Here is a 56,648-nt window from a genome sequence, read left to right on the forward strand (position 1 = left end):
CGGGTGGCCTGGCGCAGGTCCGCCGGGTGGCCTGGCGCAGGTCCGCCGGGTGGCCTGGCGCAGGTCCGCCGGGTGGCCTGGCGCAGGTCCGCCGGGTGGCAGGACGCAGGTCCGCCGGGTGGCAGGACGCAGGTCCGCCGGGTGGCAGGACGCAGGTCCGCCGGGTGGCAGGACGCACACCGAGGCGTACGAACATCGCGCAGGTCCCTCGGGCCCGGCCGCGCACCGGGAGGGCCGGTCGCGGCCTGGGTCCAGCGGCCACGGGCTCGGGGTCTACGGCCAAGGGACCCGGCGGGTTGCGGCCCGGGGCGGAGGTGGGCCGGACGGCCGCGTCCCTACGTTGAGAGCACTTGGATCGACTTCGATCACGACGAGGGAGCGGATCATGCCGGTGGCGATCATCACGGGGGCCTCGAAGGGGCTGGGCCGGGAGCTGGCGCAGGCCCTGGCCGGGCGGGGCTGGGACCTGGTGCTCGATGCCAGGGGCGCCGAGGCGCTGGCGGAGGCGGCACAGGGTCTCTCCGTGCACGGCACGCGCGTGACGGCCCTGCCCGGGGACGTCACCGACCCCGGGCACCGGGCGGAGCTGGTGGCGGCGGCCTGGCGACTGGGCGGGGTCGACCTGCTGGTGCACAACGCCAGCGCACTGGGCGCCGAGCCGCTGGTGCGGCTGGAGGAGCTGCCGCTGGAGGGCCTGCGGCGGGCTCTGGAGGTGAACCTAGTCGCGGGGATGGGGCTCGTCCAGGAGGCGCTGCCGCTGCTGCGGGTCTCGGGGGCGGGTGCCGTCGTGGCGGTCAGCTCGGACGCGGCGGTGGAGGCGTACGCGACGTGGGGCGGTTACGGGGCGTCCAAGGCGGCGCTGGACCACATGGCGGCGGTACTCGCCGTGGAGGAGCCGCAGCTGCGGGTCTGGGCGGTCGATCCCGGCGACATGGCCACCGACCTGTACGCGGCGGCCGTGCCGGAGAACCCCGATCCGCGGCCGGAGCCGGCCCTTGTGGTGCCGGGTTTCCTGCGGCTGCTGGACGAACGGCCGGCCAGTGGGCGGTACGGTGCCGCGGCCCTGGCGGAAGGGGTCCGATGACGCTCGCGGTACGGGTCCCGGAGGAGCTGTCGGCGCGGGTGCCGGTGGAGCAGCGGGGGCCCGGGCTGGATCGGGACGGCGTGCGGATGCTGGTGTCCCGGGGTGCCGAGGTGGCGCACCACACCTTCCGGGAGCTGCCGGCTCTGCTGCGCGCCGGGGATCTGCTGGTGGTCAACACCTCGCCGACGCTGGCGGCGGCGGTCGACGGGCGGATCGGGGACGCACGCGTGGTGGTGCACTTCTCCACCCGCGGCGACGACGGCCGCTGGGCGGTGGAGCTGCGGGAACCGGACGGGCGCGGCACCACGCGCGCGCGTGCGGGCGCACCCGCGGGTACTCAGGTGCGGCTGCCGGGTGGGATGCGGCTGGTACTGGAGGAACCGCTGAGCGGACGGAGCGGGCGGCTGTGGTGGGCGGGCGTGCGGGGAGGACGCGAGGACGCCGCACGGCAGCGGACCGCACGGCAGGACGGCACACGGCAGGACGCGGAGCCGTCCGGTGGCAAGGGGCGGGGCGGGGAGCGGCCGGATCCCGTGCCGGGGCTGCTGCGGGAGCACGGGCGGCCCATCCGCTACGCCTACACCGAGCGGGACCAGCCGCTGTCCGTGCACCAGACGGTGTTCGCGCTGCCCCACTCGGACGGGTCGGGCAGCGCGGAGATGCCGAGTGCGGCGCGGCCCTTCACGCCACAGGTGGTGACGGAGCTGGTGAGCCGGGGGGTGCAGGTCGCGCCGATCACACTGCACACGGGGGTGGCCTCGGCCGAGGTCCACGAACCGCCCTACCCGGAGCGCTTCACGGTGCCGGAGACCTCGGCGCGGCTGATCAACGCGGCCAGGGCCGCCGGGGCAGGGCCGTGGCGGTCGGGACGACGGCGGTGCGGGCCGTGGAGTCGGCGGTGGGCGCCGACGGGGCGGTGCACGCGCGTGCGGGGTGGACGGATCTCGTCGTCACACCCGAGCGCGGGGTGCGCGTGGTGGACGGGCTGCTGACCGGACTGCACGAGCCGGAGGCGTCGCACCTGCTGATGCTGCGGGCGGTCGCGGGGCGGACCGCGGTCGAGCGGGGTTACGAGGCGGCTCTGCGGGAGCGGTACCTGTGGCACGAGTTCGGCGACGTGCACCTCCTGCTGCCGTGACGAAGCCACGGGACAGGGCTCTGACGACCCCTCACACTGAGCATCGCTCGTGCAACGGGGCGTGAGAACAGAGGGCGCCCGATGTGAGCCCGCGCATAGGGCCCACGTCACGTACGAAAGGGCGTAGGAGACAAAGCCGCCCCTTTTGAGCGGCCCAGACAGTCCTATCTGACCCGGTTTACCCGTCCCTGATCCACTATCTGCCTTCGTACGTCACACCTTTGCCACGCCATTTTGCGGCCGCTAAGAATTGCTGACGTCGCTCAGCGCCGTGGGTTCTTCCCCCGCGGCGTTCGTGTCGGAAACACACCGAGTCCAACGCCGGACGCCGAGCGACTCCCGCGCTATTCGAAGAGGTCCACTCAGCATGCCCAAGAACATCTTCAGCCGTGTTCAGAGTCGTAGCCTGACCCGTCACCACAAGATCGCCATGGCCGGTGTCGCCACCCTGGGTGCCGCCGCCATCGGGTTCTCCGCGGTGCCGAGCGGCGCTTCGACGAAGACCACGACCGAGGCCGCTCAGCCGGCTGCCGTGGCGTACAGCACCGAGCAGATCAAGGACGTCAAGGCGAGCCTCACCGACCAGATGGCCGGTGCCAGCCTGAAGGCGGAGCAGATCGCGGCCAAGCAGAAGGCCGAGGCCGCCGCCGCGGCCAAGAAGAAGGCAGCCGCCGCGGCCGCCGAGAAGAGGGCCGAGGCCGCGCGCAAGGCCAAGGAGGCCGCGAGCCGTGACGCCAAGCGCGCCGCGGTCAAGAAGAGCTACCCGAACAACCTCGACGGCTGGATCCGCGAGTCGCTCGACATCATGAAGAAGCACGGGATCCCCGGCTCCTACGACGGCATCAAGCGCAACATCATCCGGGAGTCCTCGGGCAACCCGCGGGCGATCAACAACTGGGACATCAACGCCATCAACGGCATCCCGTCCAAGGGCCTGCTGCAGGTCATCCCGCCGACCTTCGCGCACTGGCACGTCCCCGGCACCTCCTGGGACATCTACGACCCGGTAGCCAACATCACCGCGGCCTGCAACTACGCGGCCGACAAGTACGGCTCGATGGACAACGTCAACAGCGCGTACTGAGGCCGGCGCGGGACCTCTCTGCTTCGCTGAACGAACGCCGAAGGGCGGCACCCTCCTGACGGGGTGCCGCCCTTCGGGCACGGCGAAGCGGTGACCGCCCGGGCTACTTGCGCATGACCTCGGGCTCGTGGCGGCGCAGGAAGCGGGCCACGAAGAAGCCGCAGATCACACCGAGGGCGAGCAGCGCGCCCATGTCCATGACCCAGGCCCCGGCCGTGTGCTCCCACAGCGGGTCGGTGTCACCGGCCGTCTCGGGCGGGCTGATCTTGTTGAAGTCCAGCGTGGCACCGGAGGCGGCGACCGCCCAGCGCGACGGCATCAGGAACGAGAACTGGTTGACGCCGATCGAGCCGTGCAGCGCGAACAGGCAGCCCGTGAACACGACCTGGATGATCGCGAACATCACCAGCAGCGGCATGGTCTTCTCGGCGGTCTTCACCAGCGACGAGATGATCAGGCCGAACATCATCGACGTGAAGCCCAGCGCCATGATCGGCACGGACAGCTCCAGCAGCGTGGCGCTGCCGAAGATCAGGCCCTCCTCGGGGATCTCCCGGCTGGAGAAACCGATGACGCCGACGAGCAGGCCCTGCAGCACGGTGATCATGCCGAGCACGAACACCTTCGACATCAGGTAGGCCGAGCGGGACAGGCCGGTGGCGCGCTCCCGCTCGTAGATGACCCGTTCCTTGATCAGCTCGCGCACCGAGTTCGCCGCGCCGGCGAAGCAGGCGCCGACCGCGAGGATCAGCAGGACCGTGGTGGCCGTGCCGTTCGGGATGATCCGGCCGGTCTGCGGGTTGGCCGGGTTGGGCAGCAGGCCCTTGTCCGCGTCGATGAGCAGGCTCACCGCGCCGAGCACGGCCGGCAGGATCACCATCAGCGCCAGGAAGCCCTTGTCGGAGGCGATCACCGACACGTAGCGCCGGACCAGCGTGACGAACTGGGACATCCAGCCCTGCGGCTTGGGCGGCTTCATCGCCTGCATGGGCGGAACTTGTACGGACTGCGGCGCGACCGCGTCGATGTCCGCGGCGTACATCTGGTAGTGCTGCGAGCCCTTCCAGCGGCCCGCCCAGTCGTAGTCGCGGTAGTTCTCGAAGGCGGAGAAGACATCGGCCCAGGTGTCGTAGCCGAAGAAGTTCAGCGCCTCCTCCGGCGGGCCGAAGTAGGCCACCGAACCGCCGGGCGCCATCACCAGCAGCTTGTCGCACAGGGCCAGCTCGGCCACCGAGTGCGTGACGACGAGGACCGTGCGGCCGTCGTCCGCCAGGCCGCGCAGCAGTTGCATGACGTCGCGGTCCATACCCGGGTCGAGGCCGGAGGTCGGCTCGTCCAGGAATATCAGCGACGGCTTGGTCAGCAGCTCCAGGGCGACCGAGACGCGCTTGCGCTGGCCGCCGGACAGGGACGTGACCTTCTTGTCCTTGTGGATGTCGAGCTTGAGCTCGCGCAGCACCTCGTCGATCCGGGCCTCGCGCTCGGCCGCCGTGGTGTCGGCGGGGAAGCGCAGCTTGGCGGCGTACTTGAGGGCCTTCTTGACGGTCAGCTCCTTGTGCAGGATGTCGTCCTGCGGGACCAGACCGATGCGCTGGCGCAGCTCGGCGAACTGCTTGTACAGGTTCCGGTTGTCGTAGAGGACCTCGCCCTGGTTGGCGGGGCGGTAACCGGTGAGCGCCTTGAGCAGCGTGGACTTGCCGGAGCCGGACGGGCCGATGACGGCGATCAGCGACTTCTCCGGGACCCCGAAGGAGACGTCCTTCAGGATCTGCTTGCCGCCGTCGACCGTGACGGTCAGATGACGGGCGGAGAAGGACACCTCACCGGTGTCGACGAACTCCTCCAGCCGGTCGCCGACGATCCGGAACGTCGAGTGGCCGACGCCGACGACGTCGGCCGGGCCGAGCAGCTGCGAGCCGCCCTTGGCGATGGGCAGACCGTTGACGTAGGTGCCGTTGTGGGAGCCGAGGTCGCGGATCTCCATGCGGCCGTCGGGCGTGGCGTGGAACTCGGCGTGGTGCCGGGAGACCTGCAGGTCCGAGACGACCAGCTCGTTGTCCAGGGCACGGCCGATGCGCATCACGCGACCGAGTGAGAACTGGTGGAACGTGGTCGGGCTGCGGTCGCCGTGGACCGGCGGTGCCCCCGCGACACCGCCGGGGCCCTGCTGCTGCGGGATGTGCGAGGCCTGCTGCGACTGCTGCCAGCCGGCCTGCTGGGGCGGCGCGGCCTGCTGGTGCGGCTGCTGCTGGGCGGGGGCCTGCGCCCAGCCCGCTCCCGCGCCCTGGGCGGCGTACGGCTGCTGCTGCGGCTGGGCCTGCGGCGCGGCGACGGAGGCCGCGGCGCCGGACAGGTTCAGGCGCGGGCCGTCGGTCGCGTTGCCCAGGTTGACCGCCGAACCGGGGCCCAGCTCCAGCTGGTGGATGCGCTGCCCCTGCACGAACGTGCCGTTGGTGCTTCCGTGGTCCTCGATGACCCAACTGCGGCCGTTGAAGCTGACCGTGGCGTGACGCCAGGACACCCTGGCGTCGTCGAAGACGACGTCCCCCTGCGGATCACGTCCGAGGGTGTATGCCCTGGACGGATCGAGCGTCCAGGTACGTCCGTTTGATTCCAGTACGAGTTCCGGCACTCCATGCCCCACTGAGTTGTCCCCCGAGTTACCCCCGACATGGGGAGTCTAGGGATGTCGAACATCGGGGGGAACTATTCCAGGAGCGGCCCCCTGACCGAAAGTCGGGCCTTGCGAAGACCGGAGTGCGGACACTTCGCCGATTCCGTTGACGGGGTTGAAATCCGGCCGGAGAGTGGTATTTCGGCGCGAGGGGGACATGCGCGGTGTTCCCGTCGCGGCCCGGATCGGGGGGTCTGCCATGAGTGCTGCCGCAGGGGCGGGGACGGAGCGGGGCCACGCGCGCGTGCCGTGGGGCGACGCGCTGGTGTCCGCCGTGGCCGCCGTGAGCTGGGCGTTGATCGGGATGGCGGGGACCGCGGCGCTGGGCCTGCGGCTGCTGGGGGCGGACGCGGCGGGGTCGTCGGGGCCCATGACCGCCGCGGTGGTGGCCCTCGGGGCGGGCGGGTCGGTCACGCCGTCCGGTGACGTGTCGGCGTTCGGCCTGTCGGGCGCGGAGGCGGACACGGCCGTCCGGATCACGCCACTGGGGGTGAGTCTGGTCGGGGCGGTGCTGCTGTCGTGGTTCTTCCTGCGGTCCCTGCGAGCGGCGGGAGTTGAGGTCTCACCGGCCGAACTCCTCGCCCGTGCGGGCACGGTGGTAGCCCTGTTCGTGGCGATGCTGGGCGGCCTGGCCTGGGCCGGACACGATGTCATCACGATCGACGGGGGGTCACTGGGCCCGGACGACGTGACCGGAGGCGGCACCGGTGTCCCCGTCCCGGGGCTCGGGGACGTCGGTGGGCTGCTGCCGGACCGGCTCGGGGACCTGGTCGACGCGCGGGCCTCGGTCGGCTTCACGGTCGACACCGCGCCGACCCTGCTCGGGGGACTGGCGTGGGCGGCGGGGGTCCTCACCGTCGCACTGCTCGCCTCCCGCCGTACGCCGCTGCCGCGGGGCTGGGAGGCCCTGCACCGGGTGGTGCGGCCGGCCGTGTCCGCACTGGTGACCGCGGTGCTGGTGGCCGTGGCGGCGGGTCTCGCGGCGGCGGCGTACGCGGCGGCCGGTGACGACCGTCCCGGGCGCATCGCGGGAGCGGCGCTGCTCGGGGCGCCGAACGGGGTCTGGCTGAGCCTCCCGATCGGGCTGTTCGTGCCGTGGGACGGTCACGCGACGGGTGAACCGACCCGCTTCCTCCCGCACCCGCTGGACGACCTGCTCGGGGCGGGGTCGGACCGCCCGGTGACGCTGGGGCGCCTGGCCGAACTGGACGGCCGCGTGTGGCTGCTGGGCGTGGCGGCGGCGCTGCTGATGCTGCTGGCGGGGGTGCTGACGGGGGTACGGACGCCGGTGGGGGTGAAGTCCTCCGGCACGGACGACTCCGGTGCGGGCGGTTTCGGTGCGGGCGGTTCCGCGGGCGCGCGGCGGCGTCCGGGGGCCCTCGGGTTCGCGGGCCGGTGCGCGGTGCGACTGGGGGGTGTGACGGCGCTCGGGTTGCCCCTGCTGGTCTGGCTGACGGACGTGTCCGTGACGGCGTCGCTCTCCGTACTCGGCGTCGACGCCTTCGGCGCGGGACTCACGCTGCACGGGCACCTGGGCACGGCCGTACTGCTGGGCGCGCTGTGGGGCGCCGGGGCCGGGGCGGCCGGAGCCGGGCTCGCCTGGACGTGCGGGGCGGCAGGCCGCTCGTCCGCGGCACCCGCCCGCGGAGACGGGCCGGGCGGGGGCGCGGCCCGGCATGACGCGGGAGCGGGACGGGCGGGGCCGGGCGACGCGGCGACGGAGGCGCGGCACGGCACAGCCGCCGGGCGGACGAACCCGGGCAGCGCGGCGGAGTCGTGGCCCGCCGTGGAGACCTGGCAGGCGAGCCCGGGCACCAGGGCAGGCGCGCCCTGGGCGGACGAGGGAACCTGGCGGGCGAGGCCGCGCGGTGGTGCGAGCGGGCCGGGTCGGCGCGCCGGGGCAGGGCGGGAGGCGACACCCGGCCCTGGTGGGCCCGCGGCTCCGTTTCGAGGCGGGCCGGCGACGCGCCCGGAGGAAGCCGGGCCCTATGCGCCCGGTGTGCCCTACCGGCCGCCGAACCCCGCCACCAACCCCTACCTGCGGGTCCCCGACGAGCTGCGCGAGCCGGAGGACGCCCGCCCCGACGAACCGCACGAACCCGAGGACGCCCACCCCGACGAACCGCACGAACCCGAAGACGCCCACCCCGACGAACCGCACGAACCCGAAGACGCCCACCCCGACGAACCGCACGAACCCGAAGACGCCCGACCCGGCCAACCGCACGAACCCGAAGACGCCCGACCCGGCCAACCGCACGAACCCGAAGACGCCCGACCCGGCCAACCGCACGAGCCGGAAGACGCCCGGCCCGGGGACGGGCGCACGGCTGCGGATGACGAGCCGAAGGGACACGGCGCACCCGCCGGGCCCGACGAGGACGGCATCTACGGCGCCCCCACCGTGATCCGGCCCGTGGGTCCGCCGCCTCGCGGCCCTCGCCGCCGGTCCCCCGGCCCCCGCGGCGGCACCGGGCCGCCCGCCCGGCCGGGCGACTGGCCACCGCCCCCACCGCCGCCTCCCCCGCCGCCGCACCGCGGCCCGCACGGCGGGGGGTGAGACGCCCTGTCGTCCTGCTCACCCCTGCGCCGCATCGTGGGAGACCGGCACGCAAGGTTCGCGCCACCGGCGCGACACCCACTGTTCGCTGTCCGCCAGACGGACCACAGGGGCGGTGCGCACGGCCCGCCGGATACGGTGGAACCACCATGAGCGCTTCGCAGACCTCGTCTTCCGACGTCCCTGCCGACGTCCCCACTCTCCTCGTGAAGATCTTCGGCAAGGACAGGCCGGGCATCACCGCCGGACTCTTCGACACCCTCGCCGCCTACTCCGTCGACGTCGTCGACATCGAGCAGGTCGTCACCCGTGGCCGGATGGTGCTGTGCGCGCTCGTGACCGAGCCGCCCCCCGGCCTCGAGGGAGACCTGCGGGCGACCGTGCACAGCTGGGCCGAGTCGATGAAGATGCAGGCGGAGATCATCTCCGGCCTCGGCGACAACCGGCCGCGCGGCCTGGGCCGCTCTCTGGTCACGGTGCTCGGGCACCCGCTCACCGCAGAGGCGACGGCGGCGATCGCCGCCCGGATCACCCGGACCGGCGCCAACATCGACCGTATCTTCCGCCTCGCCAAGTACCCCGTCACCGCGGTCGAGTTCGCGGTCTCCGGCGTGGAGACCGAGCCGCTGCGCACCGCCCTGGTGACCGACGCCGCCCGGCTCGGCGTCGACGTGGCGGTCGTCGGCGCCGGCCTGTACCGCCGCGCCCAGCGCCTGGTCGTCATGGACGTCGACTCCACGCTCATCCAGGACGAGGTCATCGAGCTGTTCGCCGCCCACGCGGGATGCGAGGACAAGGTCGCCGAGGTGACGGCCGCGGCGATGCGCGGGGAGCTGGACTTCGAGCAGTCGCTGCACGCGCGCGTGGCCCTGCTGGAGGGACTGGACGCCTCGGTCGTCGACAAGGTGCGCAGCGAGGTGCGGCTGACGCCCGGTGCCCGCACCCTGATCCGTACGCTGAAACGCCTGGGCTACCAGGTCGGTGTCGTCTCGGGCGGCTTCACCCAGGTCACGGACGACCTGAAGGAGCGGCTCGGGCTGGACTTCGCCCACGCCAACACCCTGGAGATCGTCGACGGGAAGCTCACGGGCCGGGTGACGGGCGAGATCGTCGACCGGGCGGGCAAGGCCCGGCTGCTGCGCCGGTTCGCCGCCGAGGCGGGTGTGCCGCTGTCGCAGACGGTGGCGATCGGTGACGGCGCGAACGACCTCGACATGCTGAACGCGGCCGGCCTGGGGGTCGCCTTCAACGCCAAGCCGGTGGTGCGCGAGGCGGCACACGCCGCGGTGAACGTCCCGTTCCTGGACACCGTCCTGTACCTGCTCGGCATCACGCGTGAAGAGGTCGAGGCGGCGGACACCCACGACACGGTCTGACCGTGAGGAACGGCCAGGGGCCCGGCACGCCATCGGCGCCGGGCCCCTGCCATGCGTTACGCGTCGGGCATCGGGCGTCGCGCCCCCTGTCACGCCCCGGACCTCGGACGCCGGGCGCCGGGCACCCGCCTCACGATCCTCCACCCGTGCCCACCGCCCGTGTCCACGCCTGCCGCACGGGACCGCTCACCCGGCGGGGGTCTTCACTCCGCCGGCGCCCAGTAGTCGCCCAGCGTGGCGACGCCCGGCTCCAGGCTCTTCCAGGGGCCGCTGAACGACAGGACGGCGAAGGCGGCGGCCGGGAAGCCGCGGCGGGTCATCCGCTCGCGCGCGTCCCCTTCGGCCGAGCCCGCCAGCACCTCGGCCAGACCCTGGATGCCCGGGTTGTGACCCACCATGAGGAGGGTGCGGACGTCGTCGGGCGTCTCGTTGAGCACGGCGATCAGCTCACCCGGCGAGGCCTCGTAGATCCGCTCCTCGTAGACGGTCTTCGGCCGCTGCGGGAACTCCTGGACGGCGAGCTTCCAGGTCTCCCTGGTCCGGACCGCGGTGGAGCAGAGGGCCAGGTCGAAGGAGAGGCCGGTGTCGACGAGCCTGCGCCCGGCCTCCGCCGCGTCCATACGGCCCCGGTCGGCGAGCGGACGCTCGTGATCGGTCACCTGCGGCCAGTCGGCTTTCGCATGGCGGAAGAGGACAATCCTGCGGGGTTCTGCGACGCTCATGAGATCCAGCTTCGCACGAAACACGCCACGGGGCGCAGGGAGTTGACCAGCGGCTCCGGCCGTGCTCAGCGGGAGATCAGCTGTCCGATGCGCTCGAAGAGCCGGCTCATCGCGGGGTCGCCGGCGGCCGCGTGGGCGTCGGACGGGTTCAGGATGAGGGCGAGCAGGGCGGTGAAGGCCAGCACGGGCAGGGCGAGGGCCCACCAGGGCAGGCGGCTGTCGGCGGTGGCCCGGGACGCCGGGTGGGGCCGGGTGTGCGTGGGGGCCGACATGGGTGCCTCCGCTCTCCGAGTGGTCGGTGACCGTCGCGCGGTCACATCTCGAAGCTACGGAACGGGCGGCGTCCGGCCCATCCGGTGATCCACCCACTTGACCCTGACCCTTGCCCCCTAGGGGACAGGGGGGCCAGCCCCACCATGGGGCGGGGCCGGCGGTCAGGGCGAGGCGATGGTCGCGATCACGGCGATGACGATGAAGATCGCGAAGAAGGCGCCGAAGACGAGCAGCATCTTCTTCTGACCGTGCTGGGGGTTCGGGTCGAGCACTGGCATGGGGCAAGTCTCGCACCCGCGCACGACCGCGGACGCCCCGGGGGCCCCGGCGGCGTCTCCCGGCGCCTCAGGCGGCGGCCTCCTCCTCCACCGTCCGGTTGCGGCCCGCCAGGACGCCGACCACCATCTGCGGGATCATCAGGGCGCTCATCAGCGCGATGGGCAGGCCCCAGCCGCCGCTGTGCTGGTAGAGGACGCCCACGAGGAGCGGCCCCGGGATGGAGATCAGGTACCCGGTGCTCTGCGCGAAGGCGGAGAGCTGGGCGACGCCCTGGCCGGTGCGGGCGCGCATGCCGACCATGGTGAGGGCGAGCGGGAAGGCGCAGTTGGCGATGCCGAGCAGCAGCGCCCAGGCCCAGGCGCCGGCGGCGGGCGCGAGGTAGAGACCGGCGTATCCGGCGAGACCGCAGACGCCGAGGGCGATCACGATGGGGCCCTGCTGGGGCAGCCGGGTGGCCAGCCGGGGTATGACGAAGGCCAGCGGGACGCCCATCACCATCGTGACGGCGAGGAGCAGGCCCGCGGTGCCCGCGGGGACGCCGGCGTCGCGGAAGATCTGCGCCATCCAGCCCATGGTGATGTAGGCGGCGGTGGCCTGGAGGCCGAAGAAGACGGCGAGGGCCCAGGCGGTGCGGCTGCGGGTGATCCGCAGCCGGGGAGCCTCGGGTACGGGGTCGGTCCCGGTGGTCGGCTCGTCCGCGGCGGCCCGGCCGCTCGGGACGGCACCGTCCCGGGCCGTCCGGTCCTGCGCGCCCGGCGGCGTCCGGCGCCCCCGGACGAACGGCAGCCACGGCAGCACCGCCGCCACGGCCAGCGACGCCCACAGGGCCAGGCCGGACTGCCAGCTGCCGCCGAGCGCGTCGGTCAGGGGGACCGTGACGGCGGCGGCGAGAGCGGTGCCCAGGGCGAGCGCCATGGAGTAGAGGCCGGTCATGGACCCGACGCGGTCGGGGAACCAGTGCTTGACGATGACCGGCATCAGGACGTTGCTGACGGCGATGCCCATGAGGGCGAGGGCGCTGGCGGCCAGGAAGCCGGCCGTGCCGCCGGCGTACGGCCGGACCAGCAGGCCGGTGGCGATGGCGGCCATGCCGGCGCAGACCACGGCGCCCGCCCCGAAGCGGCGGGCGAGCCGCGGGGCCATGACGCCGAAGACGGCGAAGCACAGCGGCGGCACGGAGGTGAGCAGTCCGGCCACGCTGCCGCTCATGCCGAGGCCGTCGCGGACCTCCTCCAGGAGGGCTCCGAGGCTGGTGATGGCGGGCCGGAGGTTCAGTGCGGACAGCACGATGCCGACGACGAGCACGCGCATCGTCCACGCGCGCGGGGTGGCGCCGCCCGGCTCCCGGGCGCCCCGCGCGGCGGGGGCGTCCTGCGGGGCCGGTGCGTCCGGCGCATGCGCCCGCGCGGAGCTGCTCACGGTCGGGGGCGTCATCGTCCGGGTCTCCTCACTAGCCATGAGGCCCATCATAGAATCATGGGATGATTGGCTGTCCAGTCTCGCTCCGTCGACGGGCGCCCCGGCCGTGAAAAGGTGAGTCATGCCTCTGAGCCATCCCCGCCGTTCGGCGCTGTCCGAACAGGTCATCGCCGCGTTGCGGGCCCAGATCACCTCGGGCGAGTGGCCGGTCGGTTCCCGCATCCCGACGGAGCCGGAACTGGTCGAGCAGCTGGGGGTCGCCCGCAACACCGTCCGCGAGGCGGTGCGCGCGCTGTCGCACAACGGCCTGCTGGACATCCGCCAGGGCTCCGGCACGTACGTGGTGGCGACGAGCGAGCTGGCCGGGGTGATGCAGCGGCGGTTCGCCGAGGCCGACCCGCGGCACATCGCCGAGCTGCGCTCCACGCTGGAGTCGGCCGCCGCCCGGCTGGCCGCCGGGCGGCGCACGGAGAAGGACCTCAAGCAGCTCGACGCGCTGCTGTCCCGGCGTGAGGAGGCCTGGGAGTCGGGGGACGCCGAGGCGTTCGTCACCGCGGACGCGACGTTCCACCTGGCCGTGGTGTCCGCCTCCCACAACGACGTGATGACCGCCATGTACGCGGACCTCGGCGAGGTGCTGCGGGACTGGCTGCGCGAGGACGTCGGCGGCGAGCTGACGCCGGAGACGTACATGGATCACGCGCGGATGCTCGACGCGATCCGCGCGGGCGACGCGGACATGGCCGCGGCCGAGGCCGCCCGTTACCCGTTCCTGTGCCGGCTCGGCGGGGTCAGCTCCCCCGCCGGTGACTGATCCACGCGCCGCCGACCTCTTTCCAGCAGCGGCCCTTCAGCCGCACGGTCTGCGCGGGCCCGGCGGCCACCGGTGCGCCGTCGGTGTCGATGTCCCACCAGCGCACGCACTCGACGTGCAGGCTCACCCGGTCCGTCTCCGGGTAGGGGTTGTGGCAGTACGCCGTCACCTCGGAGCCCGTGACGCGGACCCGGCACGCGGCGCCGAAGGGCCCGGTGTCGTGCCGGCCGTCGGGCACGCGCGCGTGGGGCGCCGTCCCGTGCCGGCCGTCGGGCACGCGCGCGTGGGGCGCCGCCTCGTGCGTCCGGGGCACCGCGTCGTACGCCGGGGTCACCACGAGGGCGGCTGCGAGGGACAGGGAGGCCGTTCGGCGGGACAAGCGCACAAGGGGACCTCCTCGGCCGTGCTGGGGAGGACGGGGCGTGGTGGACGCACCTCCCACAGTGGCCGGTCGCGGCCCGTCCCGCCCGGTCTGCTGAGCCGAACGGGCGACGCCCCGCCCCCGCGCACAGCGGGGGCGGGGCGTCGAGGACCTGCGGAGGATCAGGCGCCGATGGCGTGCAGACCGCCGTCCACGTGGACGATCTCGCCGGTGGTCTTCGGGAACCAGTCGCTCAGCAGGGCGACGACGCCGCGGCCGGCCGGCTCGGGGTCCTTCAGGTCCCACTCCAGCGGGGAGCGGGAGTCCCACACGGACGCCAGCTCGCTGAAGCCGGGGATGGACTTGGCGGCCATGGAGCCGAGCGGGCCCGCCGAGACCAGGTTGCAGCGGATGTTCTGCTTGCCCAGGTCACGGGCCATGTAGCGGCTGGTGGCCTCCAGGGCGGCCTTGGCCGGGCCCATCCAGTCGTACTGCGGCCAGGCGAACTGCGCGTCGAAGGTCAGGCCGACCACCGAGCCGCCGTTCTGCATCAGCGGCAGGCAGGCCATGGTCAGCGACTTCAGGGAGTACGCCGAGACGTGCATGGCGGTCGCGACCGACTCGAACGGCGTGTTCAGGAAGTTGCCGCCGAGGGCGTCCTGCGGGGCGAAGCCGATGGAGTGCACGACACCGTCGAGGCCCCCCAGCTCCTCGCCGACGACGTCGGCCAGGCGGCCGAGGTGCTCGTCGTTGGTGACGTCGAGCTCGATGACCTTGGTGGGCTTCGGCAGCTTCTTGGCGATGCGCTCGGTCAGCGTGGGCCGCGGGAACGCCGTGAGGATGACCTCGGCACCCTGCTCCTGGGCCAGCTTGGCGGTGTGGAAGGCGATCGAGGCCTCCGTCAGCACGCCGGTGATCAGGACGCGCTTGCCCTCGAGAATTCCGCTCATGGTGATCAGTGACCCATTCCCAGTCCGCCGTCAACGGGGATGACGGCTCCAGTGATGTACGAGGCGTCGTCCGAGGCGAGGAACCGCACCGCTGCGGCGATCTCCTCCGGCTGCGCGTACCGGCCGAGCGGCACCTGCGACACGATGTTCGACCGCTGCTCGTCGGTGAGCACCTTGGTCATGTCGGTGTCGACGAAGCCGGGCGCGACGACGTTGAAGGTGATGTTGCGCGAGCCCAGCTCACGGGCGAGGGAGCGCGCGAAGCCGACGAGGCCGGCCTTGGAGGCGGCGTAGTTGGCCTGCCCCGCGGAACCGAGCAGTCCGACGACCGAGGAGATCAGCACGACGCGGCCCTTCTTGGCGCGCAGCATGCCGCGGTTGGCGCGCTTGACGACGCGGAAGGTGCCGGTGAGGTTGGTGTCGAGGACGGACGTGAAGTCCTCCTCGGACATGCGCATTAGGAGCTGGTCCTTGGTGACACCGGCGTTGGCGACGAGGACCTCGACGGGCCCGTGGGCCTCCTCGATCTCCTTGTAGGCCTGCTCCACCTGCTCGGCGTCGGTGATGTCGCACCGGACGGCGAGGCAGCCCAATTCCGTCAGGGCCGCCGGCGGCTCGCCCGAGCGGTACGTGATGGCCACCTTGTCGCCGGCGTCGGCGAACGCGCGGGCGATGGCGAGGCCGATGCCCCGGTTGCCTCCGGTGACGAGAACCGAGCGGCTCAACGGATCACCCTTTCCATAGCGGACCGAAATACCACCGCCGGACACCCGCACGACAGGCGGGGATGACAGGCGGCTTCCTCGAAAACCTATCGGTCCGGGCACGCGCGCGGACAATCGGGCACCGACAGTGGCGTCCGGGCCGCACTGTCGGGTCCCTACAGATCGCCGTGGTCCTCACCTCGCAAAGCCGTGGCCCCGGGGCGGGGCGGGGGGACATGATCGGAGCTGCCGTCACGAAGACGGCAACCACGGTCACCCCGACAGAACGACCACGGTCACCTCGACAGAAAGAGACGGCGGTGCCTCATACCATCGACGAGGCCTTCACGGCCCTTCCCCTACGCGCCCTCGCCGACGCGGCCCTCGCACGCGCGCGTGCGCTCGGCGCCGAGCACGCGGACTTCCGGTTCGAGCGGGTGCGGGGCGCCTCCTGGCGCTTCCGGGACGCCAGGCCCGCCGGTTCGTCCGACACCACCGACCTCGGCTACGCGGTGCGGGTGGTGCACGGCGGCACCTGGGGCTTCGCCTCCGGCGTCGACCTGACCATGGACGCCGCCGCCCGGGTCGCGGGGCAGGCGGTGGCGATGGCCAAGCTGTCCGCGCAGGTGATCGAGGCGGCCGGTTCCGAGGAGCGCGTGGAACTCGCCGACGAGCCGGTGCACGCCGAGAAGACGTGGATCTCCTCGTACGAGATCGACCCGTTCTCCGTGCCCGACGAGGAGAAGGCCGCCCTGATCGCGGAGTGGAGCGCGCGGCTGCTGGCCGCCGACGGGGTCGACCACGTGGACTCCTCGCTGCTCACGGTGCACGAGAACAAGTTCTACGCGGACACGGCCGGGACGGTGACCACCCAGCAGCGGGTGCGGCTGCACCCGGTGTTCAACGCCGTGTCGGTGGACGAGTCCAGCGGCGAGTTCGACTCCATGCGCACCCTCGCCCCGCCCGTGGGACGCGGCTGGGAGTACCTCACGGGCACCGGCTGGGACTGGGAGAACGAGCTGGAGCGGATCCCGGAGCTGCTCGCCGAGAAGATGCGCGCGCCCAGCGTGGAGCCCGGCCTGTACGACCTGGTCGTCGACCCGTCCAACCTGTGGCTGACCATCCACGAGTCCATCGGCCACGCCACCGAGCTGGACCGGGCCCTCGGCTACGAGGCCGCCTACGCCGGCACCTCCTTCGCCACGTTCGACCAGCTGGGCACGTTGCGCTACGGCTCCGAGCTGATGAACGTCACCGGTGACCGCACCGCCGAGCACGGCCTGGCCACCGTCGGTTACGACGACGAGGGCGTCGCGGCGCAGTCCTGGGACCTGGTCAAGGACGGCACGCTGGTCGGCTACCAACTGGACCGGCGCATCGCGAGGCTGACCGGCTTCGAGCGGTCCAACGGCTGCGCCTACGCCGACTCGCCCGGCCATGTGCCGGTGCAGCGCATGGCCAACGTGTCCCTGCGGCCGGACCCGGCCGGGATGTCCACCGAGGACCTCATCGGGGGTGTGGAGCGCGGCATCTACGTCGTCGGTGACCGGTCCTGGTCGATCGACATGCAGCGCTACAACTTCCAGTTCACCGGTCAGCGCTTCTACCGCATCGAGAACGGCCGCCTCGCCGGGCAGCTGCGCGACGTGGCCTACCAGGCGACGACCACCGACTTCTGGGGCTCGATGGCCGCGGTCGGCGGACCGCAGACCTACGTGCTGGGCGGTGCGTTCAACTGCGGCAAGGCCCAGCCGGGCCAGGTCGCGGCCGTCTCGCACGGCTGCCCGTCGGCCCTGTTCAGGGGCGTCAACATCCTCAACACGACCCAGGAGGCCGGTCGATGAGCGCGCGTACCACCAAGCCCCACGAGGTCGTCGAGCGGGCCCTGGAGCTGTCCCGGGCCGACGGTTGCGTCGTCATCGCCGACGAGCGGTCCACCGCCAACCTGCGCTGGGCGGGCAACGCCCTGACGACGAACGGGGTGACGCGCGGACGCACGCTCACGGTCGTGGCCACGGTCGACGGCAAGGAGGGCACGGCCTCGGGGGTCGTGTCGCGGTCCGCCGTGACCGCCGACGACCTGGAGCCCCTGGTGCGGGCCGCGGAGGCCGCCGCCCGCGGCGCCGGGCCCGCCGAGGACGCGCAGCCGCTGGTCACGGGCGCCGCCCCGGCGCCGGAGTTCACGGAGGCGCCCGCGGAGACCTCCTCCGCCGTGTTCGCCGCGTTCGCGCCGGCGCTCGGCGAGGCCTTCGCACGCGCGCGTGCGGGCGGCCGCGAGCTGTACGGCTTCGCCAACCACGAACTGGTCTCCACGTACGTCGGCACGTCCACGGGGCTGCGCCTGCGGCACGACCAGCCGAACGGGACGCTGGAGATGAACGCCAAGTCACCCGACCGGACCCGGTCGGCCTGGGCCGGGCGCTCCACGCGCGACTTCGGGGACGTCGACCCGGCGGCGCTGGACGCCGAGCTGGCCGTGCGCCTGGGCTGGGCCGAGCGGCGCGTGGAGCTGCCGGCCGGCCGTTACGAGACGCTGCTCCCGCCGACGGCCGTGGCGGACCTGCTCATCTACCAGATGTGGTCGGCCTCGGGCCGGGACGCGGTCGAAGGCCGCACGGTGTTCTCCAAGCCGGGCGGCGGCACCCGGGTCGGTGAGCGGCTGACCGAGCTGCCGCTGACCCTGCGCAGCGACCCGCACGAGCCGGGCCTGGAGTCGGCGCCGTTCGTCATCGCGCACTCCTCCGGCGGCGACCAGTCGGTGTTCGACAACGGGCTGCCGCTCGCGGCCACCGAATGGATGCGCGAGGGTGAGCTGCGGCACCTGACCACCAGCCGGCACAGCGCCGGCCTGACGGGGCTGCCGGTGGCGCCGGGCATCGACAACATCGTCCTGGACGGCGGCGAGGACCGTTCCCTGGAGGAGATGGTCGCGAACACCGCACGCGGGCTGCTGCTGACCTGCCTGTGGTACATCCGCGAGGTCGACCCGGCGACGCTGCTGCTCACCGGCCTGACCCGGGACGGCGTCTACCTCGTGGAGAACGGGGAGGTGACCGGCGAGGTGAACAACTTCCGGTTCAACGAGTCCCCGGTCGGCGTGCTCGGCCGGGCCACGGAGGCGGGGCGGACCGAGAAGACGCTGCCTCGCGAGTGGAGCGACTGGTTCACCAGGGCGGCGATGCCCGCGCTGCGCGTGCCCGATTTCAACATGAGCTCGGTCAGCCAGGGCGTATAACCTCGTAGGCGGCTGTCACCCGACGGCCCCAGGATCGCTCAAGGAGACACGAGAACCGTGACGGACATCGTCGACGAGCTGAAGTGGCGCGGGCTGTTCGCCCTGTCCACCGACGAGGACGCTTTGCGCAAGGCTCTCGCGGACGGTCCCGTCACGTTCTATTGCGGTTTCGACCCGACGGCGCCGTCGCTGCACGTGGGGCACCTGGTGCAGGTGCTCACCGTGCGCCGGCTCCAGCAGGCCGGTCACCGGCCGTTGGCGCTGGTCGGCGGCGCCACGGGTCTGATCGGCGACCCCCGCCCGACGGCGGAGCGCACGCTGAACGACCCCGAGACGGTCGGCGGCTGGGTCGACAGGCTGCGGGCCCAGATCGAGCCGTTCCTCGACTTCGAGGGCGACAACGCGGCCGTCATGGTCAACAACCTCGACTGGACGCAGAACCTGTCCGCGATCGAGTTCCTGCGGGACATCGGCAAGCACTTCCGCGTCAACAAGATGCTCACGAAGGACTCCGTGGCCCGGCGCCTGGAGTCCTCCGAGGGCATCAGCTACACGGAGTTCAGCTACCAGCTCCTGCAGGGCATGGACTTCCTCCAGCTCTACCGCCGCTACGGCTGCACCCTCCAGCAGGGCGGCAGCGACCAGTGGGGCAACCTCACCGCGGGCCTGGACCTGATCCACCGCCTGGAGCCGGGCGCGACCGTGCACGCGCTGGCGACGCCGCTGATGACCAAGGCGGACGGCACGAAGTTCGGCAAGACCGAGGGCGGCGCCGTGTGGCTCGACCCGGAGATGACCACGCCGTACGCGTTCTACCAGTTCTGGCTGAACGTGGACGACCGGGACGTCTCCCGGTACATGCGCATCCTGTCCTTCCGCTCCCGCGAGGAGCTGGAGGAGCTGGAGCGGCAGACCGAGGAGCGTCCGCAGGCCCGGGCCGCGCAGCGGGCCCTGGCCGAGGAGCTGACGACGCTGGTGCACGGCGCCGACCAGACGGCCGCGGTGATCGCCGCGTCCCGGGCGCTGTTCGGGCAGGGCGAGCTGGCCGGGCTCGACGAGCGGACGCTCGCGGCGGCCCTGTCGGAGCTGCCGCACATCCGGGTGTCCGAGCCGGCCCCGGTCGTCGACCTCTTCGCCGAGGTCGGCCTGGTGGCGAGCAAGTCGGCCGCCCGCCGCACGGTCAAGGAGGGCGGCGCCTACGTGAACAACGTGAAGGTCGCCGCCGAGGACGCCGTCCCGGCCCGGGAGGACCTGCTGCACGGCCGCTGGCTGGTGCTGCGCCGGGGCAAGAAGAACCTGGCGGCGGTCGAGGTCACGGCCGGCTGAGCGCTCGCCCGCGAGGGGCGGCCTCTCCCGCGGGGGCCGCTCCTGCCGTCGTCACGGCCTGCCGGGCGGATGCCCGCGCGGGGCGGTCTCCGGTCGGGAGGCCGCCCCTTCCGCAGGGTCCCGCCGGGTCAGGCCCTGCGCCGGTCTCCCCTGGCCGCCGCCCAGGCGCGGTCGCCGAGGCCGACGAGGATGACCGCCATCACCAGCTGGAACAAGTGCCGCCACCAGTCGATGCCCGCCGTGGCGTCGACTCCGGCCGCCCGGGCGATGGCGTTACCGGCGATGCCGCCGATCATGCCCAGGATGACCGTCAGCCACAGGGGAAGGTGCTGCTTGCCCGGGATGATCGCCTTCGCGATCAGGCCCAGTACCAGTCCGACGATGATCGCCCACAACCAGCCCATCGTTGCCTCCTCGTACGGCTCGACGCGAGCCCGTACCGCCAGTGTCGGCCCGGTCGTCACGTGCCGCACTCCGGAGCGGGCCGTCCGTGGCACCGGGCGGGAGGAGTCGGGACGGACGCGGGGGGCACCCGGTCTCGTGACGGCTGCGGACGCGGCGTACCGTGGGATCTGTCCCGGTCCGGGTCCCCGGACGGCCTGGGACGGCTACGCGGCGGGGACGGTCCGATACGGGCGGATGGTGGATTGCGATGCGGAAGCAGCACAGTGGCGGCAACGTCCAGGTTTTCCGGATCACCGGCGCCCGGGCGGGGCTGCAGGAGGACGTACGCGGGCGGCAGCGCCGGTACGTGATCTCGATGTCGGTCCGCACGGTGTCCGTGATCCTCGCGGCCACGTTGTGGAACGTCGAACGGCACGTGGCCGTCGTGGCGCTGGTCCTCGGGCTGGTCCTGCCGTACGTCGCGGTGGTCATCGCGAACGCGGGACGCGAGAACGCGCCGTCCCTGCCGTCGACGTTCGTGGTGCCGCCGGCGCGGCCGATGATCGCGCCGTCGGAGCCGACCGGCCGGCGGACGGGATCCGCCGCGGACGACGCGCCGTCGGCGACGGCTCCCGGGGGGCGGACGGAATCGCACGAGCGGTAGTACTGCCGTACGACGGCCACAAACGGAAGTCACCTTCCGGCCAAGCTCAGGAAAAGCTCAGATCAATCATGTTGTTCCGGTGCCGGGGCCGGGGTTACCCGTGACATACTTCGTACGCGCTCCGCATCCCCCGTCGGAGCGACGGACCGACGCCGGGCAGCTCCCCCCGTGGCTGCTCGGCGTCGCCTTTTCGCCGAGCAGTTCGTGTCGAGTGTGCCGTGGTGAGACGAAGCAGTGAGTGACGAGACGCCCATCTGTTCCGCCAAGGGCTGCCGCGCCGACGCGGTGTGGGTGCTGGCGTGGAACAACCCCAAGGTCCACACCCCGGAGCGGCGCAAGACCTGGCTGGCCTGCGACGAGCACCGCGAGCACCTGTCGCAGTTCCTCGGCGTGCGGGGCTTTTTGAAGGACGTCGTCCTGCTCGCGGAGTGGGAGTCCCGGGAACCCTCGGACTCCTAGGGCCTCCTGTCTGACACTTCCCTCCTGCCACCGGGCGACGGCGGAAATGTCAGACCGGCCCTAGCCGCCGATCGCCGACATGGGCCGGTCCGGCTGCACGAACGCGGGGTCGTCCAGGCCCGCTCCCGCCTTCTTGCCCCACATCGCCAGGCGCCACAGGCGGGCGATCTCCTCGTCCGGGGCGCCGGAGCGCAGGGCGGCGCGCAGATCGGTCTCCTCCTGGGCGAACAGGCAGGTCCGCACCTGGCCGTCGGCGGTCAGGCGGGTGCGGTCGCAGGCCGCGCAGAAGGGCCGGGTGACGGAGGCGATCACGCCGACCACGTGCGGGCCGCCGTCGACCAGCCAGCGCTCCGCCGGGGCCGAGCCGCGTTTGTCCTGACCCTCGGGCGTCAGCTCGAACCGCGTGCGCAGGGAGGTCAGGATGTCGCCGGCGGTGATCATGCCGTCGCGCTTCCAGCCGTGCTGCGCGTCGAGCGGCATCTGCTCGATGAAGCGCAGCTCGTAGTCGTGCTCCACGGCCCAGGCCAGGAGTTCGGGGGCCTCGTCGTCGTTCAGCCCGGGCATCAGGACCGAGTTGACCTTGACCGGGGTCAGGCCGGCGTCGCGGGCGGCGTGCAGTCCCTCCAGGACGTCCTTGTGGCGGTCGCGGCGGGTGAGTGTCTTGAACACGTCGGGCCGCAGAGTGTCCAGGGAGACGTTCACCCGGTCCAGGCCCGCCGCCTTCAGGGCAGCCGCCGTGCGCTTGAGGCCGATGCCGTTGGTGGTCAGCGACATCTGCGGGCGGGGCTCCAGGGCGGCGACGCGCTCGACGATGCCGACGAGCCCGGGGCGCAGCAGGGGCTCACCGCCGGTGAAGCGGACCTCCTCGATCCCGAGGGACGTGACCGCGATGCCGATCAGCCGGACGATCTCGTCGTCGGTGAGCAGATCCGGCTTGGCCAGCCACTGCAGGCCCTCCTCGGGCATGCAGTAGGTGCAGCGCAGGTTGCAGCGGTCGGTCAGCGAGACCCTCAGGTCGGTGGCCACCCGGCCGTAGGTGTCGATGAGCACGTGGGGCCCCTCCCTCGTCGCGGATCGTGCCCGGAGCACTGTTCTCCGACACCTGCGAGCCTACGTGACCCGGCCGACATCACCACAGGGCTCGATCCCACGACGCACGGCGCGGCCGCACCGCAGGGACCTGGAGGTTCCTACGAGGCGGCCGCGCGGGAGGGGTCGTGTTCAGTGGGCGCCGGTGCCGGTCAGGGACCTGACCTCCAGCTCCGCGTACTTCTTGGCGTCGGGCTCCTCCTTGGACAGCACCGTGCCGAGCCAGCCCATGAGGAAGCCGAACGGGATGGAGATGATGCCCGGGTTCTTCAGCGGGAACCAGGCGAAGTCGACGTCGGGGAACATCGCCTTGGGGTCGCCGGAGACGACCGGCGAGAACAGCACCAGGCCGACGGCGACGATCAGGCCGCCGTAGATCGACCACAGGGCGCCCTGGGTGGTGAACCGCTTCCAGAACAGGCTGTAGAGGATCGTCGGCAGGTTGGCGGAGGCCGCGACGGCGAACGCCAGGGCGACCAGGCCGGCCACGTTCAGGTCGCGGGCCAGGGCCCCGAGGCCGATGGAGACCACGCCGATGAAGACGGTCGCCCAGCGGGCCGCGCGGACCTCCTCGGCGCCGGAGGCCTGCCCCTTGCGGATGACGTTGGCGTAGATGTCGTGCGCGAAGGACGACGAGGAGGCCAGGGTCAGTCCGGCGACCACGGCGAGGATCGTCGCGAAGGCCACCGCCGAGATGGTGGCGAGCAGGATGGCGCCCCAGGCCGAGTCGACGCCGCCGAGGTGCAGGGCGAGCAGCGGCGCGGCGGTGTTGCCGGAGGGGTTGGAGGCGATGATCTCGTCCTGGGAGATCAGCGCGGCGGCGCCGAAGCCGAGGGCGATGGTCATCAGGTAGAAGGCGCCGATGATGCCGATGGCCCAGTTCACGGACTTCCGGGCGGCCTTGGCGTTGGGCACCGTGTAGAAGCGGATCAGGATGTGCGGCAGGCCGGCGGTGCCGAGCACCAGGGCGATGCCGAGCGAGATGAAGTCCAGCTTGGAGGTGCCGGTCGCGCCGTACTGGAGACCGGGCTCCAGGAAGGCGGCGCCCTTGCCGCTGTTCTCGGCGGCGGTGCCGAGCAGGTCGGAGATGTTGAAGTCGAACTTCAGCAGTACCAGGAAGGTGATCAGGACGGTGCCGCCGATGAGCAGCACGGCCTTGATCATCTGGACCCAGGTGGTGCCCTTCATGCCGCCGATGGAGACGTAGACGATCATCAGGAGGCCGACCAGGGCGACGATGAGGATCTTGCCGGCGTCGGAGGTGATGCCGAGCAGCAGTGAGACGAGGACGCCGGCGCCGGCCATCTGGGCCAGCAGGTAGAAGATCGACACGACGATCGTGGAGGTGCCGGCGGCGGTCCGGACCGGGCGCTGGCGCATGCGGTAGGCGAGGACGTCGCCCATGGTGTAGCGGCCGGAGTTCCTCAGCGGCTCGGCCACCAGGAGCAGGGCGACCAGCCAGGCGACCAGGAAGCCGATGGAGTACAGGAAGCCGTCGTAACCGAAGATGGCGATGGCGCCGGCGATGCCGAGGAACGAGGCGGCGGACATGTAGTCGCCCGACACGGCGAGGCCGTTCTGGAAGGCGCTGAACTGGCGGCCGCCGGCGTAGAAGTCGGCCGCGTCCTTGGTCTGGCGGCCGGCCCAGATCGTGATGCCGAGGGTGGCGACGACGAACAGCGCGAACAGGGTGATGATCAGCGGGCGGTGCTCGCTGGCCTCGTTCGCGGCGAGGAAGGTCTGCTGTACGGGGCTCATGCGCCGCCCTCCATCCGGGTCTTGATGGCCTCGGCCTTGGGGTCGAGCTTCGCGGCGGCGTGCTTCGAGTACCACCAGGCGATGAGGAACGTGGTGACGAACTGGGCGACGCCGAACACGAAGGCGACGTTGATGTTGCCGAACAGCTCGGTGCCCATGAAGCCGCCCGCGTAGTTGGACAGCAGGACGTACAGCAGGTACCAGGCGATGAAGGCGATGGTCAGCGGGAAGGCGAAGGAGCGGTAGGAGCGGCGCAGTTCACCGAACTCCGCGCTCTGCTGCACCTCGGCGAACTCCTCGGGAGAGGGAAGCTCGTGTTGCTCCTTCGAGGGGGGCGGTGCGTCGGTGGCCACGAATGTCTCCTCGCAAAGACGGAAGCGGTGTGAACGGGGACGGAGGCGATGGCGCGAAGGGCCCTCGCGCTCCTTGTTCAACGTCACGGCGGCACGGGAGAACCGGTTCAACCCGGCGGCGTTGTTTCCGAGAACCTTTCGACAAAACGTTGCTGGCCAGCGAGAGGCCGGGATAGCTTCGCCCTGCACCACCCCGTCATGTACCTGCCCGAGCACCACCTGTGCCTCGGGCCGGTTTCGTTTCCGGAGGATGTGGAGACCCCATGTCTCACTTGCGTTCCAGACGCCGGCTCGCTCTCGCCGTGCCGGTCGTGCTGTCGCTGACGGCCTCGCTGGGCTTCCTGCCCGCCGCCGCGTCCGCGGCCCCGCAGGCGGAGCGAGCCACCCGGACGGCGGATGCGCCGACACTGGCGTACGTCGTCAACACCAAGGTGGACCGGCACACGATCGCCTCGGTGAAGAAGGCGATCGGCAAGGCCGGCGGCTCGATCGTGGCCGCGTACGAGCGGATCGGCGTCATCGTCGTCCACTCCTCGGACGCCGGCTTCGCCGAGAGCATCCGCGCGGTGCGCGGCGTGCAGTCGGCCGGGGCCACCCGCACCGCGCCCCTGTCGGCCGCGGGGACCACGGACGAGGGCGCGGTCGAGTACCTGAGCGCCGCTCAGGCGGAGCGCACCCGGGCCGCCTCGGCGCAGACGCCCGAGAGCGAGCCCCTCGAGGCGGACCAGTGGGACCTGCGCGCGATAGGCGCCGACAAGGCCGCGAAGATCAACCCCGGCAGCCGCAAGGTGACCGTCGCGGTGATCGACACCGGCGTGGACGACACCCACCCGGACATCGCCCCGAACTTCTCCCCCGGCCAGTCCGCCAACTGCGCGGGTGGCAAGGCCGATACCACCGAGGGCGCCTGGCGGCCGTACACGCCCGAGGACTACCACGGCACGCATGTCGCCGGTGAGATAGCCGCCGCCCGCAACGGCGTCGGCGTCGCGGGCGTCGCGCCCGGCGTGAAGGTGTCCAGCATCAACGTGACCGACCGGGCCAGCGGTCTCTTCTACCCGGAGAGCGTCGTCTGCGCGTTCGTGTTCGCCGCCGACCACGGCGTGGAGATCACGAACAACAGCTACTACGTCGACCCGTGGCTGTACAACTGCATGCAGGACCCGGACCAGCGGGCCGTCGTCGACGCGGTCAACCGGGCCCAGCTGTACGCCCAGAAGAAGGGCACGCTGAACGTCGCCTCCGCGGGCAACTCCAACCACGACCTGGACGCCGACGCGATCGTCGACACCACCAGCCCGAACGACACCACGCCCGTCGAGCGGACCATCGACCCGCACGAGTGCTTCGACATCCCGACCCAGCTGCCGGGCGTCGTCACCGTCAGCGCGACCGGCGTCGACAACCTCAAGTCGTACTACTCGACGTACGGCAAGGGCGTCGTGGACGTCGCGGCGCCGGGCGGTGACCGCCGGTACCAGATCCCGGACACGCCCTCGAAGGACGGCCGGATCCTGTCCACCCTGCCGAACGGCGCGTACGGCTTCCTGCAGGGCACCTCGATGGCCTCGCCGCACGTCGCCGGCGTCGCCGCGCTGCTGAAGTCGAAGCACCCGTGGGCCCCGCCGGCGGTGCTGCAGGCGCTGCTGAAGGCACAGGCCGACCGCACCGCCTGCCCGGAGTCCTACGACCAGGACGGCAACGGCACCCAGGACGCGGTGTGCGAGGGCGGCCCGGCCGTCAACGGCTTCTACGGCCACGGCATCGTCAACGCGCTCCGCGCGGTCAAGTGACGGCGCCGCTCGCGCTTCGGAACCATCCGCACCATCAGCTCGTACCGTGAACGAACTGGAGACACCATGACCGCGCCGCACGCGCGTTACCGCCGCGCCGTCGCCATCCCGGCCGGGATGGCCATGGCCACGGCCCTCGCCTTCCTGCCGAACACCGCCGCCACGGCCGCCGAGGACGCCCCCGCTGCCGTCTCGGCCGACGCGACCGCGCTGAGCTACGTCGTCAACGTCAAGCCCGGCCACGGCACTTCGGCGTCCGTGAAGAAGGCCGTCGCCAAGGCCGGCGGCACGATCGTGACGTCCTACGACCAGATAGGCGTCATCGTCGTCCACTCCTCGAACCCGGACTTCGCCAAGACGATCCGCACGGTGCGCGGCGTGCAGTCGGCCGGAGCCACCCGCACCGCGCCGCTGCCCTCGGCCACGACGGGCGACCTGGGCTCGCCGAAGGTGCTGAGCGCGGCCGAGGTCGCGAGCGCCGAGGCGGCGGACGGGCAGGACCCGCTGCAGGGCCTGCAGTGGGACCTGCCCGCCATCAAGGCGGACAAGGCGCACGAGAAGTCGCTGGGCAGCAAGAAGGTCACGGTCGCCGTGATCGACACCGGCGTGGACGACACCCACCCCGACATCGCGCCCAACTTCGACCGCGAGGCGTCGGTCAACTGCGTGTCGGGCAAGCCGGACACGGCCGACGGCGCCTGGCGGCCGAGCGCCGCGGAGAGCCCCCACGGCACGCACGTCGCCGGTGAGATAGCCGCGGCCAAGAACGGCATCGGCATGACCGGTGTGGCACCCGGCGTGAAGGTGTCCGGCATCAAGGTGTCCAACCCGGACGGCTTCTTCTACACGGAGGCCGTGGTCTGCGGCTTCGTGTGGGCGGCTGAGCACGGGGTCGACGTGACGAACAACAGCTATTACACCGACCCCTGGTACTTCAACTGCAAGAACGACCCGGACCAGAAGGCCCTCGTCGAGGCCGTCACGCGCGCCTCGCGGTACGCGGAGAAGAAGGGCGCGGTCAACGTCGCGGCGGCCGGCAACGAGAACTACGACCTGGCCTCCGACGAGATCACCGACCCGTCGTCCCCGAACGACACCACCCCGGGCGACCGGGTCGTCGACCCGTCCGAGTGCCTGGACATCCCGACCCAGCTGCCGGGTGTGGTCACGGTCGCCTCGACCGGCGCCAAGGGCCTGAAGTCGTCCTTCTCCAACTACGGCCGGGGCGTCATCGACATCGCCGCCCCCGGCGGTGACTCGACGGCCTACCAGAAGCCGGAGCCGCCGGCCACGAGCGGCCTCATCCTGGGCACGCTGCCGGGCGGCAAGTGGGGCTACATGGCCGGTACGTCGATGGCGTCGCCGCACGTCGCGGGTGTCGCCGCCCTCATCAAGTCGACGCACCCGTACGCCCCGCCGGCCCTGGTGAAGGCCCTGCTGTACGCGGAGGCCGACGCCAAGGCGTGCACGGACCCGTACGACATCGACGCCGACGGCAAGGTCGACGCGGTGTGCGAGGGCCCGAAGAACCGCAACGGCTTCTACGGCTGGGGCGTCGCCGACGCGCTGGACGCGGTGACCAAGTAGGGCACGGGCCGGGTGGACCGCACACGGCCCACCCGGCCTCACCGCCCGGCCTCACCACCCGGCCTCACCACCCGGCCTCACCACCCGGCCTCACCACCCGGCCCGCCGCACGGCCCGCCGTCCGGCTGTGTCCCACCGGCGGACTTGCCCCGTCCTGCGGAGGTTGGTGAGGATCCTGGGATGACGTCGACGAGACCCGTCCCCGGTGCCGTGCCCGGAACGCGCCCGCGTGAGCGGCACACCGGCACCGGCCGGGCCGTCGCGCTCCTGGCCTTGGTGGTGCTGGGCGCGCTGATCCCGCTGCTCGGGCCGTCGGCCGCGCTGCACGGCACCGGGGAGGCACGGCCGCCCGGCGCCGGGGGCACGGCCCTGCTGCGCACGGTGCTGTTCGCGGCGCTGTGCATACCCGTCGGCGAACTGTTCGTGAACCGGCTGGCCCGTGGGCTGCCGGACGCGGGCGCCGCCGGTGCACCGGCCGTGCCCCGCAGCTGGTCCCCCGCGGCGTGCACCGCCGGTTTCGCCGCCGCCCTCGCACTCGCCTGCGTCGTCGCCAACGGCAATCTCGTACCGGGCGCCCTGTCGGACATCGACCCGGGCGGCCTCCATGCCACCCGGGACGGCGCCCTCGCCCTGGTGGAGGTCAACGCCTTCCTCGTGGCGGGCCTGTGCGCCCTCTCCCGGCGCCCCGTCACGCAGGTCGTGCCCCTGGCGGCCGTGGTCGTCGCCGAGGCGCTGCGCGCGCACCCCACGACCGAGCAAGGCCCGCTGACCGGTACCGGGCTGACCCTCGTCCACCTGACCTGCGCGGCGCTGTGGACGGGTGGTCTGCTGCACGCGCTGCGCACCGTGCGGTTGCGGCCCGGCGGGGCGGGCGCCGCGCTGCTGGGCCGCTACGCGCGCGTGGCGCTCGTGCTGCTGGCCGCCATCACCGCGACGGGCGTGTGCAGTTCGCTGCGCCGGATGCCGCCCGGGACGGTGCCGGAGCAGCTGACGGACACCGCGTACGGCCGTGTCCTGCTCGCCAAGGTGGTCCTCGTGGCCGTGGCGGCCGTGCTCGCCCTGTGGGCCCGCAGGCGCTTGCACCGGGCCGCCGACCCGCTGTCGGCCTGCGTACCGGCCCGGGCGGAGGTCGCCGCGCTGGGCCTGGCGGTGGCCGTGTCGGGTCTGCTGACGGCGCTCCCGGTGCCCATCCGCTGGTGACGGACCCGTACCCCTCGGCGTCCTGTTGGTGATCTCCGCCAACCCCCGGCCGGACAAAGTGCCCATAGAGCCTCTGACGGTTGTGGACACCGGTGCGTGCGGTGCGCGGCTGACCGTCGATCAGACGTACGCCCCGCGAACGGACGGGCCGGACAGGCCGCCTGAGGGGCCGTCGGAGGCGCCGAGCCGGCACACCTGGCGGACGGCGGTGTCAGTCGCGGCCCGTATCCTCGTGAACCATGCTGGATGACCTGACGACCGCCCTGTTCTCCGCCACGGCGTGGCCGGCCGCATATCCGCAGGGATACGCGGTCGTTGACGTGGAGACCACGGGCCTGGCCCGGGACGACCGCATCATCTCCGCGGCCGTCTACCGGCTGGACGCCCGCGGCGAGGTCGAGGACCACTGGTACACGACGGTCAACCCCGAGCGCGATCCCGGACCCGTCTGGATCCACGGCCTCACGAGCGAGGCGCTGGAGGGCTCTCCCCTCTTCGCGGACATCGCCGAGGAGTTCACGGCCCGGCTGACGGGGCGGGTGCTCGTCGCGCACAACGCCGTCTTCGACTGGCAGATGATCGCCCGGGAGTACGCCCGCGCCGAGCGCGAGGCCCCGGTGCGGCAGCGGCTGTGCACCATCGCCCTGTCCAAGGAGCTGGGCCTGCCGCTGCCCAACCACAAGCTGGAGTCGCTCGCCGCGCACTTCGGTGTCGTCCAGCAGCGGGCGCACCACGCGCTGGACGACGCGCGGGTGCTGGCGGAGGCGTTCCGCCCGAGCCTGCGGGCCGCCGCGGCGCGCGGCGTCCGCCTGCCGCTGCACGAGTGCCGGCCGCTGACGGAGTGGACCGACCGGCCCGTCACGCCCCGCATCGGGCGGCAGGCGGGCCACGGCGGCTACCGGCAGGGCGGCTGGCGCCCCGCCCGCAAGCGCCCCGCCTGCCCCTACCCCAACCCCGGGCGCTACGAGCCGGGCGGCCGCCTCAAGCAGGGCATGCGGGTCGCCTTCTCCGGCGACACCTCCACCGAGCGGGAGCTGCTGGAGGACCGCGCGACGGAGGCGGGGCTGCACGTGGCCACGAGCCTGTCCCGGCTCACCAGCCTGCTCGTCACGAACGATCCGGACTCGGGCACGTCCAAGGTGGTCAAGGCCCGGCAGTTCGGCACGCCGGTGGTGGACGAGGCGGCCTTCGGGCAGCTCCTCGCGGACGTGGAACCGGCGCATCGGGAGTGAGCGCGCCCGTGCGCCGGCCCGACCGTACGGACGGGTGATTGCCGGGCGACTCGCCCGGCTGCCGCTCGCCCGCACGGGGACGACGGCTCACCCTGTGGCGCATGGCGACCTGTGAGGTTTGTGGCAATCAGTACGGAATGACCTTCGAGGTGCACGCGCAGGGCGCGGTGCACGTCTTCGACTGCTTCGCCTGCGCGATCCACCGCATGGCCCCCATCTGCGAGCACTGCCGGGTGCAGATCATCGGCCAGGGCGTCGACGTCGACGGCCACTGGTACTGCGGCGCCCACTGCGCCCGGGCGGAGGGAAAGGTGGGAATTGTCGACAAGGTGTGAACCGGTACCCGCCTGATTGCACCCCACGACCGAGTTGTACGGTCGTGGGGTGTACCGCTTCCTGATGTCCCGGCAGTGGGTGATCCTCGTGCTGGTCGCCCTGCTCCTCATCCCCACGATGATCCGGCTGGGCATATGGCAGATGCACCGCTACGAGGAGCGGACCGCCCGCAACCGGCTGGTCGCCGACGCCCTGGCGGCGAAGCCGGTGCCCGTGGAGTCGCTGACCGGGCCGGGGCACACCGTCACCAGCGCCGAGCGCTACCGCACCGTGACCGCCGAGGGCCGCTTCGACGCCGAGGACGAGGTCGTGGTGCGCCGCCGCACCAACTCCGACGACGAGGTCGGCTACCACGTGCTGACCCCGTTCGTCCTCGACGACGGCAAGGTGCTGCTGGTCAACCGGGGCTGGATCCCGGGCGACCGCAAGAGCCAGACCACGTACCCGAAGGTGCCGGCCCCGCCCGGCGGTGAGCTGACCGTTCGGGGGCGGCTGATGCCGAGCGAGACGACCGAGGCGAGCGGGATCAAGAACCTCGAGGGCCTGCCGGACCGGCAGATTATGCTGATCAACAGTGAGCAGCAGGCGCAGCGCCTGAAGGCCGAGGTGCTCGGCGGATACATCGCGCAGACGGCTCCCGAGCCAGCGGGCGACAGCCCCGAACTGCTGGGCGACCCGGGCAAGGAGGACGCCGCGCTGAACTACGCGTACGCCGTCCAGTGGTGGCTGTTCGCCGCCGCCGTCCCGGTCGGACTGGTCGTCCTGGCCCGCCGGGAGGCCCGTGACCGGCAGCAGGCGGCGGCGAAGGAGACGGCGTCCGGCGGGACCGAACCGGCGGCGGTCTGACCTCACCCGGCTTCTCCCGGTGGCGGTGTCCCCGCCGCCGGGGCACGTACCGGCTCCGCGGGCCTCTGCCCTGATTGCGGCGGCGACTTGCCGGGAACCCGCACTGCGTGCACCCCCGAATCGAGGACTACGCGCTCATCGGCGACGAGCAGACCGCGGCCCTGGTCTCCACGGACGGATCCGTGGACTGGCTGTGCCTGCCCCGTTTCGACTCCGCCGCCTGCTTCGCCAGACTGCTCGGCGACGAGGACAACGGTCACTGGCGCATCGCCCCCGTCGGGGCCGACCGCTGCACCCGGCGCGCCTACCGCCACGACACCCTCGTCCTGGACACCGAGTGGGAGGTCGAGCAGGGCGCGGTGCGGGTCACCGACCTGATGCCGCAGCGCGACCAGGCTCCCGACCTCGTCCGGATCGTCGAGGGCCTCGAGGGCGAGGTGACCGTGCACAGCGTCCTGAAGCTGCGCTTCGACTACGGCTCGATCGTCCCCTGGGTGCGCCGGTCCGACGGCCACCACATCGCCGTGGCGGGCCCCGACTCGGCCTGGCTGCGCAGCGAGCCGGAGGTCCACAGCTGGGGCGAGGACTTCGCCACGCACGCCGAGTTCACGGTCAGGAAGGGCGAGAAGGTGGCGTTCGTCCTGACCTGGCACCCCTCCCACGAGCCGCGCCCGGCGCTGGTCGACCCCTACGAGTCCCTGCGCCACAGCGTCGACGACTGGCGGTCCTGGGTCGCGCACTGCCGCTACGACGGACCGTACCGCGACGAGGTGGTGCGCTCCCTGATCACCCTCAAGGCGCTCACCTACGCCCCGACCGGCGGCATCGTCGCCGCCGCCACGACCTCCCTGCCCGAGGAACCGGGCGGGGTGCGCAACTGGGACTACCGCTACTGCTGGCTGCGTGACGCCACCCTCACCCTCAACGCCCTGCTCGCCGCGGGTTACCAGGAGGAGGCCGAGGCCTGGCGCAACTGGCTGCTGCGCGCGGTCGCGGGCGACCCGGCCGACCTGCAGATCATGTACGGCGTGGCGGGCGAGCGGCGGCTGCCCGAGTTCGAGCTGCCCTGGCTGTCCGGCTTCGACGGGTCCGCGCCCGTGCGCATCGGCAACGACGCCGTGAACCAGCTCCAGCTGGACGTCTACGGCGAGGTCATGGACTCGCTGTCGCTGGCCCGCGAGTCGGGACTGTCGCCGCAGCCCGACGTGTGGGCGCTGCAACGGGCCCTGATGGACTTCCTGCGCACCCACTGGCGGCAGCCGGACGAGGGCCTGTGGGAGGTGCGCGGCGGCAGGCGCCAGTTCGTGCACTCGAAGGTCATGGTGTGGGTGGCCGCCGACCGGGCCGTGCGCACCCTTCAGTCGCATCCGGAGCTGGACGGCGACCTGGACGGCTGGCGGGCGCTGCGCGAGGAGGTGCACCGCGAGGTCTGCGAGAAGGGCTACGACCCCGAGCGCAACACCTTCACGCAGTCCTACGGCTCGCGGGAGCTGGACGCCGCCCTGCTGCTCATCCCGCGCGTCGGTTTCCTGCCGCCGGACGATCCGCGGGTGATCGGCACCATCGACGCGGTCCGCGAGGAGCTGGAGCACGGCGGCCTGCTGCGCCGCTACAGCACCACCCCGTCGCAGCTGACGGACGTCGACGGGCTGCCGGGCAGCGAGGGCACCTTCCTGGTGTGCTCCTTCTGGCTGGCGGACGCCCTGCACATGACGGGCCGGACGAAGGAGGCCCGGGAGCTGTTCGAGCGGCTGGCGGGTCTGGCCAACGACGTCGGTCTGCTGTCCGAGGAGTACGACCCGGTGGCCGGCCGGCAGCTCGGCAACGTCCCGCAGGCGTTCAGCCACATCGGCCTGGTGCACACCGCCCTCGCCCTGTTCGGGGAGCACGGGGCAGGATAGGGCCATGGATCTTGGACTGAAAGACCGGGTGTACGTCGTCACCGGGGCCACGCGCGGCCTGGGTCACGCCTCCGCGCGCGAGCTGGTCGCGGACGGGGCGAGGGTGGTCGTCTCGGGGCGGGACGAGGAGAACGTCGCCCAGGCGGCGGCCGCGCTGGGACCCGACGCGGTGGGGGTGGCCGTCGACAACGCCGACCCGCAGGCGGCGGAGCGGCTGATCGGAGCGGCCCGCGAGCACTTCGGCCGCTTCGACGGCGTACTGATCAGCGTCGGCGGGCCGCCGGCCGGCTTCGTCGCGGACAACACCGACGAGCAGTGGCAGGCGGCGTTCGAGTCGGTGTTCCTCGGCGCGGTGCGGCTGGCCCGCGCCGCGGCGGCCCAACTGGACGCCGGGGGCGTCGTCGGGTTCGTGCTCTCCGGATCGGTGTACGAACCGATCCCGGGCCTGACCATCTCCAACGGGCTGCGCCCCGGGCTGGCCGGGTTCGCCAAGTCGCTGTCGCAGGAGCTCGGGCCGCGGGGCGTGCGGGTGGTCGGAGTGCTGCCCGGGCGGATCGACACGGACCGGGTGCGTGAGCTGGACGCCATGTCGGCGGACCCGGAGGCCACCCGCGCGGCCTCGGAGTCGAGGATCCCGCTGCGGCGCTACGGGACGCCCGAGGAGTTCGGCCGGGTGGCCGCGTTCCTGCTGTCCCCGGCGGCGTCCTACCTGACGGGGGTCATGGTCCCCGTCGACGGCGGCGCGCGGCACGGGTTCTGAGCCGCCCGTCGTCCCGGTCCGGTCTCAACTGACCCGTTCCGCCCCGTGCTTGATGCCTCGCAGCCGCACCTCGGCGGGCAGCGACTCCAGGCCCGCCGAGGCCCTGGCGTGGGTCAGGGGACCGGCGGTGAAGTCGTGCAGCGCCGTCCCGGGGTCCACGTGCGGCTCCAGGGCGAGCCGCACCCGGGCCTCGGGAGCGCTGTGGCGGCCCGTCAGGCGGGCCCGGGCCCGGTCCACGCCGTCGATGTGGGCGGCCTCCTGGGTGAGGGCGTCCTCCACGGCCCGGCCGCGCAGCAGGGCGCCCTCGCCGTCGCCGGTGTCGACCAGGACCTCGGTGAGGCGGCGCCTGCGCAGCACCGCGACCAGCCACCACAGGGCGAGCAGCAGCAGGACGGCCAGTGCGGCGATGACGACGGGCCACCACCAGCTCTCGTCCTGCCAGCGGCTGCGCTCGGCGTCGCTCAGCAGCACGTCGTGCCGGTCGTCGTGGATCCACCACGAGGGCACGGGCGCGCCGAGGCCGACGGCCAGGACGGAGCCGCCCAGCACCAGCAGCACCAGGCCCACCAGTGCGAGGAACACGCGGTCGACGATCCTGAGCACCGCTCTCACCCCTTCCGGCCGGGCCGCCGCACGCGCACCTTCAGCGTGGGCGGGTGGGCCAGTCCCAGTCCGCCGACCGCGTCGGTGAGCACGTCGTCCAGGTCGGTTCGTACGTCGTCCAGTTCACGGAAGTGCGACTCGGCGCGCACGCCCGCCCGGCGCCGGCGCACCCTGACCCGGGCCGACTGCACCCCGGGCACCTCCATGGCGCGGTCGCGCAGGGCGGTCGCCGCGGCGTCGCGGTGCAGCCCGGCGCGTACGTCGGGGTGGGTGCGCCGCATCGGGAGCACGGAGCGCAGGCCGGGGGTGCAGCCGAGGACCAGCAGCCAGAGCCCCAGGACGGCCGCCACCCCGGCTCCGACGAGGACCCAGGTGTCGTCCAGGGGCCGTTCGGCCAGTTGGTCGGCCAGTTCGCGGCGCCAGTACATGCCGGGCCGGCCGGCGCGCACGGAGACGATGTCGTAGAGGAACAGCCCGGCCAGGCCCAGCAGGAGCAGGGCGAGGATGCCCGCGGGGACGCGGCGCGTGGACCAGAAACGGCCGGCGCGGCCGGTCTTCCCCCCGGGGGCGGGCTGCTGCGGCTCGTTGCCGGGCCGCGCCCCTTCGGGGCCGGGGCCGGTCTCCTGCGTCTCGAGGACCGGCAGGCGTTGCGTGCCGTCCTGCGACGGCTCGGTGCCACGGGGTTCGCTCATCGCGTCCTCCCCTGTGCCGCACCGAAGGCGGGGGCCAGGTGCAGCCGCTCGACGTGGACGACGACCTCGGGCACCTCCATGCCGACCAGGCCGCCCACCCGCTCGACGACGTGCCGGCGTACACGGCGGCAGCGGTCGCCGATGTCGCACGGGTAGTCGAGTTCGACGTGCACCCGGACGTGGGCGACGTCGTGGTGCACCACCACGGTGGCGGAGGGCGCCCCGGCGGACGGCGGCAGGGTCCCGACGGCCTCGCGGGCAGCCTGGGAGGCCACCTTCGCGACGACCCGGTCGGCGATCCGGGTCGCGCCGCGCTCCCCCGGCGGGACGACGGCCAGGGGTCGTTCGAGTTCACCGGCCCCCGTGCTCACCGGCGTCACCGCCGCCGTTCACGGGTGCGGAAGAAGTCGCCGAACTCCATGTCCCCGTCCAGGAACCGGCCGACGACGAAGCCGACGGCGCCCAGTGCCGCCACCAGCAGGAAGGCACCGAATCCGCCGAAATACCCGGCGAACGCCAGTGCCATGCCGGCGATCATGCCGGCCACGGCCATGCTCATGCGCTCCTCAGCTCCTCAGCCTCTGTGTGGGTGTCCGCGGACCGGCGCCTCACTGAATCCGGCGTTCCGGCTCTTCCTCCTCCTCGTCGGGCAGCTTCACGTCGCTCACCGCGATGTTGACCTCGACGACCTCCAGGCCCGTCATCCGCTCGACGGCGGTGATGACGTTCTCCCGCACATCGCGGGCGACATCGGCGATCGACGCGCCGTACTCGACGACGATCTCCAGGTCGAGGGCCGCCTGCACCTCACCGACCTCGGCCTTGACGCCGCGGGTCACGCCCGACTTCTGGCCGCCGGGCACGCGGTCGCGCACGGCGCCGAACGTGCGGGACAGGCCGCTGCCCATGGCGTGCACGCCGTCCACGTCCCGGGCGGCGAGACCCGCGATCTTCTCCACGACGCCGTCGGCGATGGTGGTCCGGCCCCGGGAACCCGGGTCGCCACCGCCGCGCTTGGCCAGCGGGCTCCTGCGTGCCGCCGCCGTCTCGCTCTCCCCGCCCCGGTTCTCCGTCATGTCTGCCATCGCCGTACGTCCTTTTCGGTCGTCGTCCTGGGACCCACGGTAAGCATGGTTACGCGATTGCGCGCCTCTGATGCGGCAGTCTGGAGGAATGACGGCGGATCGCTGGACGCAGGCAGTGAGACATCAGCTGGGCATCGGCAGGCTGCTGCCCCTGGGTGACGCGCGGGACGGTGCGTGGATCGCACAGCGAGCGGCCGAGGGGGTGCTGGCGGGCGCGGTGCGGGAGGTCGCGGACGTGCGCCTGGGCACGCTGCGGATCGCACTGGCCGATCCCGGGGACACCGAGGAGCCCTCGGTGCCGGCCCCGCCGAGCGCGCTGCCCTTCGGGCCCCTCCGGGTGACGGCGGAGTTCGCGGCCACGGCTGGGCGGCCGCTGCCGGCGACGGCGGCGCTGCTGCGTCGGACGCTGGCCACGGCGGCGGCGCAACGGCTCGGCCTGACCGTGTCGGACGTGGACCTGCGGGTGACGGGTCTGCTGGAGGAGGACGCCGCGGAGCAGCCGGCCGGCGAGGAGCCCGGCCTGCCGCCGGAGGCGCAGGCCGAGGACGGCGACGCGGGCGTCGCGGCCGCCGCCGCGCGGGCGGTTCCGGGAGTGGCGCGGCTGACCGGCACGCTGGGCCGGCCGGTGCACGTGGAAGAGGTCGCGGGCGAGGCCGGGGCCGCGCTGACGCACCGCCACGTCCGGCTGGAGGTGGCGGTGTCGGCGGACCACCGCGGCCGGGACGTGGCGCGCGCGGTCCGCGAGGCGGTCGGCGCGGCCCTGCCGGACCGGCCGACGGTGGCGGTGGTGGTGAGCGCGGTCGGCTGACCGCGCTCCCGGCCCGGCCCGGGTCTCAGTCGCCGACGCCCGCGAGGTCCCGCAGCCGGCGCGCCTGTGCCTGACGCTCCGCGCCGCGCTGCTCCTCGTAGGTGCGGTCCTGGGCGCCGCGCAGCAGGGCCTTGGTCTCGACGACGGCGTCCCGGGGTGCGGCCAGGAGGGCCGCGGTGAGGTCGCGCACGGTGTCGTCGAGCTGGCCGGCGGGCACGGCCACGTTGGCCAGCCCGGTGCTCACGGCCTCGTCGGCCGTGACGAAGCGCCCGGTCACGCAGATCTCCAGCGCGCGGGCGTATCCGACGAGGCCCACCAGGGGGTGCGTGCCCGTGAGGTCGGGCACGAGTCCGAGGCTGGTCTCGCGCATGGCGAACTGCACGTCGTCGGCGACGACGCGCAGGTCACAGGCCAGGGCGAGCTGGAAACCCGCCCCGATGGCATGCCCCTGGACAGCGGCGACGGAGACGATGTCGCTGCGCCGCCACCAGGTGAACGCCTCCTGGTACTCGGCGATGGTCGCGTCCAGCTCGGCGTCGGAGCCGCGTGCGAGGTCGATGAACGACGGCTCGCCGTCGAAGCCCTCCGGCGTGAACGCCTGCCGGTCGAGCCCGGCCGAGAAGGACTTGCCCTCGGCCCGCAGCACCACGACGCGGACGGAGCCCGGCAGTTGCCGGCCGGCTTCGGTCAGCGCCCGCCACAGAGCGGGGCTCTGCGCGTTGCGCTTGTCCGGGTTGGCCAGCGTCACCGTGGCGATCGCGTCGTCCACGGTGAGCCGTACGCCGTCCTTGTCGAGTACGGGAACGAGGTCCTGGTCGGGCGAAGCCATGGGACGCCTCCGATGTGTGCGGTCGCCTTCCGTGCCGCCCGACGGTTGTCCGCCGAGGCGCGGCACGCTCAAGTGACTGCACAGTAACCACCCGGCCGGTCAGTGGGACGACCGGGTGGCCACCATCGAAGCCGTGGGGCCACCCGGGGTCAGGCCGTGGCCTTCTTGCCCCGGGTCGCCCCGCCACGCCCACGCAGCGTGACGCCCGACTCACTGAGCATGCGGTGCACAAAGCCATACGAGCGGCCGGTCTCCTCGGCCAACGCCCGGATGCTCGCACCGGCGTCGTACTTCTTCTTCAGGTCTGCCGCGAGCTTGTCGCGCGCGGCGCCGGTCACCCGGCTGCCCTTCTTCAGAGTCTCGGCCACCCGTGCCTCCTCAAGGAAGTGCGCTCTGGTCTCCTCATGATCACCCCTCCGGGCGCCGATGGCCACCCATTCGGCAAGGTCCGTGAGACAAGGTTGTGACGACGGGAGCGCGTCCCCACATCCGGAATCGACGATTCCGAAGGGCGCCGTTCGCAGGGCCGACCGCGCCCCGGCGGGAAACACCAGGTCAGAAAGGCGGCGCGGTCGAGCCCCGCAGGATCGGGGACTCGACCGCGAAATCGATGTAGGACACACCTCGGTACGAGGAGATCTCACACAGATGATGGATCACCGTTGGGCCGAATGATCCATACGCCGTTGATCACGTCTTCGGCGGGGCGGCACCGGCAGGTCAGGCCAGGGCGACGAGATCCGCGTAGTCGGCGCCCCACAGGTCCTCGACGCCGTCCGGCAGCAGGATGATGCGCTCCGGCTGGAGCGCCTCGACGGCGCCCTCGTCGTGCGTGACCAGGACGACGGCGCCCTTGTAGGTGCGCAGCGCCCCGAGGATCTCCTCGCGGCTGGCGGGGTCGAGGTTGTTGGTCGGCTCGTCGAGGAGCAGCACGTTCGCCGAGGAGACCACGAGGGTGGCGAGGGCGAGGCGGGTCTTCTCACCACCGGAGAGGACCCCGGCCGGCTTGTCGACGTCGTCGCCGGAGAACAGGAACGAGCCGAGCACCTTGCGGACCTCGACCAGGTCCATGTCGGGCGCGGCCGAGCGCATGTTCTCCAGGACCGTGCGGTCCGGGTCGAGGGTCTCGTGCTCCTGGGCGTAGTACCCGAGCTTCAGACCGTGCCCGGGGACGACCATGCCCGTGTCGGGCTGCTCGACGCCGCCGAGCAGCCGCAGCAGGGTGGTCTTGCCGGCGCCGTTGAGGCCGAGGATGACCACACGGCTGCCCTTGTCGATGGCCAGGTCGACGTCGGTGAAGATCTCCAGCGAGCCGTACGACTTCGACAGGCCCTCGGCCATCAGCGGGGTCTTGCCGCAGGGCGCGGGCTCGGGGAAGCGGAGCTTGGCGACCTTGTCGGACTGGCGCACCGCCTCGAGGCCGGAGAGCAGCTTGTCGGCGCGGCGGGCCATGTTCTGCGCGGCGACCGTCTTGGTGGCCTTGGCGCGCATCTTGTCGGCCTGCGAGTGCAGGGCGGCGGCCTTCTTCTCGGCGTTGGCGCGCTCGCGCTTGCGGCGCTTCTCGTCGGCCTCGCGCTGCTGCTGGTAGAGCTTCCAGCCCATGTTGTAGACGTCGATCTGGGCGCGGTTGGCGTCCAGGTAGAACACCTTGTTGACGACCGTCTCGACCAGGTCGACGTCGTGGGAGATCACGATGAAGCCGCCGCGGTAGGTCCTGAGGTAGTCGCGCAGCCAGATGATCGAGTCGGCGTCGAGGTGGTTGGTCGGCTCGTCGAGCAGCAGCGTGTCCGCGTCGGAGAAGAGGATGCGGGCCAGCTCGATGCGGCGGCGCTGACCGCCGGAGAGCGTGTGCAGGGGCTGGCCGAGCACCCGGTCGGGCAGGTTGAGCGCGGCGGCGATGGTGGCGGCCTCGGCCTCGGCGGCGTACCCGCCCTTGGTGAGGAACTCCGTCTCCTGGCGCTCGTACTGCTTCATCGCCTTCTCGCGGGTGGCGCCCTTGCCGTTGGCGATGCGCTGTTCGTTGTCGCGCATCTTGCGGATCAGGACGTCGAGGCCGCGGGCCGACAGGATGCGGTCGCGCGCCAGGACGTCGAGGTCGCCGGTGCGCGGGTCCTGCGGCAGGTAGCCGACCTCGCCGGAGCGGGTGATGGTGCCGCCGGCGGGCTGTGCCTCGCCGGCCAGGCATTTGGTGAGGGTGGTCTTCCCCGCGCCGTTGCGGCCGACCAGGCCGATGCGGTCGCCCTTGGCGACCCGGAACGTGGCGTTCTCGATGAGGACACGGGCACCGGCGCGCAGCTCGATACCGGAGGCGGAGATCACGGACAGACTCCAGGGCGGATACGGGGGCGGGATGGGCGGCTGAGGACGTTCCCGCCGTCTAATGCGCGAGGAGAAAGGCCATGACGACAGTCTAACGGGGCGGTGCAACCACTTTTTCTGCGTGCGGGTGTTCGCTTCGTCTCGCCGGGTCGGCGGCGGTGCCCGGTGCCAGACTGGACAGCGGGTCCGGATCACCGAGGATCGCGGCGACCGCGCACGAGGGAGTGATCGGCATGGCAGGCACGTCCGGCGGGCGCCCGAGCATCTACCCGACGCTGCTGTACCGGGACGCGAAGGCGGCGATCCGCCAGCTCACCGAGGCCCTCGGCTTCACGGAGCTGTCCGTGTACGAGGGCGAGGACGGCGCGGTGCTGCACGCCGAGCTGGTGCAGGGCAACGGCGCGGTGATGATCGGCACGCGCGGCACCGGCGGCGTCTTCGACCGGGCCATGAAGGGGGCCGGCGCGGCGGGCGTGTACGTGGTGGTGGACGACGTGGACGCGCACCACCGCCGCGCCGTGGAGCACGGCGTGGAGGTCCTGATGCCCCCGACGGACCAGGACTACGGCTCCCGGGACTACATGGCCCGGGACGCCGAGGGCAACGTGTGGAGCTTCGGCACCTACGCGCCGGAGACGGGGGGCTAGCTGCCGCCGGTGTGGACCTGGAACGCGGCCCGGCGCACGGCCTTGGCCAGGGCCGGGTCGGGGTGGGCCGCGGCCAGGGCGACGAGCACCTGCACGGTGCGCGGGTGCCCCACGGCGCGCACCTCGTCCAGCAGCATCGGGACGGTCGGCTGCACGGCGGACTCCAGGTGGCGCACCAGCAGCGGGGCCTCGCCGTGGTCGGCGACGGCGGCGGCGGTGTCCACCCACAGCCAGGTCGCCTCCTCGCGGGTGAGGACCTCGTGGGCGTCCTCCGGATCGGCCCCGTCGTGCTCGGCCAGCCACAGCAGCGCGTACGGCCTGAGCGTGGGCTCGTCCAGCACGGCGCGGACGTCCGGCTCGGCCGGGGCGCCGACGACCCGCAGCGCCTCGAAGGCCAGGCCGCGCAGCAGGGCGTCCTCGCCGCGGGCGGCGGCCAGCAGCTCGGTGACGGCGCCGCCGACGGTCCGGGCCGCGAGCCAGGCGCGGTACTCGGCGCGGGCGGCGTTGGGGCGAAGCTGGGCACAGCCGCGCAGCATGTCCTCGGCGGACTGCTCGATGTTCCCGGCGGGGCTCTGTGCGGCCACGCAGATCTGCTCCAGCTTGACCCAGACGGCCCAGCTGCCGAGCGGGGTGAGCGTGGCCTGGCCGTCGCCGTAGGTGAGGGCGCCGACGGAGGCCAGGGCGCGCAGGGCCCAGTCGAGCAGGGGGGCGAGCGGGGCGTCGGCGGGCGCGGGCTCGGCCGGCGGTTCCGGCCGGGGGCCGTAGGGGATCTCGCAGCGGGCCGTGCGCAGCTCGGTGACGCGCTGCTCCAGCAGGTCGAGGAGCTGCTCCACGGGGACCGGGCCGGCGGACAACTGGAGGAACGTGAGCGTCTGCGGCATGGCCGAGACGACCTCGGCGACGGCGGCGGGCTCGTGACCCTCGGGCTCCGGGTAGGCGAGCGACCAGGCGTCGAAGAGGGCGACCCAGCCGCGCAGCACGGCGCTGTCGTCGCGGTCCCAGGCGCGCAGCCGCCAGCCGGGGCGGGCGCTGTCGCCGTGGACCTCGACGAGTCCGGCGAGGCGGGCGGTGTCCCAGTCGGCCCGGACCTGATCGGGGGTCAGGCCGAGGTCGCGGGCGGCCCGTTCGGCGGTCGCGTCGGAGAGGGTGGCCTTGCCGTCGGCGGTGGCGCCGTCGCGGCCGGGACCGAGCGCGGCGTCGGCCCAGCGGGCGACGCGGGCCGCGTCGGCCAGGCCCAGGCGTGCCATTCTGGCCAGCTCCGCCGGGGCCGGGGTGCCCTCCGGGGGGCGCGGTGCGGGTCGGCGCGAGCGCCGCTGATTCATCGCTCGGGGGGCGGCGGCCAGGGGTCGCGGGCGGACGAGTCGAAGCCTGGAGTCGCGCGGGATACGGGACGTCACGGGTGCAGTCTTCCGGTTGACGGTCCGAAAACCCAAACGGAATGTCACCGCGGGCGACGAGGATGGCCAAGGCACCGGCTCCCCGGAGTGCTCGCGGGCCGGGAACGGGCCAGTGGTACGGCACTAAACGGAATCCTTACGACCGGTCGGCCGGGAGGGGAACGGAAGCCCGTTGCGGCGGGGTGGGCGGACCGTGAACGGCAGGTGCCGGGGAACGGTCGCGGACAGGAGGCGGGGCGGCTCACATGAGCGGGGTCAGGAAGCGCCGCAGGGCCTCCTCGTAGCCCTTGGGGTCGGCGTTCCACATGGCTCCGTGGGAGGCGTGGGCGACCGTGTGCAGCGCGACGGTGTCCGGGCGGGACTCGGCGAGCCGGCGGGAGAGCCGCCAGGGCGCCACGGCGTCGTCCGGTCCGTGCAGGAGGAGGGCCGGCACGCTCAGCGCGTCGGACGGGGGCGCGTCCGCGACACGGTCGCCGTAGAGGCCGGTGCGGCCCCGGGCGGCGCGGACCGCCAGGGGCAGCAGGGCGCTCGGGGTGCGGCGGGCCGAGGCCAGGGCGCGCAGGGTGGTCTCCCAGTCGAGCACCGGGGAGTCCAGGACGAGCCCGGAGACGTAGTCGCGCAGGCTCGAGCGTGCGGAGGCGCGCAGGGCCATGGTGGCGCCGGTGGACCAGCCGTGCAGGACGACCTGCCGGGCTCCCTGGCGCACGGCGTGGCGGATGGCCGCGTCCAGGTCGCGCCACTCGGTCTCGCCCAGGTGGCTCAGGCCGTCGGGCGAGCGGGGCGCGCCGACGTCACCGCGGTAGGCCGGGGCGAGCACCGGGAAGTGGTGGCGGTTGAGGAACGCCATGATGTTCAGGGCGAGTTCCCGGGTGGTGCCCAGTCCGTGCACGGTGATCACCCAGGTGTCCCGGGCGCCGGGGACGAACCAGGCGGGCAGGGGGCCGAGTTCACCGATGATGTCGACGTCCTCGTGGGCCAGGCCCAGGGCGGTGCGGGGGGTGCCGACGTGGACGTTCGGGGTCAGCCACGCCTTGTCGCCGCGCTGGAAGGTGCCGTGGGTGACGGCCTCCAGGCGGCGCACGACGGTGTCGGCGGTGGGTGAGGCGCCTTCCAGGACGGGGCCGACGATCGCGTGGGAGCCGTCTCCGGCCAGGCCGTAGCGGCCGGGCCGCAGGGCGGCGAGGTCCCGGGTGAGGCTGATCTGCCCGGCTGCCGTGCCGTGCACGGTCAGCCGGGGCTCGGTGGGCAGGGGCCGGCCCGGTGGCGCCTTCAGCGCGGCGTCGCTGGCGAACCGGCCGGCGGCCACCGCGGCGGCACCGGCACCTAGGACGGCGGTGACGGCAGCGGCCGTCGCTTTGACAGTGCGCACCGCTCCAGTGTCCTGGCCGGGCCGCCGCGCGACCAGTGGGAGGGGGCCGCGGGGTGATGCGCCGCCGCGCGGGTCAGCCGCGTTGGCCGTACCCGCGCAGGCGCTCCTCCACCTCGGTCAACTGCCGCCGGGACAGCAGGCTCGGGCTCAGGCCGGGCACGGAGGCGGCGGTGAGCCAGACGCGGCACATCCACTCCAGTTGGGCCGTGCGGTCGTAGGCCTGGTCGAGGGTGGTGCCGTGGGTGACGGTGCCGTGGTTCTGCAGCAGGCACCCGGAGCGGCCGTCGAGGGCGCGGAGCATGTGCGCGGCGAGTTCGTCGGTGCCGTAGGTGGCGTAGGGGGCGACCCGGACGGGTCCGCCGAGGGCGGCGGCCATGTAGTGGATCAGCGGGAGCTCGGGGACGAGCGTGGAGACGGCCGTGGCGTGGACGGCGTGGGTGTGGACGACGGCCCGGGCGCCGGTGGACCGGTAGACCGCGAGGTGCATGGGCAGTTCGCTGGTCGGGACGAGGGTGCCGAGGACCTGCCGTCCGTCGAGGGTGACACCGGTCACGTCGCCGGGGGCCAGCCGGTCGTAGGGGACGCCGGAGGGGGTGACCAGGACGGTGTCGCCGACACGCACCGAGACGTTGCCCGAGGTGCCCACGACGAGCCCGTCGGCCACCGTCCGGCGGGCCGTGGCGACGAGGTCCTCCCAGGCGAGCGCCTCCTCGGGCGTCGCACCCCTGGCCTGCGCCTCCGCCGCGGCCCGTCCGCCGCCGTCCCGCCCGCCGTCCCGTGTGCCGCCTCGCTGCTCAGCCATGCGGCGATCCTGCCAGTCCGGTGCGCGGCGCGGGATGCCGCGGGGCGGGCTCCCCGCCTTCCGCGGTGATCACCCCTCGTGGAGGGGCCGTCACTGCGCGTCGGATACCCTGCCTGCGGGCTGCCGCGGTCACTCGATCGGCTGAAGCGGCTCGCGCGAGGGATCCGGTCGCCGGAGCGCGGGGACCCTGACAGCAGGGCGGAACGGCAACCCTTGTTTGTGGACACTCCCACGCCCCTCCCAGTTCATCTTCCGTTCACTCGGGTTACCTACGTTCGTCCAGCCAACGACCTCGAACGATTGCCTGGGTAAATGGAAAGCTTCTCGCTGATCCTCGCGATTGTGGTAGTAACCGCACTCGCGTTCGATTTCACGAACGGTTTCCACGACACCGCGAACGCGATGGCCACGACCATTTCCACGGGCGCCATGAAGCCCAAGGTCGCGGTGGCCATGTCCGCCGTCCTCAACCTGGTCGGCGCCTTCCTGTCCGTGGAAGTCGCCAACACGATCTCCAAAGGCCTCGTCGACGAGGCCGGCATCCGGCCCGAGGTCATCTTCGCCGCCCTGGTCGGCGCCATCCTCTGGAACCTGCTGACGTGGCTGGTCGGTCTGCCGTCCAGCTCCTCGCACGCCCTGATGGGCGGCCTGATCGGCGCCACGATCGCCTCGGCGGGCGCCGGCGCGGTGCACGGCGACGTGCTGGTCACCAAGGTGCTGATCCCGGCGATCGCCGCCCCCCTGGTCGCGGGCATCGCGGCGTTGCTCGCCACGCGGCTGACGTACTCCCTCGGCAAGAAGGCCGACGGCAAGGCCTCCGCCAAGGGCTACCGGGCCGGCCAGATCGCCTCCGCGGGCCTGGTCTCCCTGGCGCACGGCACCAACGACGCGCAGAAGACCATGGGCATCATCACCCTCGCCCTGGTCGCCGGCGGCACCCTCGCCCCGGACTCCGACCCGCCCATGTGGGTCATCCTCTCCGCGGGCGTCGCGATCGCCCTGGGCACCTACCTGGGCGGCTGGCGCATCATCCGCACGATGGGCAAGGGCCTGACCGACCTCCAGCCGCAGCAGGGCTTCGCCGCCCAGACCAGCGCGGCCACGGTCATCCTGGCCTCCTCGCACCTCGGCTTCTCCCTGTCCACCACCCACTCCGTCTCCGGCGCCGTGATGGGCGCGGGCCTCGGCCGCAAGGGCGGTGTGGTGCGCTGGTCGACGGCGACGCGGATGTTCGTCGCGTGGGGCCTGACGCTCCCGGCCGCGGCTCTGGTGGGCGCGCTCGCCGAGTACGTCACGGGCTTCGGCGACTGGGGCACCGCCGTGGTGGCCGTCTTCCTGGTCGTCTCCAGCGCGGCCATCTGGAAGATCTCCCGGCGTGAGGTCGTCGACCACACCAACGTCAACGACACCGACGAGGCGGAGCCGGCCGGCGTGGTGACCACGGCGATGGCCGCGGTGACGCCGCCGCCGGCGGGCCAGATCGCCGAGGAACCGGTCCCGGCGTTCCCCGCCCAGGCCACCTCCGAGCGGACCGCCTCCACGACCACCACGGTCTGATCCGGCCACCGGCAACAAGGAAGAGTCACCGATATGAAGATCGACTGGGCGGCCCTCGGTTCCGTCTTCGGCGTCAGCCTCGTGGTCACCGTGGCCCTGGTGGGCCTGTTCACCCTCGGCATCACCGGCCTGTCCCGCCAGGAGCGGGCGGCCGCCGAGGGCGGCTCCGCCGGCCTCGCCGTCACCGGCGCCTACGCCTGCTTCGCCGCGTGCGCGGCGGCCGTGGGCTACGGCATCTACCTGATCATGGCCTGACGGCACAACCGCGCGCGACCGCCGGGCGGCACGGGACGTGAGGTCCCGTGCCGCCCGGCACGCGTGTGACCGGCGGGATGTGGGGTTCTGCACACTCTCCCCGCGCAGGTCAACGGCAAGTTGACGGTTGTTCGCGGCCGTGGTGGACTGCCGGGGCCAATACGGCGGCAGGAGAGGAAGCCGGTGCGAGTCCGGCGCGGTCCCGCCACTGTCACCGGGGCGGACGCCCCGGAAGCCAGGAACTCTCACCGCCGGTCTCTTCGAACCAGGGCGTGGACACCCTGAGTGAGGACATATCGCCATGCGCGGCTGCCGACCGAGGCCCGACACCCCTTCTCCGACGTCCCCTTCGGCCGGCTGAGCCGATGGGTGCCGGTCGCGTCTTCGCGTACGGCGCCGCCGCCGGCCTGATCGGTGACCTGCTGCTCGGCGATCCCCGCCGGGGGCACCCGGTCGCCGCGTTCGGGCGGGCCGCGGGCGCCGTGGAACGGCTGCTGTGGCGGGACCACCGCGGGTGGGGCGCGCTGCACACCGCCGTGTGCGCCGGCGGAGCCGTCGCACTCGGGTCCGCCGCCGCGCGCAACGTACGGAGATCCGCCGTCGCCTCCACCGCCCTGACCGGCGCCGCCGTCTGGGCCGTGGTCGGGGGGACGTCGCTGGCGCGGGAGGCCGCGGCCGTCGGACAGGCCCTGGAGGCCGGGGACGTCGAGGCCGCCCGGGCCCGGCTGCCGCACCTGTGCGGACGGGACCCTCAGGCCCTCGACGCCGACGGCATCGCCCGGGCCGTGGTCGAGTCCGTCGCCGAGAACACCTCCGACGCGGTGGTGGGGGCCCTGGTCTGGGGAGCCGTCGGCGGGGTGCCGGGGCTGCTCGGGTTCCGGGCCGTCAACACCCTGGACGCCATGGTCGGGCACAAGTCGCCCCGTTACCGGCGCTACGGCTGGGCCTCGGCCCGGCTGGACGACCTCGCAGGGTGGCCGGGTGCCCGCCTGACCGCCGCGCTCGCCGCCCTGGCCGGACCCGATCCGCGCGGGGCCGTACGGGCCTGGCGCGCGGACGCGGGGCTGCATCCGAGCCCCAACGCCGGCCCCGTGGAGGCCTCGTTCGCCGGGGCGCTCGGGGTGCGGCTGGGCGGGACGCTCTCCTACGGCGGGCGGGTGGAGCACCGGCCCGTGCTGAACTCGGCGGGGCGTGCCGTCGTCACGGACGACGTGGAACGGGCCGTGCGGCTGTCGCGGCGGGTGACCTGGCTCGCGCTCGGGGTGTGCGCCGGTGCCCGGCTGCTGACCGGCGCGCGGCACTCCAAGAGGGGGAAGTGAACATGAGCGGTGGCCTTCTCGTGGCCGGCACCACCTCCGACGCCGGCAAGAGCGTCGTGACGGCGGGCATCTGCCGGTGGCTGGTACGCCAGGGCGTCAAGGTGGCGCCCTTCAAGGCGCAGAACATGTCGCTCAACTCCTTCGTGACGCGGGAGGGCGCGGAGATCGGGCGGGCCCAGGCCATGCAGGCGCAGGCCTGCCGGATCGAGCCCGCCGCGCTGATGAACCCGGTGCTCCTCAAGCCCGGCGGCGAGCAGAGCAGCCAGGTCGTGCTGCTGGGCAAGCCGGTCGGGGAGATGAGCGCCCGCGGGTACCACGGCGGGCGGCAGCAGCGGCTGCTCGGGACGGTGCTGGACTGCCTGGAGCAGTTGCGGGGCACGTATGACGCGGTGATCTGCGAGGGGGCCGGTTCGCCCGCCGAGATCAACCTGCGGCGGACCGACATCGTCAACATGGGCATCGCGCGCAACGCCGGACTGCCCGTGCTCGTCGTCGGCGACATCGACCGGGGCGGCGTCTTCGCCTCGTTCTTCGGGACGGTGGCGCTGCTGTCCCCCGAGGACCAGGAGTGCGTCGCCGGGTACCTGGTCAACAAGTTCCGCGGGGACGTCTCCCTGCTGGAGCCCGGGCTGGAGATGCTGGAGGGCCTGACCGGGCGCCGGACGTACGGCGTGCTGCCGTTCCGGCACGGGCTGGGCATCGACGAGGAGGACGGGCTGCGGGTCTCGCTGCGCGGGGCCGTGCGGGAGTCGGCCGTCGCGCCGCCCGTCGGCGAGGACGTGCTGCGCGTCGCGGTGTGCGCCGTGCCGCTGATGTCCAACTTCACCGACGTCGACGCCCTGGCCGCCGAACCGGGCGTGGTGGTGCGGTTCGTGGACCGGCCGGAGGAGCTGGCCGACGCCGACCTGGTCGTCGTGCCCGGCACCCGCGGGACGGTCCGCGCACTGGAGTGGCTGCGCGAGCGGGGGCTCGCCGACGCGCTGGCCCGCAGGGCCGCCGAGCAGCGGCCCGTCCTCGGTGTCTGCGGCGGCTTCCAGATCCTCGGCGAGCACATCGAGGACGACGTCGAGAGCCGGCGCGGCACGGTCGACGGGCTCGGACTGCTGCCCGTGCGGGTGCGGTTCGCCCGCGAGAAGACCCTCACCCGGCCGGCCGGCGAGGCCCTCGGGGAGCACGTCGAGGGCTACGAGATCCACCACGGGGTCGCCGACGTGCGGGGCGGCACGCCCTTCCTGGACGGCTGCCGGGTCGGCCAGACCTGGGGCACGCACTGGCACGGCTCGCTGGAGTCGGACGGTTTCCGCCGGGCCTTCCTGCGCGAGGTCGCCGCCGCCGCGGGCCGGCGCTTCGTGCCGGCGCCGGACACCTCGTTCGCCGCGCTGCGCGAGGAGCAGCTCGACCGGCTCGGCGACCTGATCGAACAGCACGCGGACACCGACGCGTTGTGGCGGCTCGTCGAGTCCGGCCCGCCGAAGGGCCTGCCCTTCGTCCCGCCGGGAGCACCCGCGTGAGCGCCGCGCCCCGGGCCCCCCGGGCCACCCACCCCGAACGTACAAGCACTCTGGAGGGCGACGACCAGTGACCACCCCGTTTCCGTTCACCGCCGTGGTCGGCCAGGACGATCTGCGGCTCGCGCTGCTGCTGAACGCCGTGTCACCGGCGGTCGGCGGTGTGCTGGTGCGCGGCGAGAAGGGCACCGCCAAGTCGACGGCCGTGCGGGCGCTGTCGGCGCTCGTGCCGCAGGTCGAGGTCGTCCCCGGGTGCCGTTTCTCCTGCGACCCCGCCTCCCCCGACCCCGCCTGCCCCGACGGGCCGCACGCGCCGGGGACCGCCGGCCAGTACCGCCCGGCCCGCATGGTCGAACTGCCCGTCGGCGCCTCCGAGGACCGGCTGGTGGGCGCGCTGGACATCGAGCGGGCCCTGTCGGAGGGCGTGAAGGCCTTCGAGCCCGGGCTGCTCGCCGACGCACACCGAGGGATCCTCTACGTCGACGAGGTCAACCTCCTGCACGACCACCTGGTCGACCTGCTGCTGGACGCGGCGGCGATGGGCGCCTCGTACGTGGAGCGCGAGGGCGTCTCGGTGCGGCACGCGGCCCGCTTCCTGCTGGTGGGCACCATGAACCCCGAAGAGGGCGAGCTGCGGCCGCAGTTGCTCGACCGGTTCGGCCTGACGGTGGAGGTCGCCGCCTCCCGTGAGCCCGACCAGCGGGTGGAGGTCGTACGGCGCCGGCTGGCCTACGACGACGACCCGGCCGCCTTCGCCGCGCGCTGGGCCGAGGAGGAGGCCGGGGTGCGGGCCCGGATCGCCGCCGCGCGGGAGCTGCTGCCGTCGGTGCGGCTGGGCGACGGGGCGCTGCGGCAGATCGCGGCGACCTGTGCGGCCTTCGAGGTGGACGGCATGCGCGCCGACATCGTGATGGCCCGGACGGCCACCGCGCTGGCCGCCTGGGCGGGCCGTACGGACGTGCTCGCCGAGGACGTCCGGCAGGCGGCGCTGCTGGCGCTGCCGCACCGGCGCAGGCGCAACCCCTTCGACGCGCCGGGTCTGGACGAGGACAAGCTGGACGAGACCCTGGAGCAGTTCTCCGACGACGACCCGGACCCCGACCCCGGGCCGGACGGCCCGGACGGCGGCGGACCCGGTGGTCCCGACTTCCCGGACGGCGGCGGCCCCGGTGGCCCCGACGGCGGCGGCCGGCCGGAGGCCGGGGACGACGCGCCGCGGCAGGACGGCGACTCGGCGGCCTCCCCCGCCTCCGGTGAGGACGGGACGGCGCAGCGGCCCGGGGCCGGCGAGCAGTCGGCCGTGAGGGCCGCCGAGCCGTTCCGCACCAAGGTGCTGAGCGTGCCGGGACTGGGCGAAGGGGCCGCCGGGCGGCGTTCGCGGGCGCGGACCGAGCACGGGCGTACGACCGGGGCGCGCCGGCCGCGCGGCACTCTGACCAAGCTGCACCTGGCGGCGACCGTGCAGGCCGCGGCGCCGCACCAGCGCTCCCGCGGCAGGTCCGGGCCGGGTCTGGTGGTGCGCCGGGACGATCTGCGGCAGGCCACCCGTGAGGGTCGCGAGGGCAATCTCGTGCTGTTCGTCGTGGACGCCTCCGGGTCGATGGCGGCCCGCAGGCGCATGGGCGCGGTGAAGGGGGCCGTGCTGTCGCTGCTGCTGGACGCCTACCAGCGGCGGGACAAGGTGGGCCTGGTGACTTTCCGGGGTGGGGGCGCCGACGTCGCGCTGCCGCCGACCTCGTCGGTGGACGCGGCGGCGGCCCGGCTGGAGACGCTGCCGACCGGCGGCCGCACCCCGCTGGCCGCCGGGCTGCTGCGCGCGCACGAGGTGCTGCGGGTGGAGCGGCTGCGGGATCCGGCGCGCCGGCCGCTGGTCGTGGTGGTGACCGACGGCCGGGCGACCGGCGGCCCGGAGCCCGTCGCGCTGGCGGGCCGGGCGGCGCGGCTGTTCGCGGCCGAGGGCCTGGCGTCCGTCGTCGTGGACTGCGAGCAGGGGCCGGTGCGGCTGGGGCTCGCCGGACGGCTCGCCGGTGAACTGGGCGGTACGGCCGTGACGTTGGACGAGCTGCGGGCCGACTCGATCGCCGGCCTGGTCAGAGATGTGCAGGGGACTTCGAGGAGGGCCGCGTAATGCCGCAGGGACAGCCGAGTGTCATTCCGGACGACGGTCTGACGACCCGTCAGCGACGGAACCGGCCGCTGGTGATGGTCCACACGGGCGTCGGCAAGGGCAAGTCCACCGCCGCCTTCGGGCTCGCGCTGCGGGCCTGGAACCAGGGATGGCCCATCGGGGTGTTCCAGTTCGTCAAGTCGGCGAAGTGGAAGGTCGGCGAGGAGAACGCGCTGAAGGTGCTCGGCGCCTCCGGCGAGGGCGGCTCCGTGGCCTGGCACAAGATGGGCGAGGGCTGGTCCTGGGTGCAGCGCGACCTCCAGGGCGACAACTCGAGCAACGAGGAGAAGGCCCGGGAGGGCTGGGAACAGGTCAAGCGGGACCTGGCGGCACAGACGTACCGGCTGTACGTGCTGGACGAGTTCGCCTACCCGCTGCACTGGGGGTGGATCGACACCGACGAGGTCGTCGACGTCCTGCGGCACCGGCCGGGAACCCAGCACGTCGTGATCACCGGACGGAACGCGCCCGCCGGACTCGTCGACTTCGCGGACCTGGTCACCGACATGTCGAAGGTCAAGCACCCGATGGACGCCGGGCAGAAGGGGCAGAGGGGCATCGAGTGGTGACGTCGTCCTCGTCCGTCCCCCGGCTGGTCGTCGCCGCTCCCTCCTCCAGGAGCGGCAAGACCACGGTGGCCACGGGGCTGATGGCCGCGTTCGCCGCGCGGGGGCTCGCCGTGTCCCCGCACAAGGTCGGCCCCGACTACATCGACCCCGGTTACCACGCGCTCGCCACCGGGCGGGTGGGGCGCAACCTCGACGCGTACCTGTGCGGTCCGGACCTGGTCGGTCCGCTGTTCCGGCACGGGGCCCGCGGGTGCGACATCGCCGTCGTCGAGGGCGTGATGGGGCTGTACGACGGGGCGGCGGGGCAGGGCGAGCTGGCCTCGACGGCGCACGTGGCCAAGCTGCTGCGGGCGCCGGTGGTGCTGGTGGTGGACGCGTCGTCGCAGTCCAGGTCGGTCGCGGCGCTGGTGCACGGGTTCGTGTCCTGGGACCCGGAGGTGCGGGTCGGGGGCGTGATCCTGAACAAGGTCGCCACGGACCGGCACGAGGAGCTGCTGCGGGAGGCGCTGGAGCATGTGGGGGTGCCCGTGCTCGGGGTGCTGCGGCGGGCCCCGCAGGTGGACACGCCGTCCCGGCACCTGGGCCTGGTGCCGGTCGCCGAACGGCGCGCGGAGGCCGTGGCGGCCGTCGGGGCGATGGCCGCGCAGGTGGCGGCCGGGTGCGACCTCGACGCACTGGCCGCGCTGGCGCGCACGGCGGGACCACTGTCCTGCGACCCGTGGGACGCGGCGGAGGCGATGCACGGAACCCTGCGCGACGCGGCGGCGGGGGCCCGCTGCGACGCCGGAGCCCGGGACGTGCCCGATTCCGGGGCCGGGGCCGGTGCGCGGAAGAAGGGGGCCGTGCCGCGGATCGCCGTCGCCGGCGGGCCCGCGTTCACCTTCTCCTACGCCGAGCACGCCGAGCTGCTGACGGCCGCCGGTGCCGAGGTCGTGCCGTTCGACCCGCTGCGCGACGGCGACCTGCCCGAGGGGACCCGGGGGCTGGTGATCGGCGGCGGGTTCCCGGAGATGTACGCCTCGGAGCTGTCGGCCAACGAGCCGCTGCGCAAGGCCGTCTCCGTCCTGGCGGACAGCGGGGCGCCGGTGGCCGCCGAGTGCGCGGGCCTGCTGTACCTGTGCCGGGAGCTGGACGGCCTGCCGATGTGCGGCGTGCTGGACGCCCGGGCGCGGATGACGGAGCGGCTCACGCTCGGGTACCGGGAGGCGGTGGCCGTGGGCGACAGCGTCCTCGCGGCGGCGGGGACCCGGATGCGGGGGCACGAGTTCCACCGGACCGCGGTCGAGCCCGGCTCGGGCGCCGAGCCCGCCTGGGGGCTGCTGGGCGCCCGGCGCAGGGTCGAGGGGTTCGTGCAGGGCGGTGTCCACGCCAGCTACCTGCACACGCACTGGGCGGCCCGGCCGGGGGTCGCCCGCCGGTTCGTGGAGAGGTGCCGCGCCTCATGAGCGGCGGGCCCGGTTCGGCCGAGCCGCTGAGCGGGCGCACCCGCGTGGTCGTCGGGGTCGGCGCGTCGAAGGGCGTCCCGGTGGAGGAGGTGCTCGCGCTGGTCGGGGCGGCCCTGCGCGAGGCCGGGCTGCCCGTCACGTCCGTCGTGGAGCTGGCCACGGCCGACGCGAAGGCCGGGGAGGCGGGGGTCGTGGGGGCGGCGCGGCGGCTCGGGGTGCCGCTGGTGACGTACACGGCCGGGGAACTGGCCCGGGTCGGCGTGCCGCATCCGTCGGACGCGGCGCGCACCGCCGTGGGCACGCCCTCCGTCGCGGAGGCCGCGGCCCTGCTGCGCGGCGGTGAACTCCTCGTCCCCAAGCGCAGGTCCGGGCGGGCGACCTGTGCCGTGGCCCGGCTCGGCGGCCCGGACGCCGGCCGGATCGGCGCGGCACCCGCCGGCGCCGGCACGGCCCGCCGGAACACCGAAGGCCACCACCAGCGAGGACACGGACACGGCCATGCGCACTGAGAGCGGGCACGACCTGCGCCACCACGGGGACGCCGAGGTACGGGACGCCGGCGGTGGGCTCGTCGACCTCGCGGTCAACGTCCGCGCGGACACACCGCCCGCATGGCTGCTGGAGCACATCACCGCCTCGCTCGCCGGCCTGGCCGCCTACCCGGACGGGCGGGCCGCCCGGGCCGCGGTGGCGCGGCGGCACGGCCTGCCGGCGGAACGGGTGCTGCTGACGGCGGGCGCGGCGGAGGCGTTCGTGCTGCTGGCCCGGGCACTGAAGGTGCGGCGGCCGGTCGTGGTGCATCCCCAGTTCACGGAGCCGGAAGCGGCGCTGCGGGACGCCGGGCACACCGTAGGCCGGGTGCTGCTGCGCGAGGAGGACGGTTTCCGGCTGGACACGGCGGCCGTCCCCGAGGACGCGGACCTGGTCGTGATCGGCAACCCGACGAACCCGACCTCGGTGCTGCACCCGGCGGACGCGATCGCCGCCCTCGCCCGGCCCGGCCGGGTGCTGGTGGTGGACGAGGCGTTCATGGACGCGGTCCCGGGCGAACGGGAAGCCCTGGCCGGGCGCGTCGACGTGCCCGGCCTGGTGGTGCTGCGCAGCCTGACCAAGACGTGGGGCCTGGCCGGGTTGCGGATCGGCTACGTGCTGGCGGCGCCGGAGATCGTGGCGGAGCTGGAGCGGGCGCAGCCGCTGTGGCCGGTGTCCACGCCCGCGCTGGTGGCCGCCGAGGCGTGTGTGGGGCCCCGGGCACTGGCGGAGGCGGCCCACGCCGCCCACCGCGTCGCCGCGGACCGCGCCCACCTGGTGGCGGGCCTCACCGGGCTCGCTCCGGCCGGGCTGCGGGTGGCCGGGCCGGCCGAGGCCCCGTTCGTGCTGATCCGCCTCCCCCGGGCGGCCGCCGTACGCCGCCGCCTGCGCGACCTCGGCTACGCCGTCCGCCGCGGCGACACGTTCCCCGGTCTGGACGAGCACTGGCTCCGCCTGGCAGTCCGCGACCGCCCCACGACGGACGACTTCCTGACGGCACTGAGCGGGGCGCTGGAGCACTGAGGCCGCCGGGCGCGTCGGAGCGGGGCGGCCGAACCACCGGCGCCCGCCCGCGCACCGTTCCCGCCCCGCGGCTCCCGGTCAGCCCCGGCGGCGGGACCGTGCGACTGCTGTCGCGCCTGTCGCCAGCAGGGCGACGGCGCCGGCCGCCACGTAGGGGGTCGCCGAACTGCCGCCCGTTTCGGCCAGGTTCTCCTCCACGGGGGCTCCCTGCGGCTCGACACCGGCCGACGGGGGCTGCTGAGCCGCCGCGGGGCGGGGTGTCGCGCAGGTCGCCTCGGCCAGGGTGAGGGTGCCGTCGACCTCGGCGACGTTCAGCTTCAGCGGGTTGACGGAGACCTTGAGTTCGAGGGCCGTGGCGGCCGCCGAGCGGGCCGTGGTCCGGGTGCCGGTCAGATCGAGCCGGACCTCGCCGACACCGGGCACGCTGACGTCGGTGGGGCCGCCGGCGGTGAGGGTGACGCGCTTGCCGAGCACGGTGACCGAGCCGGGCAGGTCGGTCGTGGCGACCGGCTTCTTCCCGACTTCGCAGGTGGCCCTGGCCGTGACCTGTTCGACCTCGACGACCGACAGCAGCGGCAGACCGGGGACGTGCAGACGGGCGTGGGACAGCGTGGTGGACGCCTCGGCCTTCGTGGCGCTCGTGGTGGCCGTCGCCCGGGCCGCCTCGGCCCGCAGCACGCTGAACGGCTTCCCGCCGTCCACCGCGTCGAGGCCGGCCGTCAGCGTGTTCTTCTCCGCGCTCCGCGGGGCCCGCACCTCGTTGAGGGACACGGCGAGCGGGACGTTCACCGACTTGTTCAGCAGGGAGACGTCCAGGCCCGTGCGCAGGACGGCGGCGCTCGCGCGGCCGTGGTCGCCGCTGGCGTGCGCCGGGCTCGCACCGGTCAGCACCAGGGGCCCGGCGGCGAGGGCCGTGGCCGTGGCGACGGTCGCCAGTCGGCGTGCGGGCATGCGGAAGCAAGGGCTGTTCACGGGGGACTCCATGGGAAGGCAGGCTCGGGACCCGGAAAGAATCGCCCCGGCGCGCGGGCGGCGTCAGCGATCCGCCACCACTTCACTCCAACGTGGCGAGACCGCGGGAGTTTTCGAAATCCTCCGGCACAGGCGTTCCCCGCCGTCAGCCCGGTGGCCGCGCAGGTCTAGCCCACCACGCGCCCGTTCAGCACCACCCGGCGCGGGGACGCCAGGACGCGCACGTCGGCCCGCGGGTCCTCGTCGTAGACCACGAGATCGGCCGGGGCTCCCTCCTCCAGGCCGGGGCGTCCGAGCCAGGAACGGGCCGTCCAGGTGCCCGCCGCCAGCGCGTCGACGGGCGGGATGCCCGCGGTGACCAGTTCGGCGACCTCGGCAGCCGCGAGACCG

General features: G+C 73.4%; 53 protein-coding genes, 2 pseudogenes and 1 riboswitch (1 of these 56 running past the window's edge). Of the genes and pseudogenes, 30 read left to right on the forward strand and 25 right to left on the reverse strand.

All coding sequences use genetic code 11. From position 1 onward, the window contains the following. The first annotated feature begins 385 nt into the window (after positions 1-385). From Q5694_RS27985 to Q5694_RS27995, 3 genes and pseudogenes are all read left to right on the forward strand, one after another. Positions 386-1,084 carry an SDR family NAD(P)-dependent oxidoreductase gene (locus Q5694_RS27985; protein WP_333936195.1) on the forward strand — a complete coding sequence of 233 codons (699 nt, stop codon included), beginning with the start codon at positions 386-388 and terminating at the stop codon, positions 1,082-1,084. Next, a pseudogene (locus Q5694_RS27990) lies at positions 1,081-2,222 on the forward strand (S-adenosylmethionine:tRNA ribosyltransferase-isomerase). The gene Q5694_RS27985 and the pseudogene Q5694_RS27990 overlap by 4 nt, the downstream one beginning before the upstream one ends. A 367-nt stretch (positions 2,223-2,589) precedes the next feature. Further along, positions 2,590-3,306, forward strand: coding sequence for a transglycosylase SLT domain-containing protein (locus tag Q5694_RS27995; protein ID WP_333936196.1), 717 nt, complete (start codon positions 2,590-2,592; stop codon positions 3,304-3,306). Positions 3,307-3,409: 103 nt separating this feature from the next. Here the strand turns inward: Q5694_RS27995 and Q5694_RS28000 are convergent, their stop codons facing one another. Further along, positions 3,410-5,938, reverse strand: a complete 2,529-nt coding sequence (locus Q5694_RS28000) for an ABC transporter ATP-binding protein/permease (RefSeq protein ID WP_333936197.1) — start codon at positions 5,936-5,938, stop codon at positions 3,410-3,412. A 241-nt stretch (positions 5,939-6,179) separates the two neighbouring features. On the opposite strand from Q5694_RS28000, the gene Q5694_RS28005 reads away from it, so the two are divergent. Together Q5694_RS28005 and serB are read left to right on the forward strand one after the other, a co-directional pair. Then, complete coding sequence (locus tag Q5694_RS28005) at positions 6,180-8,540, forward strand: streptophobe family protein (protein ID WP_333936198.1); 2,361 nt, start codon at positions 6,180-6,182, stop codon at positions 8,538-8,540. 149 nt (positions 8,541-8,689) lie between these two features. Next, positions 8,690-9,916: a phosphoserine phosphatase SerB gene (serB, locus tag Q5694_RS28010; RefSeq protein ID WP_333936199.1), complete on the forward strand. Its 1,227-nt coding sequence runs from the start codon at positions 8,690-8,692 to the stop codon at positions 9,914-9,916. Between the two features lie 203 nt (positions 9,917-10,119). Here the strand turns inward: serB and Q5694_RS28015 are convergent, their stop codons facing one another. The 4 genes from Q5694_RS28015 to Q5694_RS28030 form a co-directional block, all read right to left on the reverse strand. Continuing rightward, complete coding sequence (locus tag Q5694_RS28015; protein ID WP_333936200.1) at positions 10,120-10,638, reverse strand: SixA phosphatase family protein; 519 nt, start codon at positions 10,636-10,638, stop codon at positions 10,120-10,122. Between the two features lie 65 nt (positions 10,639-10,703). Continuing rightward, positions 10,704-10,910, reverse strand: a complete 207-nt coding sequence (locus Q5694_RS28020; protein WP_333936201.1) for a hypothetical protein — start codon at positions 10,908-10,910, stop codon at positions 10,704-10,706. 162 nt (positions 10,911-11,072) lie between these two features. Further along, on the reverse strand, positions 11,073-11,189 hold the full coding sequence (locus Q5694_RS28025; protein WP_097215821.1) for an SGM_5486 family transporter-associated protein: 117 nt from the start codon (positions 11,187-11,189) through the stop codon (positions 11,073-11,075). Positions 11,190-11,256: 67 nt separating this feature from the next. Next, positions 11,257-12,660, reverse strand: coding sequence for a CynX/NimT family MFS transporter (locus Q5694_RS28030; RefSeq protein ID WP_333936202.1), 1,404 nt, complete (start codon positions 12,658-12,660; stop codon positions 11,257-11,259). Between the two features lie 70 nt (positions 12,661-12,730). On the opposite strand from Q5694_RS28030, the gene Q5694_RS28035 reads away from it, so the two are divergent. Then, positions 12,731-13,423 (forward strand): FadR/GntR family transcriptional regulator, encoded by a 693-nt coding sequence (locus Q5694_RS28035; protein WP_333936203.1) that lies wholly within the window; start codon positions 12,731-12,733, stop codon positions 13,421-13,423. Here the strand turns inward: Q5694_RS28035 and Q5694_RS28040 are convergent. The 3 genes from Q5694_RS28040 to fabG form a co-directional block, all read right to left on the reverse strand. After that, positions 13,401-13,808 carry a hypothetical protein gene (locus tag Q5694_RS28040; protein ID WP_333936205.1) on the reverse strand — a complete coding sequence of 136 codons (408 nt, stop codon included), beginning with the start codon at positions 13,806-13,808 and terminating at the stop codon, positions 13,401-13,403. The genes Q5694_RS28035 and Q5694_RS28040 overlap by 23 nt on opposite strands. A gap of 158 nt (positions 13,809-13,966) precedes the next feature. Further along, positions 13,967-14,734 (reverse strand): enoyl-ACP reductase FabI, encoded by a 768-nt coding sequence (fabI, locus tag Q5694_RS28045; RefSeq protein WP_333936206.1) that lies wholly within the window; start codon positions 14,732-14,734, stop codon positions 13,967-13,969. Between the two features lie 5 nt (positions 14,735-14,739). After that, positions 14,740-15,459, reverse strand: a complete 720-nt coding sequence (fabG, locus tag Q5694_RS28050; RefSeq protein ID WP_333936207.1) for a 3-oxoacyl-[acyl-carrier-protein] reductase — start codon at positions 15,457-15,459, stop codon at positions 14,740-14,742. A 299-nt stretch (positions 15,460-15,758) separates the two neighbouring features. Here fabG and Q5694_RS28055 point away from each other — a divergent pair, with 299 nt between their 5' ends. The 3 genes from Q5694_RS28055 to tyrS are packed head-to-tail and all read left to right on the forward strand — an operon-like array spanning position 15,759 to position 19,999. Beyond that, complete coding sequence (locus Q5694_RS28055) at positions 15,759-17,282, forward strand: TldD/PmbA family protein (RefSeq protein WP_333936208.1); 1,524 nt, start codon at positions 15,759-15,761, stop codon at positions 17,280-17,282. After that, positions 17,279-18,673, forward strand: coding sequence for a metallopeptidase TldD-related protein (locus Q5694_RS28060; RefSeq protein ID WP_333936209.1), 1,395 nt, complete (start codon positions 17,279-17,281; stop codon positions 18,671-18,673). Before Q5694_RS28055 ends, Q5694_RS28060 begins: the two co-directional genes overlap by 4 nt. Positions 18,674-18,730: 57 nt before the next feature. Continuing rightward, complete coding sequence (gene tyrS / locus Q5694_RS28065; RefSeq protein ID WP_333936210.1) at positions 18,731-19,999, forward strand: tyrosine--tRNA ligase; 1,269 nt, start codon at positions 18,731-18,733, stop codon at positions 19,997-19,999. 128 nt (positions 20,000-20,127) lie between these two features. On the opposite strand, the gene Q5694_RS28070 is transcribed toward tyrS, so the two are convergent. Further along, positions 20,128-20,403, reverse strand: coding sequence for a GlsB/YeaQ/YmgE family stress response membrane protein (locus tag Q5694_RS28070; RefSeq protein WP_333936316.1), 276 nt, complete (start codon positions 20,401-20,403; stop codon positions 20,128-20,130). A 248-nt stretch (positions 20,404-20,651) separates the two neighbouring features. Between Q5694_RS28070 and Q5694_RS28075 the strand changes: the two genes are divergently transcribed. After that, positions 20,652-21,047 carry a DUF3099 domain-containing protein gene (locus Q5694_RS28075; protein ID WP_333936211.1) on the forward strand — a complete coding sequence of 132 codons (396 nt, stop codon included), beginning with the start codon at positions 20,652-20,654 and terminating at the stop codon, positions 21,045-21,047. Between the two features lie 234 nt (positions 21,048-21,281). Beyond that, entirely contained in the window at positions 21,282-21,506 is a 225-nt protein-coding gene (locus Q5694_RS28080) for a hypothetical protein (RefSeq protein ID WP_333936212.1), read from the forward strand. A gap of 60 nt (positions 21,507-21,566) precedes the next feature. Here Q5694_RS28080 and moaA read toward each other — a convergent pair whose 3' ends face one another. The 3 genes from moaA to Q5694_RS28095 all read right to left on the reverse strand — a co-directional run bounded on the left by moaA (position 21,567) and on the right by Q5694_RS28095 (position 24,706). Beyond that, positions 21,567-22,556: a GTP 3',8-cyclase MoaA gene (moaA, locus tag Q5694_RS28085; RefSeq protein WP_333936213.1), complete on the reverse strand. Its 990-nt coding sequence runs from the start codon at positions 22,554-22,556 to the stop codon at positions 21,567-21,569. 171 nt (positions 22,557-22,727) lie between these two features. Then, positions 22,728-24,353 (reverse strand): solute symporter family protein, encoded by a 1,626-nt coding sequence (locus Q5694_RS28090; protein WP_333936214.1) that lies wholly within the window; start codon positions 24,351-24,353, stop codon positions 22,728-22,730. Beyond that, complete coding sequence (locus tag Q5694_RS28095) at positions 24,350-24,706, reverse strand: DUF485 domain-containing protein (RefSeq protein WP_333936215.1); 357 nt, start codon at positions 24,704-24,706, stop codon at positions 24,350-24,352. Before Q5694_RS28095 ends, Q5694_RS28090 begins: the two co-directional genes overlap by 4 nt. 263 nt (positions 24,707-24,969) lie before the next feature. Here Q5694_RS28095 and Q5694_RS28100 point away from each other — a divergent pair, with 263 nt between their 5' ends. From Q5694_RS28100 to Q5694_RS28135, 8 genes are all read left to right on the forward strand, one after another. Continuing rightward, positions 24,970-26,499: a S8 family peptidase gene (locus tag Q5694_RS28100; RefSeq protein ID WP_333936216.1), complete on the forward strand. Its 1,530-nt coding sequence runs from the start codon at positions 24,970-24,972 to the stop codon at positions 26,497-26,499. Positions 26,500-26,565: 66 nt separating this feature from the next. Beyond that, entirely contained in the window at positions 26,566-28,086 is a 1,521-nt protein-coding gene (locus Q5694_RS28105) for a S8 family peptidase (RefSeq protein WP_333936217.1), read from the forward strand. Positions 28,087-28,266: 180 nt separating this feature from the next. After that, complete coding sequence (locus Q5694_RS28110) at positions 28,267-29,286, forward strand: CopD family protein (protein ID WP_333936218.1); 1,020 nt, start codon at positions 28,267-28,269, stop codon at positions 29,284-29,286. 239 nt (positions 29,287-29,525) lie between these two features. Beyond that, on the forward strand, positions 29,526-30,518 hold the full coding sequence (locus tag Q5694_RS28115) for a DEDDh family exonuclease (RefSeq protein ID WP_333936219.1): 993 nt from the start codon (positions 29,526-29,528) through the stop codon (positions 30,516-30,518). Positions 30,519-30,619: 101 nt separating this feature from the next. Next, positions 30,620-30,853: a hypothetical protein gene (locus Q5694_RS28120; protein ID WP_003989324.1), complete on the forward strand. Its 234-nt coding sequence runs from the start codon at positions 30,620-30,622 to the stop codon at positions 30,851-30,853. Between the two features lie 49 nt (positions 30,854-30,902). Next, positions 30,903-31,700 (forward strand): SURF1 family cytochrome oxidase biogenesis protein, encoded by a 798-nt coding sequence (locus Q5694_RS28125; RefSeq protein ID WP_333936220.1) that lies wholly within the window; start codon positions 30,903-30,905, stop codon positions 31,698-31,700. 107 nt (positions 31,701-31,807) lie between these two features. After that, a complete protein-coding gene (locus tag Q5694_RS28130; RefSeq protein ID WP_333936221.1) occupies positions 31,808-33,601 on the forward strand; it encodes a glycoside hydrolase family 15 protein in 1,794 nt (597 codons plus the stop codon). Between the two features lie 4 nt (positions 33,602-33,605). Next, positions 33,606-34,361: an SDR family oxidoreductase gene (locus Q5694_RS28135; RefSeq protein WP_333936222.1), complete on the forward strand. Its 756-nt coding sequence runs from the start codon at positions 33,606-33,608 to the stop codon at positions 34,359-34,361. Between the two features lie 24 nt (positions 34,362-34,385). On the opposite strand, the gene amaP is transcribed toward Q5694_RS28135, so the two are convergent. From amaP to Q5694_RS28160, 5 genes are read right to left on the reverse strand one after another with little or no spacing between them, the layout of a single operon-like run. After that, positions 34,386-34,973, reverse strand: coding sequence for an alkaline shock response membrane anchor protein AmaP (gene amaP / locus Q5694_RS28140; RefSeq protein ID WP_333936223.1), 588 nt, complete (start codon positions 34,971-34,973; stop codon positions 34,386-34,388). After that, on the reverse strand, positions 34,970-35,656 hold the full coding sequence (locus Q5694_RS28145) for a DUF6286 domain-containing protein (protein ID WP_333936224.1): 687 nt from the start codon (positions 35,654-35,656) through the stop codon (positions 34,970-34,972). Before Q5694_RS28145 ends, amaP begins: the two co-directional genes overlap by 4 nt. Next, positions 35,653-36,036 carry a hypothetical protein gene (locus Q5694_RS28150; protein WP_333936225.1) on the reverse strand — a complete coding sequence of 128 codons (384 nt, stop codon included), beginning with the start codon at positions 36,034-36,036 and terminating at the stop codon, positions 35,653-35,655. Before Q5694_RS28150 ends, Q5694_RS28145 begins: the two co-directional genes overlap by 4 nt. Further along, entirely contained in the window at positions 36,033-36,215 is a 183-nt protein-coding gene (locus tag Q5694_RS28155) for a hypothetical protein (RefSeq protein ID WP_333936226.1), read from the reverse strand. The genes Q5694_RS28150 and Q5694_RS28155 overlap by 4 nt, the downstream gene beginning before the upstream one ends. Positions 36,216-36,264: 49 nt before the next feature. Continuing rightward, complete coding sequence (locus Q5694_RS28160; protein WP_333936227.1) at positions 36,265-36,741, reverse strand: Asp23/Gls24 family envelope stress response protein; 477 nt, start codon at positions 36,739-36,741, stop codon at positions 36,265-36,267. An 88-nt stretch (positions 36,742-36,829) separates the two neighbouring features. On the opposite strand from Q5694_RS28160, the gene Q5694_RS28165 reads away from it, so the two are divergent. Next, on the forward strand, positions 36,830-37,549 hold the full coding sequence (locus Q5694_RS28165; protein WP_333936229.1) for a nucleopolyhedrovirus P10 family protein: 720 nt from the start codon (positions 36,830-36,832) through the stop codon (positions 37,547-37,549). A gap of 25 nt (positions 37,550-37,574) precedes the next feature. Here Q5694_RS28165 and Q5694_RS28170 read toward each other — a convergent pair whose 3' ends face one another. The 3 genes from Q5694_RS28170 to Q5694_RS28180 form a co-directional block, all read right to left on the reverse strand. Next, positions 37,575-38,378 carry an enoyl-CoA hydratase/isomerase family protein gene (locus Q5694_RS28170; protein ID WP_333936230.1) on the reverse strand — a complete coding sequence of 268 codons (804 nt, stop codon included), beginning with the start codon at positions 38,376-38,378 and terminating at the stop codon, positions 37,575-37,577. 149 nt (positions 38,379-38,527) lie between these two features. Continuing rightward, positions 38,528-38,746, reverse strand: coding sequence for a helix-turn-helix domain-containing protein (locus Q5694_RS28175; RefSeq protein ID WP_010037790.1), 219 nt, complete (start codon positions 38,744-38,746; stop codon positions 38,528-38,530). A 352-nt stretch (positions 38,747-39,098) separates the two neighbouring features. Next, positions 39,099-40,697, reverse strand: a complete 1,599-nt coding sequence (locus Q5694_RS28180; protein WP_333936232.1) for an ABC-F family ATP-binding cassette domain-containing protein — start codon at positions 40,695-40,697, stop codon at positions 39,099-39,101. Positions 40,698-40,930: 233 nt separating this feature from the next. Between Q5694_RS28180 and Q5694_RS28185 the strand changes: the two genes are divergently transcribed. Beyond that, entirely contained in the window at positions 40,931-41,344 is a 414-nt protein-coding gene (locus tag Q5694_RS28185) for a VOC family protein (RefSeq protein ID WP_333936233.1), read from the forward strand. On the opposite strand, the gene Q5694_RS28190 is transcribed toward Q5694_RS28185, so the two are convergent. The 3 genes from Q5694_RS28190 to Q5694_RS28200 all read right to left on the reverse strand — a co-directional run bounded on the left by Q5694_RS28190 (position 41,341) and on the right by Q5694_RS28200 (position 44,912). Further along, positions 41,341-42,741, reverse strand: coding sequence for a hypothetical protein (locus Q5694_RS28190; RefSeq protein ID WP_333936234.1), 1,401 nt, complete (start codon positions 42,739-42,741; stop codon positions 41,341-41,343). The genes Q5694_RS28185 and Q5694_RS28190 overlap by 4 nt on opposite strands. A 241-nt stretch (positions 42,742-42,982) precedes the next feature. Next, positions 42,983-44,110, reverse strand: a complete 1,128-nt coding sequence (locus tag Q5694_RS28195; protein ID WP_333936235.1) for an alpha/beta hydrolase family protein — start codon at positions 44,108-44,110, stop codon at positions 42,983-42,985. Between the two features lie 73 nt (positions 44,111-44,183). Further along, on the reverse strand, positions 44,184-44,912 hold the full coding sequence (locus Q5694_RS28200) for a class II aldolase/adducin family protein (protein WP_333936236.1): 729 nt from the start codon (positions 44,910-44,912) through the stop codon (positions 44,184-44,186). A 312-nt stretch (positions 44,913-45,224) separates the two neighbouring features. Between Q5694_RS28200 and Q5694_RS28205 the strand changes: the two genes are divergently transcribed. From Q5694_RS28205 to cobC, 9 genes and pseudogenes are all read left to right on the forward strand, one after another. Next, the gene (locus Q5694_RS28205; RefSeq protein WP_333936237.1) at positions 45,225-46,469 is read left to right on the forward strand and encodes an inorganic phosphate transporter; all 1,245 of its coding nucleotides are present in this window, start codon (positions 45,225-45,227) and stop codon (positions 46,467-46,469) included. Between the two features lie 33 nt (positions 46,470-46,502). After that, positions 46,503-46,724 carry a hypothetical protein gene (locus Q5694_RS28210; protein ID WP_333936238.1) on the forward strand — a complete coding sequence of 74 codons (222 nt, stop codon included), beginning with the start codon at positions 46,503-46,505 and terminating at the stop codon, positions 46,722-46,724. Between the two features lie 126 nt (positions 46,725-46,850). Continuing rightward, positions 46,851-46,988, forward strand: a riboswitch (cobalamin riboswitch). Between the two features lie 101 nt (positions 46,989-47,089). Continuing rightward, complete coding sequence (locus Q5694_RS28215) at positions 47,090-48,043, forward strand: cobalamin biosynthesis protein (RefSeq protein ID WP_333936239.1); 954 nt, start codon at positions 47,090-47,092, stop codon at positions 48,041-48,043. Between the two features lie 2 nt (positions 48,044-48,045). Then, a complete protein-coding gene (locus Q5694_RS28220; protein ID WP_333936240.1) occupies positions 48,046-49,554 on the forward strand; it encodes a cobyric acid synthase in 1,509 nt (502 codons plus the stop codon). Positions 49,555-49,621: 67 nt separating this feature from the next. Continuing rightward, positions 49,622-51,679, forward strand: coding sequence for a putative cobaltochelatase (locus tag Q5694_RS28225; protein ID WP_333936241.1), 2,058 nt, complete (start codon positions 49,622-49,624; stop codon positions 51,677-51,679). Continuing rightward, positions 51,679-52,287 (forward strand): cob(I)yrinic acid a,c-diamide adenosyltransferase, encoded by a 609-nt coding sequence (cobO, locus tag Q5694_RS28230; RefSeq protein WP_333936242.1) that lies wholly within the window; start codon positions 51,679-51,681, stop codon positions 52,285-52,287. Before Q5694_RS28225 ends, cobO begins: the two co-directional genes overlap by 1 nt. Further along, the gene (locus Q5694_RS28235; RefSeq protein ID WP_333936317.1) at positions 52,284-53,732 is read left to right on the forward strand and encodes a cobyrinate a,c-diamide synthase; all 1,449 of its coding nucleotides are present in this window, start codon (positions 52,284-52,286) and stop codon (positions 53,730-53,732) included. Before cobO ends, Q5694_RS28235 begins: the two co-directional genes overlap by 4 nt. Continuing rightward, positions 53,729-54,178, forward strand: a pseudogene (locus Q5694_RS28240) (cobalamin biosynthesis protein); the annotation flags it as partial. The gene Q5694_RS28235 and the pseudogene Q5694_RS28240, both read left to right, overlap by 4 nt. A gap of 52 nt (positions 54,179-54,230) precedes the next feature. Continuing rightward, positions 54,231-55,286 (forward strand): Rv2231c family pyridoxal phosphate-dependent protein CobC, encoded by a 1,056-nt coding sequence (gene cobC / locus Q5694_RS28245; protein ID WP_333936243.1) that lies wholly within the window; start codon positions 54,231-54,233, stop codon positions 55,284-55,286. A 78-nt stretch (positions 55,287-55,364) separates the two neighbouring features. Here the strand turns inward: cobC and Q5694_RS28250 are convergent, their stop codons facing one another. Both Q5694_RS28250 and Q5694_RS28255 read right to left on the reverse strand, forming a co-directional pair. After that, the gene (locus tag Q5694_RS28250; RefSeq protein ID WP_333936244.1) at positions 55,365-56,258 is read right to left on the reverse strand and encodes an SCO1860 family LAETG-anchored protein; all 894 of its coding nucleotides are present in this window, start codon (positions 56,256-56,258) and stop codon (positions 55,365-55,367) included. A gap of 167 nt (positions 56,259-56,425) precedes the next feature. Continuing rightward, a protein-coding gene (locus Q5694_RS28255; protein WP_333936245.1) for an amidohydrolase family protein crosses the window boundary here: on the reverse strand, positions 56,426-56,648 show its final stretch. It continues 869 nt past the right edge of the window; only the last 223 of its 1,092 coding nucleotides appear in the window; its start codon lies off the right edge, out of view; it ends in the stop codon at positions 56,426-56,428.

This window comes from Streptomyces sp. AHA2, from assembly GCF_036857595.1.
Taxonomy (GTDB): domain Bacteria; phylum Actinomycetota; class Actinomycetes; order Streptomycetales; family Streptomycetaceae; genus Streptomyces.

Coding starts and splice junctions, on each gene's coding strand:
- Q5694_RS27985 (WP_333936195.1), top strand. CDS start 386: ATGCCGGTGGCGATCATCACGGGGGCCTCGAAGGGGCTGGGCCGGGAG.
- Q5694_RS27995 (WP_333936196.1), top strand. CDS start 2,590: ATGCCCAAGAACATCTTCAGCCGTGTTCAGAGTCGTAGCCTGACCCGT.
- Q5694_RS28005 (WP_333936198.1), top strand. CDS start 6,180: ATGAGTGCTGCCGCAGGGGCGGGGACGGAGCGGGGCCACGCGCGCGTG.
- serB (WP_333936199.1), top strand. CDS start 8,690: ATGAGCGCTTCGCAGACCTCGTCTTCCGACGTCCCTGCCGACGTCCCC.
- Q5694_RS28015 (WP_333936200.1), bottom strand. CDS start 10,638: ATGAGCGTCGCAGAACCCCGCAGGATTGTCCTCTTCCGCCATGCGAAA.
- Q5694_RS28020 (WP_333936201.1), bottom strand. CDS start 10,910: ATGTCGGCCCCCACGCACACCCGGCCCCACCCGGCGTCCCGGGCCACC.
- Q5694_RS28025 (WP_097215821.1), bottom strand. CDS start 11,189: ATGCCAGTGCTCGACCCGAACCCCCAGCACGGTCAGAAGAAGATGCTG.
- Q5694_RS28030 (WP_333936202.1), bottom strand. CDS start 12,660: ATGATGGGCCTCATGGCTAGTGAGGAGACCCGGACGATGACGCCCCCG.
- Q5694_RS28035 (WP_333936203.1), top strand. CDS start 12,731: ATGCCTCTGAGCCATCCCCGCCGTTCGGCGCTGTCCGAACAGGTCATC.
- fabI (WP_333936206.1), bottom strand. CDS start 14,734: ATGAGCGGAATTCTCGAGGGCAAGCGCGTCCTGATCACCGGCGTGCTG.
- Q5694_RS28060 (WP_333936209.1), top strand. CDS start 17,279: ATGAGCGCGCGTACCACCAAGCCCCACGAGGTCGTCGAGCGGGCCCTG.
- Q5694_RS28070 (WP_333936316.1), bottom strand. CDS start 20,403: ATGGGCTGGTTGTGGGCGATCATCGTCGGACTGGTACTGGGCCTGATC.
- Q5694_RS28075 (WP_333936211.1), top strand. CDS start 20,652: ATGCGGAAGCAGCACAGTGGCGGCAACGTCCAGGTTTTCCGGATCACC.
- Q5694_RS28090 (WP_333936214.1), bottom strand. CDS start 24,353: ATGAGCCCCGTACAGCAGACCTTCCTCGCCGCGAACGAGGCCAGCGAG.
- Q5694_RS28100 (WP_333936216.1), top strand. CDS start 24,970: ATGTCTCACTTGCGTTCCAGACGCCGGCTCGCTCTCGCCGTGCCGGTC.
- Q5694_RS28105 (WP_333936217.1), top strand. CDS start 26,566: ATGACCGCGCCGCACGCGCGTTACCGCCGCGCCGTCGCCATCCCGGCC.
- Q5694_RS28110 (WP_333936218.1), top strand. CDS start 28,267: ATGACGTCGACGAGACCCGTCCCCGGTGCCGTGCCCGGAACGCGCCCG.
- Q5694_RS28115 (WP_333936219.1), top strand. CDS start 29,526: ATGCTGGATGACCTGACGACCGCCCTGTTCTCCGCCACGGCGTGGCCG.
- Q5694_RS28120 (WP_003989324.1), top strand. CDS start 30,620: ATGGCGACCTGTGAGGTTTGTGGCAATCAGTACGGAATGACCTTCGAG.
- Q5694_RS28135 (WP_333936222.1), top strand. CDS start 33,606: ATGGATCTTGGACTGAAAGACCGGGTGTACGTCGTCACCGGGGCCACG.
- Q5694_RS28145 (WP_333936224.1), bottom strand. CDS start 35,656: ATGAGCGAACCCCGTGGCACCGAGCCGTCGCAGGACGGCACGCAACGC.
- Q5694_RS28155 (WP_333936226.1), bottom strand. CDS start 36,215: ATGAGCATGGCCGTGGCCGGCATGATCGCCGGCATGGCACTGGCGTTC.
- Q5694_RS28160 (WP_333936227.1), bottom strand. CDS start 36,741: ATGGCAGACATGACGGAGAACCGGGGCGGGGAGAGCGAGACGGCGGCG.
- Q5694_RS28165 (WP_333936229.1), top strand. CDS start 36,830: ATGACGGCGGATCGCTGGACGCAGGCAGTGAGACATCAGCTGGGCATC.
- Q5694_RS28170 (WP_333936230.1), bottom strand. CDS start 38,378: ATGGCTTCGCCCGACCAGGACCTCGTTCCCGTACTCGACAAGGACGGC.
- Q5694_RS28185 (WP_333936233.1), top strand. CDS start 40,931: ATGGCAGGCACGTCCGGCGGGCGCCCGAGCATCTACCCGACGCTGCTG.
- Q5694_RS28200 (WP_333936236.1), bottom strand. CDS start 44,912: ATGGCTGAGCAGCGAGGCGGCACACGGGACGGCGGGCGGGACGGCGGC.
- Q5694_RS28205 (WP_333936237.1), top strand. CDS start 45,225: ATGGAAAGCTTCTCGCTGATCCTCGCGATTGTGGTAGTAACCGCACTC.
- Q5694_RS28210 (WP_333936238.1), top strand. CDS start 46,503: ATGAAGATCGACTGGGCGGCCCTCGGTTCCGTCTTCGGCGTCAGCCTC.
- Q5694_RS28215 (WP_333936239.1), top strand. CDS start 47,090: ATGGGTGCCGGTCGCGTCTTCGCGTACGGCGCCGCCGCCGGCCTGATC.
- Q5694_RS28220 (WP_333936240.1), top strand. CDS start 48,046: ATGAGCGGTGGCCTTCTCGTGGCCGGCACCACCTCCGACGCCGGCAAG.
- cobO (WP_333936242.1), top strand. CDS start 51,679: ATGCCGCAGGGACAGCCGAGTGTCATTCCGGACGACGGTCTGACGACC.
- cobC (WP_333936243.1), top strand. CDS start 54,231: ATGCGCACTGAGAGCGGGCACGACCTGCGCCACCACGGGGACGCCGAG.